The organism is Mycolicibacterium sp. CBM1, from assembly GCF_054073305.1.
Window position 1 is genome coordinate 114,019 of the sequence record NZ_JBSXPP010000016.1, and the last position, 43,837, is coordinate 157,855.

43 protein-coding genes and 3 pseudogenes (1 of these 46 cut by a window edge) are annotated in these 43,837 nt (G+C 68.4%); 21 read left to right on the forward strand and 25 right to left on the reverse strand.

Going from position 1 to position 43,837, the window contains the following annotated elements; translation table 11 throughout:
- A protein-coding gene (locus ACXDF8_RS20290) for an HpcH/HpaI aldolase/citrate lyase family protein (protein ID WP_457225074.1) crosses the window boundary here: on the reverse strand, window positions 1-14 show its 5' portion. It extends 955 nt beyond the left edge of the window; the window shows 14 of its 969 coding nt (coding positions 1-14); its start codon is at window positions 12-14; its stop codon lies beyond the left edge, outside the window.
- A gap of 24 nt (window positions 15-38) precedes the next feature.
- Between ACXDF8_RS20290 and ACXDF8_RS20295 the strand changes: the two genes are divergently transcribed.
- From ACXDF8_RS20295 to ACXDF8_RS20310, 4 genes are all read left to right on the forward strand, one after another.
- A complete protein-coding gene (locus ACXDF8_RS20295) occupies window positions 39-1,337 on the forward strand; it encodes a magnesium transporter MgtE N-terminal domain-containing protein (RefSeq protein ID WP_457225075.1) in 1,299 nt (432 codons plus the stop codon).
- 31 nt (window positions 1,338-1,368) lie between these two features.
- Complete coding sequence (locus ACXDF8_RS20300; protein ID WP_457225076.1) at window positions 1,369-1,905, forward strand: DUF1003 domain-containing protein; 537 nt, start codon at window positions 1,369-1,371, stop codon at window positions 1,903-1,905.
- 90 nt (window positions 1,906-1,995) lie between these two features.
- On the forward strand, window positions 1,996-3,213 hold the full coding sequence (locus ACXDF8_RS20305) for a lytic transglycosylase domain-containing protein (protein WP_457225077.1): 1,218 nt from the start codon (window positions 1,996-1,998) through the stop codon (window positions 3,211-3,213).
- A 104-nt stretch (window positions 3,214-3,317) separates the two neighbouring features.
- A complete protein-coding gene (locus ACXDF8_RS20310) occupies window positions 3,318-4,460 on the forward strand; it encodes an Mrp/NBP35 family ATP-binding protein (RefSeq protein WP_457225078.1) in 1,143 nt (380 codons plus the stop codon).
- An 89-nt stretch (window positions 4,461-4,549) separates the two neighbouring features.
- On the opposite strand, the gene tatB is transcribed toward ACXDF8_RS20310, so the two are convergent.
- The 4 genes from tatB to sigE form a co-directional block, all read right to left on the reverse strand.
- On the reverse strand, window positions 4,550-4,978 hold the full coding sequence (gene tatB, locus ACXDF8_RS20315) for a Sec-independent protein translocase protein TatB (protein WP_457225079.1): 429 nt from the start codon (window positions 4,976-4,978) through the stop codon (window positions 4,550-4,552).
- Between the two features lie 4 nt (window positions 4,979-4,982).
- The gene (gene htrA / locus ACXDF8_RS20320) at window positions 4,983-6,479 is read right to left on the reverse strand and encodes a serine protease HtrA (RefSeq protein WP_457225080.1); all 1,497 of its coding nucleotides are present in this window, start codon (window positions 6,477-6,479) and stop codon (window positions 4,983-4,985) included.
- 79 nt (window positions 6,480-6,558) lie between these two features.
- Window positions 6,559-6,993: an anti-sigma E factor RseA gene (gene rseA, locus ACXDF8_RS20325; protein ID WP_457225081.1), complete on the reverse strand. Its 435-nt coding sequence runs from the start codon at window positions 6,991-6,993 to the stop codon at window positions 6,559-6,561.
- Between the two features lie 134 nt (window positions 6,994-7,127).
- Window positions 7,128-7,901, reverse strand: coding sequence for an RNA polymerase sigma factor SigE (sigE, locus tag ACXDF8_RS20330; RefSeq protein WP_457225082.1), 774 nt, complete (start codon window positions 7,899-7,901; stop codon window positions 7,128-7,130).
- A 218-nt stretch (window positions 7,902-8,119) separates the two neighbouring features.
- On the opposite strand from sigE, the gene ACXDF8_RS20335 reads away from it, so the two are divergent.
- Window positions 8,120-8,785, forward strand: a complete 666-nt coding sequence (locus ACXDF8_RS20335; protein WP_457225083.1) for an O-methyltransferase — start codon at window positions 8,120-8,122, stop codon at window positions 8,783-8,785.
- Here the strand turns inward: ACXDF8_RS20335 and ACXDF8_RS20340 are convergent.
- Entirely contained in the window at window positions 8,782-9,705 is a 924-nt protein-coding gene (locus tag ACXDF8_RS20340; protein WP_457225084.1) for a LysR family transcriptional regulator, read from the reverse strand. The two genes, ACXDF8_RS20335 and ACXDF8_RS20340, sit on opposite strands and share 4 nt — an antisense overlap.
- Before the next feature lie 283 nt (window positions 9,706-9,988).
- Here ACXDF8_RS20340 and ACXDF8_RS20345 point away from each other — a divergent pair, with 283 nt between their 5' ends.
- The 6 genes and pseudogenes from ACXDF8_RS20345 (at window position 9,989) to ACXDF8_RS20370 (ending at window position 14,972) form a co-directional block, all read left to right on the forward strand.
- A complete protein-coding gene (locus ACXDF8_RS20345) occupies window positions 9,989-10,426 on the forward strand; it encodes a hypothetical protein (RefSeq protein ID WP_457225085.1) in 438 nt (145 codons plus the stop codon).
- A 69-nt stretch (window positions 10,427-10,495) separates the two neighbouring features.
- On the forward strand, window positions 10,496-11,173 hold the full coding sequence (locus ACXDF8_RS20350) for a TetR/AcrR family transcriptional regulator (protein WP_457225086.1): 678 nt from the start codon (window positions 10,496-10,498) through the stop codon (window positions 11,171-11,173).
- Entirely contained in the window at window positions 11,139-12,062 is a 924-nt protein-coding gene (locus ACXDF8_RS20355; protein WP_457225087.1) for an ABC transporter ATP-binding protein, read from the forward strand. Before ACXDF8_RS20350 ends, ACXDF8_RS20355 begins: the two co-directional genes overlap by 35 nt.
- The gene (locus ACXDF8_RS20360) at window positions 12,059-13,675 is read left to right on the forward strand and encodes an ABC transporter permease (RefSeq protein ID WP_457225088.1); all 1,617 of its coding nucleotides are present in this window, start codon (window positions 12,059-12,061) and stop codon (window positions 13,673-13,675) included. The genes ACXDF8_RS20355 and ACXDF8_RS20360 overlap by 4 nt, the downstream gene beginning before the upstream one ends.
- A 9-nt stretch (window positions 13,676-13,684) precedes the next feature.
- Window positions 13,685-14,358, forward strand: a pseudogene (locus ACXDF8_RS20365) (methyltransferase family protein).
- Window positions 14,359-14,378: 20 nt separating this feature from the next.
- Window positions 14,379-14,972 (forward strand): DUF4126 domain-containing protein, encoded by a 594-nt coding sequence (locus ACXDF8_RS20370; RefSeq protein ID WP_457225089.1) that lies wholly within the window; start codon window positions 14,379-14,381, stop codon window positions 14,970-14,972.
- Window positions 14,973-15,193: 221 nt separating this feature from the next.
- On the opposite strand, the gene glgC is transcribed toward ACXDF8_RS20370, so the two are convergent.
- Window positions 15,194-16,408 (reverse strand): glucose-1-phosphate adenylyltransferase, encoded by a 1,215-nt coding sequence (glgC, locus tag ACXDF8_RS20375; protein ID WP_457225090.1) that lies wholly within the window; start codon window positions 16,406-16,408, stop codon window positions 15,194-15,196.
- A 206-nt stretch (window positions 16,409-16,614) separates the two neighbouring features.
- Here glgC and glgA point away from each other — a divergent pair, with 206 nt between their 5' ends.
- Window positions 16,615-17,778, forward strand: a complete 1,164-nt coding sequence (gene glgA, locus ACXDF8_RS20380; protein ID WP_457225091.1) for a glycogen synthase — start codon at window positions 16,615-16,617, stop codon at window positions 17,776-17,778.
- A 56-nt stretch (window positions 17,779-17,834) separates the two neighbouring features.
- On the opposite strand, the gene ACXDF8_RS20385 is transcribed toward glgA, so the two are convergent.
- The 7 genes from ACXDF8_RS20385 to ACXDF8_RS20415 all read right to left on the reverse strand — a co-directional run bounded on the left by ACXDF8_RS20385 (window position 17,835) and on the right by ACXDF8_RS20415 (window position 23,432).
- Window positions 17,835-18,002, reverse strand: a complete 168-nt coding sequence (locus tag ACXDF8_RS20385) for a DUF3117 domain-containing protein (protein ID WP_005059648.1) — start codon at window positions 18,000-18,002, stop codon at window positions 17,835-17,837.
- 109 nt (window positions 18,003-18,111) lie between these two features.
- Window positions 18,112-18,735, reverse strand: a complete 624-nt coding sequence (locus ACXDF8_RS20390; RefSeq protein WP_457225092.1) for a DNA-3-methyladenine glycosylase I — start codon at window positions 18,733-18,735, stop codon at window positions 18,112-18,114.
- Window positions 18,732-19,082 (reverse strand): DivIVA domain-containing protein, encoded by a 351-nt coding sequence (locus ACXDF8_RS20395; RefSeq protein WP_457225093.1) that lies wholly within the window; start codon window positions 19,080-19,082, stop codon window positions 18,732-18,734. Before ACXDF8_RS20395 ends, ACXDF8_RS20390 begins: the two co-directional genes overlap by 4 nt.
- 51 nt (window positions 19,083-19,133) lie before the next feature.
- Window positions 19,134-20,072 carry a glucosyl-3-phosphoglycerate synthase gene (locus tag ACXDF8_RS20400; protein WP_457225094.1) on the reverse strand — a complete coding sequence of 313 codons (939 nt, stop codon included), beginning with the start codon at window positions 20,070-20,072 and terminating at the stop codon, window positions 19,134-19,136.
- Window positions 20,069-20,893, reverse strand: a complete 825-nt coding sequence (gene folP / locus ACXDF8_RS20405) for a dihydropteroate synthase (RefSeq protein WP_457225120.1) — start codon at window positions 20,891-20,893, stop codon at window positions 20,069-20,071. The genes ACXDF8_RS20400 and folP overlap by 4 nt, the downstream gene beginning before the upstream one ends.
- Before the next feature lie 140 nt (window positions 20,894-21,033).
- Complete coding sequence (fadD6, locus tag ACXDF8_RS20410; protein WP_457225095.1) at window positions 21,034-22,824, reverse strand: long-chain-acyl-CoA synthetase FadD6; 1,791 nt, start codon at window positions 22,822-22,824, stop codon at window positions 21,034-21,036.
- A 38-nt stretch (window positions 22,825-22,862) separates the two neighbouring features.
- Window positions 22,863-23,432: a cytokinin riboside 5'-monophosphate phosphoribohydrolase gene (locus ACXDF8_RS20415; RefSeq protein ID WP_457225096.1), complete on the reverse strand. Its 570-nt coding sequence runs from the start codon at window positions 23,430-23,432 to the stop codon at window positions 22,863-22,865.
- A gap of 75 nt (window positions 23,433-23,507) precedes the next feature.
- Between ACXDF8_RS20415 and ACXDF8_RS20420 the strand changes: the two are divergent.
- A pseudogene (locus tag ACXDF8_RS20420) lies at window positions 23,508-24,653 on the forward strand (AAA family ATPase); the annotation flags it as partial.
- On the opposite strand, the gene dapE reads toward ACXDF8_RS20420, so the two are convergent.
- The gene (dapE, locus tag ACXDF8_RS20425) at window positions 24,635-25,723 is read right to left on the reverse strand and encodes a succinyl-diaminopimelate desuccinylase (RefSeq protein WP_457225097.1); all 1,089 of its coding nucleotides are present in this window, start codon (window positions 25,721-25,723) and stop codon (window positions 24,635-24,637) included. The pseudogene ACXDF8_RS20420 and the gene dapE sit on opposite strands and share 19 nt — an antisense overlap.
- A gap of 47 nt (window positions 25,724-25,770) precedes the next feature.
- Here dapE and dapD point away from each other — a divergent pair, with 47 nt between their 5' ends.
- Window positions 25,771-26,715 carry a 2,3,4,5-tetrahydropyridine-2,6-dicarboxylate N-succinyltransferase gene (dapD, locus tag ACXDF8_RS20430; RefSeq protein ID WP_457225098.1) on the forward strand — a complete coding sequence of 315 codons (945 nt, stop codon included), beginning with the start codon at window positions 25,771-25,773 and terminating at the stop codon, window positions 26,713-26,715.
- 428 nt (window positions 26,716-27,143) lie between these two features.
- Window positions 27,144-28,305: pseudogene (locus ACXDF8_RS20435) on the forward strand (4-alpha-glucanotransferase).
- Between the two features lie 4 nt (window positions 28,306-28,309).
- Here ACXDF8_RS20435 and ACXDF8_RS20440 read toward each other — a convergent pair.
- Entirely contained in the window at window positions 28,310-28,657 is a 348-nt protein-coding gene (locus ACXDF8_RS20440; RefSeq protein ID WP_457225099.1) for a VOC family protein, read from the reverse strand.
- Complete coding sequence (locus tag ACXDF8_RS20445) at window positions 28,648-30,054, reverse strand: acyl-CoA synthetase (RefSeq protein WP_457225100.1); 1,407 nt, start codon at window positions 30,052-30,054, stop codon at window positions 28,648-28,650. The genes ACXDF8_RS20440 and ACXDF8_RS20445 overlap by 10 nt, the downstream gene beginning before the upstream one ends.
- A gap of 80 nt (window positions 30,055-30,134) precedes the next feature.
- Here ACXDF8_RS20445 and ACXDF8_RS20450 point away from each other — a divergent pair, with 80 nt between their 5' ends.
- From ACXDF8_RS20450 to ACXDF8_RS20460, 3 genes are all read left to right on the forward strand, one after another.
- Window positions 30,135-30,629: an NUDIX domain-containing protein gene (locus ACXDF8_RS20450; protein WP_457225121.1), complete on the forward strand. Its 495-nt coding sequence runs from the start codon at window positions 30,135-30,137 to the stop codon at window positions 30,627-30,629.
- Between the two features lie 81 nt (window positions 30,630-30,710).
- A complete protein-coding gene (locus ACXDF8_RS20455; protein WP_457225101.1) occupies window positions 30,711-31,220 on the forward strand; it encodes an Rv2253 family sensor-like surface protein in 510 nt (169 codons plus the stop codon).
- Window positions 31,221-31,262: 42 nt separating this feature from the next.
- A complete protein-coding gene (locus ACXDF8_RS20460) occupies window positions 31,263-32,558 on the forward strand; it encodes an acyltransferase family protein (RefSeq protein WP_457225102.1) in 1,296 nt (431 codons plus the stop codon).
- Here ACXDF8_RS20460 and ACXDF8_RS20465 read toward each other — a convergent pair.
- The 5 genes from ACXDF8_RS20465 to ACXDF8_RS20485 form a co-directional block, all read right to left on the reverse strand.
- Window positions 32,524-33,282 (reverse strand): sulfite exporter TauE/SafE family protein, encoded by a 759-nt coding sequence (locus ACXDF8_RS20465; RefSeq protein ID WP_457225122.1) that lies wholly within the window; start codon window positions 33,280-33,282, stop codon window positions 32,524-32,526. The genes ACXDF8_RS20460 and ACXDF8_RS20465 overlap by 35 nt on opposite strands.
- A gap of 145 nt (window positions 33,283-33,427) precedes the next feature.
- Entirely contained in the window at window positions 33,428-33,850 is a 423-nt protein-coding gene (locus ACXDF8_RS20470; protein WP_457225123.1) for an ester cyclase, read from the reverse strand.
- Between the two features lie 9 nt (window positions 33,851-33,859).
- Window positions 33,860-34,285: a hypothetical protein gene (locus ACXDF8_RS20475; RefSeq protein ID WP_457225103.1), complete on the reverse strand. Its 426-nt coding sequence runs from the start codon at window positions 34,283-34,285 to the stop codon at window positions 33,860-33,862.
- Window positions 34,282-35,184, reverse strand: coding sequence for an LLM class flavin-dependent oxidoreductase (locus tag ACXDF8_RS20480; RefSeq protein WP_457225104.1), 903 nt, complete (start codon window positions 35,182-35,184; stop codon window positions 34,282-34,284). Before ACXDF8_RS20480 ends, ACXDF8_RS20475 begins: the two co-directional genes overlap by 4 nt.
- Entirely contained in the window at window positions 35,181-36,656 is a 1,476-nt protein-coding gene (locus tag ACXDF8_RS20485) for a purine-cytosine permease family protein (RefSeq protein WP_457225105.1), read from the reverse strand. Before ACXDF8_RS20485 ends, ACXDF8_RS20480 begins: the two co-directional genes overlap by 4 nt.
- Window positions 36,657-36,868: 212 nt before the next feature.
- On the opposite strand from ACXDF8_RS20485, the gene ACXDF8_RS20490 reads away from it, so the two are divergent.
- A complete protein-coding gene (locus ACXDF8_RS20490) occupies window positions 36,869-37,465 on the forward strand; it encodes a TetR/AcrR family transcriptional regulator (RefSeq protein ID WP_457225106.1) in 597 nt (198 codons plus the stop codon).
- A gap of 29 nt (window positions 37,466-37,494) precedes the next feature.
- Here ACXDF8_RS20490 and ACXDF8_RS20495 read toward each other — a convergent pair whose 3' ends face one another.
- From ACXDF8_RS20495 to pruA, 3 genes are all read right to left on the reverse strand, one after another.
- Entirely contained in the window at window positions 37,495-38,727 is a 1,233-nt protein-coding gene (locus ACXDF8_RS20495) for a M24 family metallopeptidase (RefSeq protein WP_457225107.1), read from the reverse strand.
- Between the two features lie 164 nt (window positions 38,728-38,891).
- Entirely contained in the window at window positions 38,892-39,854 is a 963-nt protein-coding gene (locus tag ACXDF8_RS20500) for a proline dehydrogenase family protein (protein WP_457225108.1), read from the reverse strand.
- Window positions 39,854-41,488 carry an L-glutamate gamma-semialdehyde dehydrogenase gene (gene pruA / locus ACXDF8_RS20505; RefSeq protein ID WP_457225109.1) on the reverse strand — a complete coding sequence of 545 codons (1,635 nt, stop codon included), beginning with the start codon at window positions 41,486-41,488 and terminating at the stop codon, window positions 39,854-39,856. Before pruA ends, ACXDF8_RS20500 begins: the two co-directional genes overlap by 1 nt.
- 83 nt (window positions 41,489-41,571) lie before the next feature.
- Here pruA and ACXDF8_RS20510 point away from each other — a divergent pair, with 83 nt between their 5' ends.
- On the forward strand, window positions 41,572-43,128 hold the full coding sequence (locus tag ACXDF8_RS20510) for a PucR family transcriptional regulator (RefSeq protein WP_457225110.1): 1,557 nt from the start codon (window positions 41,572-41,574) through the stop codon (window positions 43,126-43,128).
- Window positions 43,129-43,348: 220 nt separating this feature from the next.
- The coding region (locus ACXDF8_RS20515; RefSeq protein WP_457225111.1) for a porin MspA at window positions 43,349-43,837 on the forward strand (489 nt) is incomplete at its 3' end.

Below are 43,837 nucleotides of genomic sequence, written 5' to 3' on the forward strand. Positions count from 1 at the left end.
TAGGCGTTATCCACGCCTACACTCCTACCCTTTGAGTTATGGCGTCGGTGAACAGGGTGTACGCGGCCAGGCTTGCGGGGTTGGCCGTACTCGGGCCCGACGGGGAATCCCTCGGCCGCGTCCGTGACGTCGTGATCAGCATGAGCATCGTGCGCCAGCAGCCGCGCGTCCTCGGTTTGGTCATCGAATTGCTCACGCGCCGAAGGATTTTCGTGCCCATCCTGCGCGTCACGGCAATCGAACCCAACGCGGTGACGCTCAACACCGGCAACGTGTCGCTGCGCCGGTTCGCCCAGCGGCCCGGTGAGGTCCTGGTGCTGGGCCAGGTCCTGGACAGCCGGGTGCGGGTCAACGATCCGGAACTCACGCAGCTGGCCGGGGTGGACGTGGTGGTCGTCGACCTGGGCATCGAACAGGTCCGGTCGCGGGACTGGGTGGTGACCCGGGTGGCGGTGCGCAGTCAACGCCGGCTTGGTCGGCGCTCGGCGGTGCAGGTCGTGGACTGGCAGAACGTGACGGGACTGACGCCCTCGGCGCTGGCGATGCCGGGCCAGGGGGTCGCGCAGCTGCTGCACCAGTTCGAGGGCCAACGGCCGATCGAGGTCGCCGACGCGATCCGCGACCTGCCGGCCAAACGCCGCACCGAGGTGATCAACGCGCTCGACGACGAGCGGCTGGCCGACGTGCTGCAGGAGCTACCCGAGGACGACCAGACGGTGCTGCTGCTGCAGCTGGACACCGAACGGGCGGCCGACGTGCTGGAGGCGATGGATCCCGACGACGCCGCCGACCTCCTCGGCGTGCTCAACCCGACCGAGGCGGAGGTGCTGCTGCGCAGGATGGACCCGGAGGACTCCGAGCCGGTGCGACGACTGTTGAGCCACTCACCCGACACCGCGGGCGGCCTGATGACCTCTGATCCGGTGGTGGTCGCACCGGACACCACCGTCGCCGAGGCACTGGCCCGCGTCCGCGACCCGGACCTGACCCCGGCACTGTCCTCGCTGGTGTTCGTCGTGCGCCCGCCGACTGCCACCCCCACCGGTCGCTACCTGGGTTGCGTGCACCTGCAGGCGCTGCTGCGCGAACCACCCGCCAACCTGGTCAGCGGCATCGTCGACACCGATCTGCCCAGCCTCGTGCCGGACACCTCGCTGGCCGGAGTGACCCGGTATTTCGCCGCCTACAATCTGGTCTGCGGTCCGGTCGTCGACGACGAGAACCATCTGCTCGGTGCGGTGACCGTCGATGACGTGCTCGACCATCTGTTGCCCGACGACTGGCGGGAGAGCTTCGAGGATCCGCAGCTGTCCGGCAACGCAGAGAGCACGACATGAGCGTCCAGCGAGAAGCGAAGGCGGATCGCGCATGAGTGAAGTGTCCGCGCGCCAGCGGCTGGACACTCCGCGCCCGTCGCGACGGTTCCAGGTCAACGTCGACGCCGAAGCGATCGGCCGGTTCAGCGAATCGATCGCCCGTTTCCTGGGCACCGGCCGCTACCTGGCCTGGCAGACCATCCTCGTCGTGGTCTGGATCTCGCTGAATCTTTTCGCCGTGAGCCTGCGGTGGGACCCCTACCCCTTCATCCTGCTCAATCTCGCCTTCTCCACCCAGGCGGCCTACGCCGCGCCGTTGATCCTGCTGGCGCAGAACCGGCAGGAGAACCGCGACCGGGTCACCCTGGAGGAAGACCGCAGACGGGCCGAGCAGACCAAGGCCGACACCGAATTCCTCGCCCGCGAGCTAGCCTCGCTGCGGCTGGCGGTCGGCGAGGTCGCGACCCGCGATTATCTGCGCCGTGAACTCGAGGAGCTCCGCGAACTGCTGGTGTCACTGCAGCCCGAGGCGCCCGGTGCCGCCAAGCCCGACAACTCCGAACGTAAATCGAAGAAGTCCGGTTCGTGACCAAGGTGACGAATGGATACCTCTGGTGTCACGAAGGTATGTATGGTGACGTGGTTCACGGCACTAGAGCTTTCTGTTGAGGACGGACGAGTGGGCATAGGAAACCGCGTCAGCCGGTTGGTGCGGACTCCAGCGTTCGGCGTCGTCGTGCTCACGCCGGTCGTCCTTGCCGGCGCCGTGAGCGCGGCGCCCGATCTGCCCGGTGCTCCTGTCATCAACACCGAAGTCACCCCGCTGGCGGCGGTCGCGCCCAGCCAGGTTGATACCTCGGGCCCCAGCGTCGTCGCGCTGACCAAGCAGCCCACCAACTTCCACTTCGCGGCGGCGACGGTTTCCGCCCCGCCGCCGGCAATAGTGGTGAGTTCACCGGGCTCCATGCGCATTCCGGCCGTGGCACTGGCCGCCTACCGCAACGCCGAGCAGGCGATGGCCGTCGCCGCCCCAGGGTGCGGCTTGAGCTGGAACCTGCTGGCCGGCATCGGCCGCATCGAATCGGGGCACGCCAACGGCGGCGCGACCGACGCGCGCGGTACCGCGATCAGCCCCATCTACGGCCCGTCCCTGGACGGCACGCTGGCCGGCAACGAGGTGATCGTCCAGACCGTGCAGGCCGGGCGCCCCGTCTACGCGCGGGCGATGGGCCCAATGCAGTTCCTGCCGGGCACCTGGTCGCGCTACGCCGCCGACGGCGACGGCGACGGCAAGGCCGACCCGCAGAACGTCTACGACGCGGCCCTGGCCGCGGCCCGCTACCTGTGCAGCGGCGGACTCAACCTGCGCAACCAGTCGCAGGTCCTCACCGCGATCCTGCGCTACAACAACTCGATGGCCTACGCCCAGAACGTGCTGGGCTGGGCGGCGGCGTACGCCACTGGGGTCGCGCCGGTGGACCTGCCCCCGATCGTCGGCCCGGCACCGGCCATCGGCGATGCGCACCTGGACGCACCCGAAGGTCTGGGCCCCGGCCTGCCGCTCAACGCGATCGGCCTGCCGTCGACCGACCCGCTCACACAGCTGAACCTGGGCAACAGCGAGACGGCCGGGCAGTTGGCCCTCGGCCCGCTGCCGGGGCCGGTCGGCGCGCTGCCGCAGGCGCCCTGCCAGGTGATCTGCCTGGGCTCGCAGGCCCCGCCGCCGGTGGCTGCCGAGCCGGAGCAGGCTGCACCCAACGATGCACCGCCGCCCTGGCAACCGCCGTGGTTGCTGCCGCCGCCTCCTCCTGCACCCGAGCCCGCACCGGCGGCACCGGCGGCACCGGTCGCGCCGCTACCGGCCGTGCACGGCGCACTTCCCGGCCCCGCCAGCTGACACCGTCCCCGCCCGGCAGTCTGGTGCGACGCTCGACATCGAACGGTGCGCTGGCGCGATGCTCGGCGAAGTGCGGTCCGACGCGACGCCTAGACTCAGCGCTGATGTCTGAAACAAGCGAGCTGCCGACCCAGGTGCGCGCCGCGCTGGCCAAGGTGATCGACCCTGAGCTGCGCCGGCCCATCACCGAACTGAACATGGTCAAGAGCATCTCGGTCGCCGATGACGGCGCCGTGCACGTCGAGATCTATCTGACCACCGCGGCCTGCCCGAAGAAGACCGAGATCACCGATCGGGTGCGCCAGGCCGTCGCCGACGTGCCGGGCACCGGCGCGGTCACCGTCGTGTTGGACGTGATGAACGACGAGCAGCGCACCGAACTGCGTAAGCAGCTGCGCGGCGACGCTGCCGAACCGGTGATCCCGTTCGCCCAGCCCGGTTCGCTGACCCGGGTGTACGCCGTGGCCTCCGGCAAGGGCGGGGTCGGAAAGTCAAGCGTCACGGTCAATCTCGCTGCCGCCATGGCGGCCCGCGGGTTGTCGGTCGGCGTGCTCGACGCCGATATCTACGGCCACTCGGTGCCGCGGATGATGGGCACCGACGACCGCCCGACTCAGGTCGAGTCGATGATCGTGCCGCCGATCGCCCACGAGGTGAAGGTGATCTCGATCGCCCAGTTCACCCAGGGCAACGCCCCGGTGGTGTGGCGCGGGCCGATGCTGCACCGCGCCCTGCAGCAGTTCCTGGCCGACGTCTACTGGGGCGACCTGGACGTCCTATTGCTGGATCTGCCGCCGGGCACCGGCGATGTGGCGATCTCGGTGGCCCAGCTGGTTCCCGGTGCCGAGATCCTGGTCGTGACGACCCCGCAACTGGCCGCGGCCGAGGTCGCCGAGCGCGCGGGGGCGATCGCCCTGCAGACCCGCCAGCGCATCGTGGGCGTGGTGGAGAACATGTCCGGGCTGCTGATGCCCGACGGGACGACAATGCAGATCTTCGGTGCTGGTGGCGGCCAGCAGGTCGCCGACAGTCTCACCCGCTCGGTCGGCGCCGATGTGCCGCTACTGGGTCAGGTGCCGCTGGATCCCGCGCTGGTCTCGGCGGGCGACTCGGGGGTGCCGCTGGTGCTCTCAGCGCCCGATTCGGCGGCGGGTAAGGAGCTGCGCGGGATCGCCGACAAGCTCGCCGCGCGCCGGCGTGGGCTGGCCGGGATGTCGCTGGGCCTGGATACCACCCGCCACGGCTGATCGAGTCTGCGCTGGGCGCGTGTGCTCAACCCGAATACCCACGCGCACCGCAGAGTCGATGCGCTGGGCGCAGAATCGGGGCCGATTCCTTAGGTCGCGTCGGAGTCGAACGGCGCCGGCGTGCCGGGCGGCAGCGGTTCGGGCGCGGGCGGTACCGGCTCCGGACCGCCGGCGCTGTGCGGCTTGTCGCTACCCGGTGTCGCCGACCCAGCGGCTCCGGGCGCCTGGAACGCCTCGTTGAGCCAGGAGTCGTCCCCGTCGAGCAGGTGTTTGGTCAGCGCGGCCCGCGGTGTCATCCCGCGCAGCTTCTGCAGTTCACTCAGCGGCTGACGCAGGTCGTCGAACTCGGGTCCGAGATCCTCGCGCAGTTGGCTGGTCGCGCCGCTGATGTAGTCACGAGCCTGGCGCAGCGTGCTCGACGTCCACCGGATAGCACCGGGCAGCCGTTCCGGGCCGAGGATCACCAGGCCCACCACCACCAGCAGGAGCATCTCGCCCCACCCGACGTTGGCGAACATCGCGTCAGTTGTCCGGCGCGGGGTTCACCGTAAGCGTGACCTTGCGGCCGTCCCGGATGACCTCGATGGGAGCGTCCTGCCCGATCTTGAGCTGGCGGATCGCGACGGCGAACTCGTCGGCGTCGGCCACGGTCCGGTTGCCGACCTTGACCACGATGTCGTTCTCCAGGATGCCAGCCTTCTCGGCGGGGCTGCCGGCCTTGACGTTGGCGACCTGCGCGCCCTGGGCGAGGTCGTTGCTGACCGACCGCGCCGACAGGCCCAGGGTGGGATGGGCGACCTTGCCGTCCTTGATCAACGCCTCGACGGTCTCCTTGACCTCGTTGACCGGGATCGCGAAGCCCAAGCCGCTGGCGCTGTCGGACAACGACTTGCCGGCCGTGTTGATGCCGATGACCTCGGAGTTCATGTTGATCAGTGGGCCACCGGAGTTGCCGTGGTTGATCGAGGCATCGGTCTGGATGGCATCGATGACAGTGTCGGTGTCCGAGCCCTCACCGGACAGCGGGATCGGCCGGTGCAACGCGCTGATGATGCCGTGTGTAACAGTGCTGCGCAGGCCCAGCGGGGCGCCGGCGGCGATGACCTCGTCACCGACGTGCACCTTGTCGGAGTCGCCGAAGCGGGCCACTGTCAGGTTGTCGACGTTGTCGACCTTCAGCACAGCCAGGTCGGTCTTGGGGTCGCGGCCGACCAGGTTGGCCGGTACCGCCTTGCCGTCGTTGAACACCACCGAGATTTTGAACTTGCTCGGGTTGGTGGCCGCCTCGGAGATGACGTGGTTGTTGGTGACGATGTAGCCGCGGCCGTCGACGACGACGCCCGAGCCCTGCGCGCCCTCCTCGTCACTCACCGCCTCGATCGTGACGACGGAATCGGCCACCGAGGCCGCCACTTTCGCGAACCGGCCAGGCGGAACCTCACCGGTGCTGTTAGTCGCCAACGACACCTTGGACGTGGTGAAGGCCTCGACGACTTCGGCGGTCTTGCGTCCGACCCAGCCGCCGGCGAAACCGATCAGGAGGGCGACGATGCCCAGCACTGCGAGCGCGACATAGGACACCCGTCCGCCGAACAGGACCTCCCGCACACCCAACTTGCCGGTGGGCCCGGCCGGCACGACCGACGCAGGCTGCTGCAGTGCCGGTGTGCCGAGTCCGGCGGCGGCAGACGGATCGCGCCACGGGTCCTCGACGTCGTCGGGCTCTTCCTTCTCGGCGCCCAGCGCCCCGGCATCGGCCGGGTGCCGCTGCAACGACTCACCGCCCGGGTACGGCCGGCCGAACGCTTCGGCGAGCACCGGGTCCGACGACTGGTCGGTGGGCCGGAAGCCGAGGTCGCCACGGTACTTGGCGGGACGCAGCTCCTCGGCGACGAACGACCCGTCGACACCCGTGGGCCGGCCGAATGCACGGCTGGCCGCCGGGTCGACGGGAGGGCGGGATACCGGGCGCGGAGCAAGCCGGGGACCGGTGCCGGAACTGTCTTGATTGGGTCTCAAGTTCAACCTCTGTCCAAGCGCTCAGTTCAGAGCGCGTGCTACGGGACCGAGCACGTCGCTGCTCGACTTCACGTCCACCCTACCGGCGCTTACGCCGGCCACGATCTGTGCCGTCAGCTAACTGGTCTGCGATTCCGGGCTCAAGCTCACCACCGGGCCGGCCCTGGCGCTGCGGTGCGGCCGGCTCATCCGGCGTGGACTGCGGAATCTGAGACAACAGCCCCAGAAGACTGCTCGGCATGCTGATCGGCAGTGAGTCGCGCAGTGCGGTCCTGGCCTGAGTCTGACCCTCGACCTCGGCAGCGCACTGCGGGCACAGCGACAAATGGTGCGCCGCGCGCAGGTAGGACTTCATTCGCAGCTCGCCGTCGACATAAGCGGCGATGGCCTCGGTGGATAGATGCTCGGTGGAGCCGAACTGGCGGGGCGCACCGACCGGGGCGTCGCTCTGGGAGGCGAACTGCGCGGGCAGCCAGGAGAACGCTCGCCGGAACATATGTCCACGGTCGACCACCACCAGCTCCTCTCGGTCACGCCGAAAATTCGTGCCGCTAGGTCGAATGTAGCGCGCGCAGACCCAAAGGACATGCCCTGACCGCACTTCGGAACCGCACCGGGACATAAGCGCCCGCGCTGGCCCGGGAGGGGTCAGACCCGATCGGCGACGAAGTCGTCCAGCCCGCGCTGACCGGAGTGCGTTGCCAGGTAGTCGCGCAGCGCCTGGCGGCCGCGGTGGATGCGGCTGCGGACAGTGCCCAGCTTCACCCCGAGCGTCGCCCCGATCTCCTCATAGGACAGACCTTCGATGTCGCACAGCACGACCGCGGCACGGAACTCCGGAGCCAACGAGTCCAGCGCGGCCTGCAGATCCGGACCGAGGCGCGAATCGTGGTAGATCTGCTCGGGGTTGGGCTCGTCGGCCGGCACCCGGTCGTAGTCCTCGGGCAGGGCTTCCATGCGGATGCGGCCGCGGCGGCGAACCATGTCGAGGAACAAGTTGGTCGTGATGCGGTGCAACCAGCCCTCGAAGGTGCCCGGCTGATAGTTCTGTACCGACCGGAACACGCGGATGAACGTCTCCTGGGTGAGATCCTCGGCGTCCTGGGGGTTGCCGGACAGGCGGTAGGCCAGCCGATACACCCGGTCGGCGTGCTGGCGAACCAGGTCGTCCCATGAGGGCATGGCCGTCCGGTCGCCCGTGGCGTCGAACACCGCGGTGCCCTGCAGCTCGTCGGACGGCTCGACCCACTCGGCGTCGGCGAACTGCTCGACATGCGACATGTGGGCGGGAGCCGTCATTGTGGTGGTCGTCGGATCCTCCTGGGTGATCTGCAGTGCGGGCTTGCCGCCCTCGGCTGCATCAAAGCTGTCAACACGAGCGCCATCGGGAGTATTCCCCGACCAGCGTTCCCGGTGTTCCATGCCCGCTACCGTTCCCCACACCGGTGTGGCGGCGATATGAGCGCAGTAAGCTTTGTCTGAGAAATAGTTTCGTTACCTTTTCTGTACTCCACCGATACCCAAAAATTCCGCTCGCAAATCCAGGGCACGGCATCGGTGTGTCGCGAGCCGTCCGCGACGCTTTTCCACCCCGGGCGCGCCTGCCCCCGCGCCGATCCGGGTGCTCTACGCTGCTGAGAATGGCCACCACCGAGGACCAATCCGGCCAGAACGGGCCGAGCCGCGCAGACCGCATCTTGGCCCATGCCGAAGGCTCGATCTCCGAGGACGCCATAGTCACGGCCGCCCGTGAGCGAGCCGTGGACACCGGCGCCGGAGCCGTGACTCCTGCGGTCGGAGCGCTACTGAGCGTGCTGGCGCGCCTGACCGGCGGCAAAGCCGTGGTCGAGGTCGGCACCGGTGCGGGCGTCAGCGGACTGTGGCTGCTCTCGGGCATGCGTGACGACGGCGTCCTGACGACGATCGACATCGAACCCGAACACCAGCGCATCGCCAAGCAGGCCTTCGCCGAGGCGGGGATCGGTCCGTCGCGCACCAGGTTGATCGCCGGGCGGGCTCAGGAGGTGCTCACCCGACTGGCCGACGAGTCTTATGACCTGGTGTTCATCGACGCGGCACCCGCCGACCACCCCGACTTCGTGGCCGAAGGCGTGCGCCTGCTGCGCTCCGGTGGAGCCATCGTCGTGCACCGGTCGGCACTCGGCGGGCGCGCCGGGGACCCGACGGCCAGCGATGCGGAGGTGACCGCGGTGCGCGAGGCGGCCCGACTGATCGCCGAGGACGACCGGCTCACCCCGGTGCAGCTACCCCTCGGCGACGGAATTCTGCTCGCCGCGCGCGACTAGCTGCCGCGTACCGTCCGCACGCTCGCGTGCCCGGCAGCCCCAGGCGCGCCGATAAGGAGTTCGGCCAGCCGTGCCGTAGCCGGGCTGACATCGGCCGGCAGGCGGGTGGCCACGTAGACGCGCCACAGGACGGGACTCGCGAGCTCGATCGTGCGCAGCTCCCGGGTCCGGCTCGCCTCACTCGCCGGCACCAGCGCGACGCCGGCGCCGCGCCGGATCAGTTCGGCCACCGCCGCGGGACTCAGCGTCAACTCGTGGCGGACGGGAGTATCGACACCGACGGCATGGAACGCCTCGTCCACCACACTGCGCAGGCCGTAGCCCGACGGGAAACCGAGCAGGGTCTCCCCCGCCAGGTCTGCGATGTCGACGATCTTGCGGCCGGCCAGGGGATGGTCGGACCGGCAGACGAACGTCAACGTGTCTTCGAAGAGCAGGGTCATGTCGAGTTGGGCCGGGAAACGCTGCGGCGCCGAGATCACCGCCAGGTCCAGGGTGCCCTCGACGAGCGCCGACAAATAGGCCCACGATCCACCGGGCGCCAGGTGCGAGCGCAACCGCACCCCGGGGTTCTCCCGGGCGAACCCAGACAGGGCCGCGACGTAGTCCAGCGGGCCCCACCAAACCAGCTGCCCGAACTCCACCGTGCCCGTGACGTTGCCCCCGGCGGTCTGCGCCGACTCCTTGGCTGCTTGGGCCGCGCGCAGGACCTCGGCAGCCCGATCCCGGAACTGTTCGCCCGCGCACGTGAGTTTGATGCGCTGACGGCTGCGGTCGAACAATTGCACGCCGAGTTCGTGTTCAAGTTTGCTGATACTCGTCGACAGTGCGGATTGCACGACGTTCGCCCGCTCTGCCGCACGAGAGAAACTCATCTCACCAGCGACAACCAGGAAGTATTCCAACTGGCGAAGTTCCACGGTCAGAACTTATCAGACCAGACATTGTTGCGCCGAAACGTTGCTACGCGCACGCATAGTGGAGATCTAGCAAATAAATATGAGCGTATTACATCGCGATCCGAAATAGGTTCGATCTAAAATCGTGATGTCATCGCAATTCAGGATCCCCTCAATCTAGATTTGTCTTTGGGTTTGCAATGAGCGACCTGCTTACATCGTCCACATCACCCAAATCCTGTGCGACACAACAAATATGGCGCGCAGGCAGAGCATGCCTTCGCGGGGTGGTTCAGGGGGAACCATGGATCAGCACATCAGCCCCGCATTCACGCTGGCATCGATTGCATCCGTCGCAGCGCTCCTAATCGGGGCGGCGATGAGCTCGGTCCTGCAAAGTCGCCGGGACCGCGCCGAGCGCGTCGTGGCAACCTGGTCCGAGCTGCGGATCACCAACACCTTTCTGATCCTGGGCCAACGCCGCAACGCACGGCGAATTCCACTCATCGGATTGACTGCCAGCGTCACCGAGACCGCAGAACCCGGCGATGGATCCGGCAAGCACCTGGTACACGTCACGGTCGAGGGCCTTGCCGAGGGCACCATCCGGCGATCCCAGCCCTACTCCTACGGCTCTATCGGCGCGGCGCGAACCTTCGAGATTCTGCTCAACCGCGCCGGTCGGCGCCGGCCGGCGCTGACCGTCATTGTCGACCGGTCGGAGTTGCCGCACGCCGCCTGAACGGCCCACCGAACGGTATCCACGGTTCTTTCTTGACCTAGGACTGAACGAGCGTTTAGCATCCTAAACATGCGTTCAACAGACCTGACCACTGCTGCTCGCATCCGCGACGCGGCCGTCGATCTGTTCGGCGCACGTGGTTTCGACGTCGGGGTGCGCGCCATCGCCGAGGCAGCGGGGGTCAGCCCCGGGCTGGTGATCCACCACTTCGGCTCCAAGGACGGCTTGCGCAAAGCGTGCGACGACTACATCGCCGAGGAGATCCGCAGCGAGAAGTCCGAGACCATCCGCTCCAGCGACCCGGCCACCTGGCTGGCGCAGGTCGCCGAGATCGAATCGTTCGCGCCGATGATGTCCTACCTGGTGCGCACCATGCAGACCGGCGGCGAACTGGCCAACCAGCTGTGGCGGACCATGATCGCCAATGTCGAGAGCTACCTCGACGAGGGCGTGCGGGCCGGCACCGTCAAACCCAGCCGAGACCCCGCCGCCCGGGCCAGATATCTGGGCATGGCCGGCGGCGGCGCATTCCTGCTGTACCTGCAACTGCACGACACCCCAACGGACATCCGGGCGGTGCTGCGCGACTACAGCAACGACATGATGCTGCCCGCTCTCGAGATCTACACCCAGGGCCTGATGACCGACTCGACGATGTTCGACGCATTCGCGGCTCGGCAGGACCTCTCAGCCCACCACGAAGGGGATGCTGATGGCGACGACATCGGCGACGTCGGCACGCGCTGATATCGCGGTCGAAATCCGCGGAATGACAAAGACATTCGGACACACCCGGGCACTCGACGGGTTGGATCTGATCGTCCGGGCCGGCTCGGTCACCGGATTCCTCGGGCCCAACGGGGCCGGGAAGTCGACCACCATCCGGATCCTGCTGGGGCTGTTGCGCGCCGACGCCGGAGCGGTGCGGCTGCTCGGTGGCGACCCGTGGCGTGACGCCGTCGCACTGCACCGGCGGATCGCCTACGTGCCCGGCGACGTGACGTTGTGGCCGAACCTCACCGGCGCCCAAGCCATCGACTTCCTGTGCGGCCTGCGCGGTGGGGCCCAGCAGTCGCGGCGCACCGAACTGATCGAGAGATTCGACCTCGATCCGCACAAGAAGGCCCGCACCTATTCCAAGGGCAACCGCCAGAAAGTCGCCCTCGTGGCCGCGTTCGCCACCGACGCCGAGATCTACATTCTGGATGAACCGACATCCGGGTTGGACCCGTTGATGGAGATCACCTTTCAGCAATGCGTACAGGAAGTGGCGGCCAAAGGCGCCGCGGTCCTGCTGTCGAGCCACATCCTGGCCGAGGTCGAGCAGATCTGTGACACGGTCACCATCGTCCGCTCCGGACGCACGGTGCAGTCCGGATCCCTGGCGCAGTTGCGCCATCTGACGCGGACCACCGTTACCGCCCGAACCCGCCACGACCCGGCCGAGGTGCGCCGCTGGCCCGGCGTGCACGACGTGCAGATCCACGACGGCGGCCAGGTCACGTTCTCGGTGGACCGCGACGCGATGGACGCCACCATGGGATGTCTCACCGGGTTGGGTATCGCAGACCTGACCGTCACCCCGGCATCGCTGGAAGACCTGTTCCTGCGCGAATATCGAAGTGCCGCACAATGACCGCCCCCGCGGCCGCCCGCATCGGGCGCCACCAGGCATCGTCGGGCTCCCCGTTGGCCGGTCTGGCCGCGGTCATCCGGTTCACGTTGTTGCGGGACCGGATCCGGCTGGGGGCGTGGGTCGCGGTACTGACGGCGATGATGGTCTACGCGCCGAACGGGATCAAACTGGCCTACCCCGACGAGGCGCAGCGCCGGGCCCGGGTCGAATTGCTGAAGACCCCCGCGGGAGTGATGTTGGGCGGCCCCGCGTTCGGTGTCCGCGAGACCGAACTGGGTGTCATGATGGCCAACGAGCTGATGCTCACCATGATCGTCGCGGCATCGATCATGGCCATCCTCACCGTCATCCGCCACACCCGCGCCGAGGAGGAGGACGGTGCCGCCGAGCTGGTGCTAGCCGCGGCGGTCGGTCGCCATGCCCGTACCACCGCGGCGGTGATCGTGATGGGGGCCGTCAACGCCGTTCTGGCGGTGACGATGACTATCGCCATGGCCGCAACGGGTTTCGGTGTCGTCGACACCGCGGCGATGTGTCTGGGCATCGTGGCGGTCGCCACGGTCTTCGGGGCGCTGGCCGCGCTCGCCGCCCAGTTGTGGCGTCAGGCGCGCACCGCGAAGGCAGCCGCGCTGGCGACACTGGGTGCCGCTGTGCTGGTACGTGGCGCCGGAGACGTCATCGACAACTCCGGCAGCCCATTGAGCTGGTTCTCCCCCATCGCCTGGGCGCAGCAGATGCGGGCCTTCGTCGCACTGCGCTGGTGGCCGCTGGTACTACTGGCCCTGCTGATCGTCGTAGTGGTCAGTGCCGCACTGCTACTGGAGAGTCGGCGCCAGTACGACGAGGGCGTGTTGAGTACGTCCGCGGAACACCCCCGCGCCACACCGGTCGGCGGCATCTTCGGCCTGCAACTGGTGACCCACCGCGGGTTGACGACAGGCTGGTCGATCGCTCTTCTGGTGGCCGGGACGGCCTTTGGCTCGATGGCGACGTCACTTCTCGACGCCGCCCACGGCAACGAGCTGCTGGCCCGGGTCCTCACGACACACGGGATCGACGGCGTGTACACCACGATGTCGCAGTTCCTGGCCGCGGCGACCACCGCCTACGTGGTCACCGTGGTCGTGGGGCTGCACCGCGACGAACGGTCCGGCATCGGCGAGGCCGTGCTGGCCGGATCGGTATCACGCTGGGCCTGGTTGGTCTCCGCGGTTCTCGCGGCCCTGACCGGTGCGGTGATACTGCTGGCCTGCGCCGGCCTCGGCAATGGTGTGGGGGCTGCCCTCACGGTCGGCGACCCGCACCTGATCATCCGGCTCACCGGCGCCGCGCTGGCGTTCCTGCCCGCCATGGCCGTCGTGGCCGGTGTCGCCGCACTCGGGGTGGCGGTGCGCGGTCCCGGCCTCGGTTGGCTGGCGGTCACCTGCGTCGTGGCCGCACTGTACCTCGGCGCCCTACTTCGGCTGCCGCGCTGGCTGATCGACGCATCCCCCGTCGGGCGCACCACCGCACCATCGTCGATTTCCGTTGTAGCGCTGGGCACGATGACCGCGATCGCGGTTGTTCTCACGCTCGCTGCCGGATTCCTCTACCGCCGCCGCGATCTTGGTTGAGGGCTGAGAATGTCGAACACGTTGCGAGTGGTGTTGTCATCGGTGGCCAGCTTCGCGGGCTTCCTGCTCGTGCTGTTCCTACCGGCGGGCACGCTGGACTACTGGCAGGGCTGGACGTTCATCGGCGTGTTCGCCGTCGTGTCATTGCTGCCCACGTTGCATCTGGGTCGGGAGGATCCGGCAACGGTCGAGCGCCGCATGCACGCCGGACCGCTCGCCGAGACACGCACGGTGCAGAAGGCGGTGGTGGTCGGGATCGTCGGGTGCTTCTTCGGAATGCTCGTGGTGGCAGGCCTCGACCGACGGTTCGGCTGGTCCAACACGCCCGCCGTCGTATCGGTGCTCGGGGATGTGATGGAGGCGGTCGGCTTGGGCGTAGCCATGTTGGTGGTCTTCCAAAACCGTTACGCCGCAGCTAATATCGTCGTCGAGAGAGAGCAGCCGCTGGTGACCACCGGGCTCTATGGCTCGTGCGGCATCCGATGTACTCGGGCAGCGTGGTCATGATGATCGGCATCCCGCTCGCGCTGGGGTCCTACTGGGCGCTGCTCGGCGCGATCGTTGGCGTGATGCTGCTTGTCGTGCGCATCATCGACGAGGAGAAGATGCTGTACGCCGAACTCGCCGGCTACGACCAGTACATGCAAAAGGTGCGCTACCGATTGGCGCCGCCGGCCTGGTAGTCGGCGCTAAGGTGACCCGTGTGGAGCTGATGACCGGGTTCGGCCTGGCCACCGCGGCGGGGCTCAACGCCTACATCCCGCTGTTGGCCATGGGTCTGCTCGGCCGGTTCACCAACCTGATCACCCTGCCGCACACGTGGTCGTGGCTCGAGAACGGCTGGATCATCGCGATCGTCGCGGTGCTGCTGGCGGTGGAGATCGTCGCCGACAAGATCCCCGCGTTGGACTCCGTCAACGACGCGGTGCAGACCTTCGTGCGGCCGACCGCGGGCGGGATCGTGTTCGGCTCGGGCACGGCGGCCCAGACGGCGGCAGTGGCCGATCCCGGCGACTTCGTCCGCAGCGGCCAGTGGGTGCCGGTGACGATCGGCGTGGTGACCGCTCTGGTGGTGCATCTGACGAAGACGGCGGTGCGCCCCGCGGCCAACGTGGCCACCGCCGGGACCGCTGCACCGGTGCTGAGCACGATCGAGGACATCGCCAGCGTAAGTCTGGTTTTCGTGGCGATCCTGATCCCCGCGCTGGTGCTCGTGGTGGTGGTGGCGCTGGCGTGGGCGGCCGTCGCGCTCTTGCTCCGTCGACGACGGCGCAAGGCGGCGCAGCGACCGGTTTAGCCGCTCCGCCGCGGGGCACAGCGCTCAGGCGGGTCTAGGACGAATCGACCCGCTCTACGTCGCGCGCCGTCAGCCAGCCGGACACTCGCCGATCCGCCCACCGTGCGCCAGCCCAACTCCATTGCTGTCGAACCGGATTCGGGCACGCTCGTGGTCACCGGCAGTGATCCCGACGGCAGCAGTAGCGTCCAGCGTATCGGCGGCGATGGGCTTGCGCCCGGCTAGATCCAAACACCCTTGCCGACGGCGACCACGCCACCCGAACTGATCGCGAAGCGCTCCCGGTCCTTCTCCAGATCGACCCCGACCATCTCGCCGGGGCCGACCACGACGTTCTTGTCCAGGATCGCGTGGCGCACCACCGCGCCGCGGCCCACCCGCACACCCGGCATCAGCACACTGCCTTCGACGATGGCACCGTCTTCGATGACGACGTTGCTCGACAGCACCGAGTTGCGCACCGAGGCGGCCGAGATGATGCTGCCGGCACCGACGACCGACTCCTGGGCGGAGCCGCCGTTGACGAACTTGGCGGGGGCAAGGTTCTCGGACTCGCCGCGGATCGGCCAGCGCTTGTTGTACAGGTTGAACACCGGGTGCACCGACACCAGATCCATATGCGCGTCGTAGAACGCGTCGAGGGTCCCGACGTCGCGCCAGTAGCCGTGGTCGCGCTCGGTGGCACCGGGCACCTCGTTGTTCTTGAAGTCGTAGACGGCGGCCATGCCGTCGGAGACCAGCCGCGGGATGATGTCGCCGCCCATGTCGTGGTCGGAGTTGTCGTCGTCGGCGTCGGCACGAATGGCGTCGATGAGCACCTTCGTGGTGAAGATGTAGTTGCCCATCGAGACGAAGGTCTGTTCCGGGTCGTCGGGGGTGCCCGGCGGGTCGGCCGGCTTCTCGACGAACTCCTTGATGCGACCGGACTCGTCGGCGTCGATGCAGCCGAACGCGTGCGCCTCGGCCCTGGGCACCCGGATGCCGGCAACCGTTGCGCCGGCGCCGCTCTCGATATGGAAATGCAGCATCTGCTCGGGGTCCATCCGGTACACGTGGTCGGCACCGAACACCACGATGTAGTCGGGGTCCTCGTCGTAGATCAGGTTCAGCGACTGGTAGATCGCGTCGGCGGAGCCGGTGTACCAGCGGGGGCCGAGGCGCTGCTGGGCCGGCACCGGGGTGATGTATTCACCGGCCAGGCCGGACAGCCGCCAGTTCTGCGAGATGTGCCGGTCCAGAGAATGCGACTTGTACTGGGTGAGCACACAGATCCGCAAGTAGCGCGCGTTGACCAGATTCGACAGCACGAAATCGATCAGCCGGTAGGCGCCCCCGAAGGGAACCGCGGGCTTGGCTCGGTCGGCGGTCAGCGGATACAGGCGCTTGCCCTCTCCGCCGGCCAGGACGATGCCCAGCACGTGTGGCAATTCCCTCATGCTGCAAACCTAGTGGCACGCGCTACCAACGGCTAGGCCATTGGCCCTTTTGCAGCTCGCTGTGTCGCGACTTGGGGTCGACTTGAGGTCGCGCGCAAGCACGTTGACCACAAACGCGTCGGCGACAAACACCGCGACCACGAACAACTCGACGACCTCGGACCACAATGCTGCATCGGCGCTCCGCTGCCACTACCGTCTGGCGTATGCGGGTGGCGATGATGACTCGGGAGTATCCACCCGAGGTTTACGGCGGGGCGGGCGTGCACGTGACGGAACTCGTCGCGCAGTTGCGCCGGCTGTGCGAGGTGGACGTGCACTGTATGGGCGCCCCGCGCCCCGGAGCCTTCGTCCACCAACCGGATCCGGCGCTCAGGGGTGCCAACCCGGCCCTGTCCACGCTGTCGGCGGACCTGGTGATGGCCAACGCGGCCGCCGACGCGACCGTGGTGCACTCGCACACCTGGTACACCGGGATGGCCGGCCACGTGGCCGCGCTCTTGCACGGTGTGCCCCATGTCCTGACCGCGCACTCACTGGAACCGCTGCGGCCGTGGAAGGCCGAACAACTCGGTGGCGGCTACCGGGTGTCGCTGTGGGTGGAGCGCACGGCCGTCGAGGGCGCCGACGCGGTGATCGCCGTCAGCTCGGGGATGCGCGAGGACGTGCTGTCGGTCTATCCCGCGTTGGATCCCAACCGGGTTCACGTGGTGAAGAACGGAATCGACACCGACGTCTGGTATCCGGCGCCACCGGAGCGTGGTGAGTCGGTGCTGGCCGAACTCGGCGTCGACCCGGACCGGCCGATGGTGGCCTTCGTGGGGCGCATCACCCGGCAGAAGGGCGTGCCGCACCTGATCGCGGCCGCGCACCGCTTCGACCCGGACATCCAGCTGGTGTTGTGTGCCGGCGCACCCGACACACCGGAGATCGCCGCCGAAGTTAGCACGGCGGTCCAGCGATTAGCCGAACGCCGCAGCGGAGTGTTCTGGGTACAGGAGTTCCTGCCCATCGGGAAGATCCGCGAAATCCTCTCGGCAGCAACGGCCTTCATTTGTCCGTCGGTGTATGAGCCGCTGGGTATCGTCAACCTCGAGGCGATGGCCTGCGGCACCGCCGTCGTCGCGTCCGACGTGGGCGGTATTCCCGAGGTGGTCGACGACGGGGTGACGGGAGCGCTGGTGCACTACGAGGCGGCCGACCCCGCGGGCTTCGAGGCTGGGCTGGCCGAAGCGGTGAACGCGGTGGTGAGTGATCCCGAGCGGGCCCGCCGGTACGGCACGGCGGGGCGGCAACGCTGTATCGAGGAGTTCTCCTGGGCGCACATCGCCGACCAGACTCTGGAGATCTACCGCAAAGTGTCGGCGTGAGCCTGCCGGCAGAGTGAAACCCCGCGCCCTCGCGCGGGGTTTCATCGGTCGATCAGTTAGCTGGTGACGTTCTTGAGTTCGTCACCCAGGGCGGCCGCTTCATCGGGCGTCAACTCCACGACGAGCCGTCCACCGCCCTCCAGCGGTACTCGCATCACGATGCCGCGCCCCTCCTTGGTTGCTTCCAGCGGACCGTCACCAGTCCGGGGCTTCATCGCCGCCATCGAGCACTCCCTCCAGATTCGAGCCGGCCCGTCTTCGCGGACCCACCGGCGCCGGGAACATGGCTGGTGCACCCGGCACTGAACTGCTTGTTTTCGATTCTATTGTTCCTCATCGGCCGACCGGGGTGTGAAGCACCCGATTGGGGCCTTTGGACTCCCCCGTCAGCTGTCCGGGCACCCAGCACGAGGCGACGTGGTCGTCGACCATGCCGGTTGCCTGCATGAGCGCATATGCGGTGGTCGGACCGACGAAGCGAAATCCCCGTTTCTTGAGGTCCTTGGCCATCGCCTGGGATTCGGGACTCAGCGCCGGGACGTCGGCCATGGTCGCGGGGCGGGGTCGCCGCGGCGGCGCGTACGACCAGAGCAGGTCGGACAGGTCGACGTCGAGGTCGGCCGCGGCCCGAGCATTGGCGATGGTGGCCTCGATCTTGGCCCGGTTGCGCACGATGCCGGCATCGGCCATCAGCCGGGTGACGTCGCGGTCGGTGTAGGCAGCCACCGTCTCGATGTCGAAGCGAGCGAACGCCTGACGGAAGTTCTCCCGCTTGCGCAGGATGATCAGCCAGGACAGGCCGCTCTGGAAGGCCTCCAGGCTCATCCGCTCGAACAGCGCGTCCCGGCCGCGCAGCACCCGACCCCACTCCTGATCGTGGTAGTCGCGGTAGAGCACCGACTGCATCTGGGCCCATTCGCAGCGGCTGCGCCCGTCATCCTCGGCCGGGACTGTCACACCGGCTCCCCGTCCGTGGCGGGGGCGGCGTGGTGGGTGACGGCAGGTTCGTCCAGGCCGGCGGCGGCACGGACGGCGGCGAGCTCGCCACGCAGCTGGTCGAGTTCAGCGCCGAGGCGGTCGAGGACCCAGTCCACCTCACTGGTCTTGTAGCCGCGCAACACCTGGGTGAACTTCACCGCCTCGACGTCGGCGCCGGTGACACCGGAGGCCGGCAACACGGTGGCGGTGGTCGCCCGCGGCAGCGGGGGCAGTTCCTCGCCCCGGCCGAAGACCAGGCTCGCCACCCCGAACAGGACGATGCCGATCAAAATCAGCACCACGAGGTAGAGCAGGATCAACGTCACGTCAACGATATTGCCTTAATCGGCCGACAAGGCCGCCGCCGAGCGCGTATTTCAGCGCAGGGTGTTCATCGGCGGCCGGTCTGCCAGCGACACCGTCGTCGTGCGGGGCAGGTAGCCGTCGGCGCCGTCGGGCAGGAACTGGGTGAGCCCCACCCCCGAGTCGTCGATGCCGCACCGCGACAGCAGGGTCGCGATGACCTGGCGGCTCATCGCGCCCAGTTCGGTCAGCGGACGGTTGCGGTGGGTCCGTACACCCAGATTCACCTGCGCAATGCCGTTGAGGCCCAGCCGGTCGTAGGTGTCGACCAGCAGCCCGATCTCCACTCCATAGCCCGGTGCAAACGGCACCGAGGTGAGCAGTTCGCGGGTACCGGCGTACTCGCCGCCCAGCGGCTGCAGCACGCAGCCCAGCTCGGGGCGCAGCGCGGCCAGCAGCGGGCGGGCGACCAGCTCGGTGACCCGGCCGCCCCCGTTCGCGTCCTCACCCTTGCCGACCTTCAGCGGCCGCCGGTAGAAACCCTTGACCAGGTGGATCCCGTCACCGGTGAGCAGCGGCCCGACCAGCCGCGGCACGAACATCGGGTCGGGGTCGATCAGGTCGGAGTCGATGAACACGATGATGTCGCCGGTGGTGGCCGCCAGCGACCGCCACAGCACCTCGCCCTTGCCCGGCTGCGGCACGATCTCGGGCAGTGCCTGCTCGCGGCTGACGACCCGGGCACCCGCGGCGATCGCCTCGATCTCGGTGCCGTCGGTGGAGCCGGAGTCCAACACGATGATCTCGTCGACCAGACCGCCCAGCAGGGGGCGGACCGTCCCGATCACCGATCCGACGGTCTCCTCCTCGTTGAGCGCGGGAAGGACGACGGAGATCGTGCGGCCTCGTTTCGCGGCCACGAGTTCGGCGACGGTCCAGTCCGGGCGGCTCCAGCTGTGATCGGACAGCCAGGTGTCACCGGGAAGTGTGTCGTTGGCCATCAGTTCGGTCATGCCAGTCCCCTCACCGTCCGCGTGGGCGGACGCTCACCGTGGATCGACGCGACCATTTCCAGCACGCGCCGGGTGGGACCCACTTCGTGCACCCGGAACATCCGGGCGCCGGCGGCGGCAGCCAGGGCCGTCGCCGCCAGGGTGCCCTCGAGGCGTTGGGTGAGCTCCACTCCCAAAGTCTCCCCGACAAAATCCTTGTTACTCAGGGCCATCAGGACGGGCCATCCGGTCTTAACAAGATCTTTTACATGGCGCAACAAAGTAAGACCGTGATAAGTGTTCTTGCCGAAATCGTGGGTGGGGTCGATGAGGATCGCCTCGCGAGCGACGCCCATCGAGGCCGCCCGCTCGGCCGCGGCGGTCACCTCCGCGATCACGGCGTCGACCACCCCGGTCACGGTGGTGCCGTAGTTGACCCGGAACGGGCGGGTGCGCGGTATGGCGCCGCCGGTGTGCGAGCACACCAGCCCGGCCCCGAACTCGGCCGCCACCTCCGGCAACCGAGGATCGGCGCCGGCCCAGGTGTCGTTGATCAGGTCCGCGCCGGCCGCGCAGGCCTGCTTGGCCACCTCGGACCGCCAGGTGTCCACGCTGATCAGCTGATCGGGGTATTCGGCGCGCAGCCACTCGATGAACGGCACGACGCGGGCGATCTCCTCGTCGGCGTCGACCACCGTTCCCGGGCCGGCCTTGACGCCACCAACGTCGACCACGTCTGCGCCGTCGGCGACGACCCGGTGCGCGGCCTGCTTGGCGGCCTCGTCGGTGAACGTCGCACCCCGGTCGTAGAACGAGTCCGGCGTGCGGTTGACGATCGCCATGATTAGCGCGCGATCACCAGCAACCGGCCGGCCGCAGAACGTCGACGTCACCTCACCATGGTGCCTGGTGACGCCGAGATCGACGAAATGCTGCGAGTTACTCGTACTTCTTCTGCCAAATGTTGGTTTGGGCGCAAGGGCTACTTGGGCCTGCTGCCGGCGGCGACTTCCTCGGGATACTCGGCGTAGAACGGCACGTAGCCATCCTCCCGGCCGGCCAGCACGTAGAGCGGGTCCTTGATCTCGTCCCCGTCGGCTCCGTAGCCCTGCTTGCGCAGGTCGACCTTGCGGCTCTTGAACGTCGAGGTGGTCTCCAGCGACTCCACGATCCGGATGAACAGCGGCGCGGCATAGCTGGGCAGGTTGGCGTACACGGTGTCGGACAGCGTTTTGCCGTCGAACTCGACACCGTCGCGCAGTTTGATCGCCGCCATCCCGGCCCGCCCGCCGGTGTGGGGCACCTCGACGCCGAACACCGTGGCCTCCTCGATGTTCTTGTCCTCGGACAGGGCGGCCTCGACCTGGGTGGTGGCGACGTTCTCGCCCTTCCAGCGGAACGTGTCACCGAGCCGGTCGGAGAACGCCGCATGCCCCATGCCCTGCGGACTCATCACGTCACCGGTGTTGAACCAGACGTCGCCCTTCTTGAAGGCGTCGCGCACCAGCTTCTTCTCGGTGGCTGCCTTGTCGGTGTAGCCGTCGAACGGCGAGAGCCTGTTCACCGGGCTGATCAGCAGCCCCGGCTGCCCCGGCGGCACCTTGCGCACCCGGCCGCTCTCGTCGCGCACCGGATCGCCGGTCTCCGGGTCGTACTCGACGTAGGCCAGCGGCAGCGGGCTGATCCCGGTGGACTTCGGGACGTTGAAGACATTGATGAAGGCGGTGTTGCCCTCGCTGGCGGCGTAGAACTCGGCCACCCGGCCGATGCCGAACCGGCGGGTGAACTCCTCCCAAATCTCCGGGCGCAGTCCGTTGCCGGTGATGACGCGGATCTTGTGCGCCCGGTCGGTGTCCTTCGGCGGCTGGTTGAGCAGGTAGCGGCACACCTCGCCGATGTAGATGAAGGCAGTGGCCTCCATCTCGATGACGTCGTCCCAGAACCTCGACGCCGAGAACGACTTGCCCAGTGCCAGTGTGCCGCCGGCGTTGATCACCGAGGACAACGCGACCGTCAGGGCGTTGTTGTGGTAGAGCGGCAGCGGGCAGTACAGCGTGTCGTCGCTCTTGAGCCGAAGACCCAAGCCGCCGAACGCGGCCAGTGCGCGCAGCCAGCGGTGGTGGGTCATCACACTGGCCTTCGGGTGGCCGGTGGTGCCCGAGGTGAAAATGTAGAACGCGGTGTCTTTGGCCCGCACCTGCGCGGCCGACGCCGGGTTGCCGGTGGGTTTGCCCTCGGCCTGCTCCACCATCTCCTCGACGGTCATCAGTTGGGCGATCTGCGCGCCGCTGTCGTTGATCGCTTCGATCAGATCCGACTCGGCGACCACCACGGTGGCGTCGAGCAGACCGATGCTGTGCGACAACACATCTCCGCGCTGGTGGTAGTTCAGCATGCCGGCCACCGCGCCGCACTTGACCGCGGCGAGCATCATCAGCACCGCGTTGGGCGAGTTGCGCAGCATGATCCCGACGACATCGCCGTGGCCGACACCCTTGTCGGCCAGGACGGCCGCGTACCGGTTGGCGGTCTCGTTGGCCTCGCGATAGGTGAGCTTCTGCTCCCCGAACCGGATGAAGACCCGATCGGCGTAGCGGGCCGCACGGTCCTGGAACACCTTGCCGATCGAGGCCTTTGAGGTGGGCAGGGCCAGCAGCCCGGTCAGCGCACCCCGCGCGATCACCGGGGCGTCCATCACCACCGCCGGCAACCGGGTCGCCAGGTCGAGCAGTCCGACCGAATGCTTGTGCGAGCCAGAGTCGTCACCGGGCACGTGTGCCACCTCTCATGGTTTGGGGCGTGGCGGCCAGCCTAACGGCGGCCGGTCGAGCAGAACTCCAGTGCGGTGTCGACGTCGTCGGCCACCAGGAGCCGGCCGAGGGCGGCGGATGCGACGTAGCCCGTGTCCACCAGAGATGCCAGCCAGGTCCGCAGGCCGTCATAGTGGCCGGCGGGATCGAGCAGCACGACCGGCTTGTCATGCATTCCCAGGTACCCAGCGGTCCAGGTTTCGAAAAGTTCCTCCAGCGTGCCGATTCCGCCGGGCAGCGTGATGAACGCGTCGCTGCGGTCTTCCATCACCTGTTTGCGCTGCCGCATGGTGTCGGTGACGATCAGTTCGTCGGCGTCGACATCGGCGAGTTCGCGGTGCACCAAGGCTTTGGGGATGACACCGACGGTCCGTCCGCCGTGCGCCCGGGCACCGTCGGCTACCGCGCCCATCGCCGAGACGTTGCCGCCGCCGGAGACCAGGGTCCAGCCCCGGTCAGCGATCCCCTCACCGACCCGGCGGGCCAGGTCGAGCAGGTCGGGATGGCGTGGGCCGGAGGCGCAGTACACGCACACCGCCCGTTCGGCACGGGTGTCAGGTTGGGGCTGCACCCGAGAAACCTAGCGCGCAGCATTTCGCCGTGCCCAGCCACGGCGGAGCCATACACTTCGGCGGTGTCACTGTCGCTGGAAGCCACGCTCGCCAAAGCGCAGGAGCTGGCGTGGCAGGGCCTCGGCCGCGAGGCCGCCGACGTGCTCGCCGGCATCGATCCCGCCGCCCTGAGCGAGTCCGAGCTGATGGCGTGGGCGCTGCCGCGAGCGGCCAATCAGTTCTGGATGCTCGACGAACCCGAACGCGCGACGGCATTCCTGCGCACGCTGCGCAACCGGGTGTCCTCGGGTCCGTCGGTGGCGACGGTCGACGCGCTGCTGGGCACCTTCGCGATGAACGCGGGCAGTCCCGAGCGGGCGATGGAATTGGCGGGTGTGGTGCTCGCGTCCGCCGACTCCGACGATCAGGCCATCGGGTGGGCGGCCGCGGCGGCCGCCCTGTGCAGGGCGCGGATGGGCGCCTTCGCCGACGTCGACGACCTCGCCGAGCGGGCCATCGCCGCCGGGCATCCGGGGTTGCTGCGGTTCACCTCCGCGTACGGCCAGACGACGGCGCTGGTGCTCTCCGGTGAGCTGGATCGGGCGCAGGAGCTGGCCCAGCAGCTGGTGGACGACGCACACCGCGGTCAGCCCGCCCACGCGATCGGGACACTGCTCGTGGCCGACGTGCTGATCGCCCGCGGTGATTCCGCCCCGGCAGCCGAGCTGCTCGAGGAGTCGGCCACCGCACTGGCCCCGACCGGCTACTCCTGGGGGCCGCTGGCGTGGATGCTGCTGGCTCGGGCCCACGCCCAGGCCGGCCGGCTGGCCGACGCCGGACGGATCCTGGCACGGGCGGAATCCAAGCACGGCCTGAAGTCGATGCTGTTCGCTCCGGAGCTGGGGCTCGCCAAGGCGTGGACGGCCGCCGCCCGCAGGGACAGGCCGGAGGCGATCGCCGCGGCCCGCGACGCCGCCCGGACCGCCGAGCGCGGCGGGCAGTCGGCTGTCGCGGTGCGCGCCCTGCTCGATGCGGTCCGGCTCGGCGACACCCGGGCGGCCGACGTCCTGGAACGGCTGAGCGTCGACGCCCTGGTCGCACGTCTGGCCCTCGAGTACGCCAGGGCACTCACCGCACGTGAACCCGACCGACTGCGGGCGGCCGCGGCGGAGTTCGCCGCCATCGGCATGGCGGGCGTCGCCGCGGACGCCGAACGGCAGGCTCAGGACATCGCGGGCTGACCCGTCAGGTAGCGGCGCAGCGCCTGTGTGACGGCGGTGATCTGCGCGACGGCGACGCGTTCGTCGCGCCGGTGCGCCAGGTTCGGATCACCGGGCCCGTAGTTCACCGCGGGGATGCCCAACGCGGCGAATCGGGCCACGTCGGTCCAGCCGTACTTGGCGCGCACCATGCCGTCGGCGGCCTCCACCAGCGCCGCGGCCGCGGGGTGATGCAGGCCGGGCAGCGCGCCGGCGGCGGCGTCGGTCTGCTCCAGGTGCACGTCGAGTCCGTCGAACACCTCCCGCACGTGGGCGAGCGCGTCCTGTGGGGTGCGGTCGGGGGCGAACCGAAAGTTGACGGTCAGTGCGGCCGCGTCCGGGATGACGTTGCCGGCCACTCCCCCGTCGATCCGGACTGCCGACAGCCCCTCGCGGTAGGTGCAGCCATCGATGTCGACGATGCGCGCGTCGTAGCCCGACAACCGGTCCAGGACGGCGCCGAGCTTGTGAATCGCGTTGTCACCCAACCACGATCGGGCCGAGTGCGCCCGGGTCCCGGTCGCCGAGATCCCCACCCGCAGGGTGCCCTGACAGCCGGCCTCGATGTAGCCGCCGGACGGCTCACCGAGGATCGCGACGTCGGCGGCCAGCCAGTCCGGCAGCTCCCGTTCGATGCGGCCCAGGCCGTTGGCCGAGGCCTCGATCTCCTCGCAGTCGTACATCACCAGCGTGATGTCGTGCACCGGGTCGGCGACGGTGGCGGCCAGATGCAGGAAGACCGCGTCACCGGACTTCATGTCGGAGGTGCCGCAGCCGAACAGGTGATCGCCCTCGAAGCGGGACGGCACGTTGTCGGCGATGGGCACGGTGTCGAGGTGACCGGCCAGCAGCACCCGCGACGGGCGGCCGAGGTTCGTGCGGGCCAGCACCGCATCACCGTTGCGGACGACCTCGAAGCCGGGGGCCTGCTCGCGCAGCGCGGCCTCGACCTCGTCGGCGATACGGGCCTCGTCGCGCGACTCGCTGGGGATGTCGACGAGGGCAGCGGTCAGCGCGATCGGATCCGCGCGCAGGTCTATTGGGGCGGCCACAACTTCCCAGGCTAGCGGGCGTGCGCCATGGACTACCCTCTAGCACCGTGACTTCTGCTGCAGGTATCGGACTGGCCACTGTGACCGAGGACGGCACCGTCCTGGACACCTGGTTCCCGGACCCCGAATTAGGCGCCTACAGTCCGGCGGGCACCACCCGGCTGTCGGAGGCCGACGCTCCCGACGAGTTCGCCGCGCTGACCGGACCCGACGCCGACCGCGGTGTCGAGGTGATCGCGGTCCGCACGGTGATCGCCGACCTGAACGACAAGCCCGCCGACACCTACGACGCCTACCTGCGGCTGCACCTGCTCTCGCACCGCCTGATCGAGCCGCACGGCTGCAACCTGGACGGCATCTTCGGCGCGCTGACCAATGTGGTGTGGACCAACTACGGCCCCTGCGCCATCGAAGGGTTCGAGCAGACCCGGCTGCGGCTGCGAAGCCGCGGTCCGGTGACCGTCTACGGCATCGATAAGTTCCCGCGAATGGTCGACTACGTGGTACCGGTCGGGGTGCGGATCGCCGATGCCGACCGGGTGCGTCTCGGTGCGCATCTGGCCCCGGGCACGACGGTGATGCACGAGGGGTTCGTGAATTTCAACGCCGGCACGCTCGGCGCGTCCATGGTCGAGGGCCGTATCTCGGCGGGCGTGGTCGTCGGTGACGGCTCCGACGTCGGCGGCGGCGCGTCCATCATGGGCACGCTGTCCGGCGGTGGCACGCAAGTGATCTCGGTCGGCAAGCGCTGTCTGCTGGGTGCCAACGCCGGCCTGGGCATCTCCCTGGGTGACGACTGCGTCATCGAGGCCGGCCTGTATGTGACCGCCGGCACCAAGGTCACCACGCCGGATGGCTCCACGGTCAAGGCACGCGAGCTCTCGGGTGCGAACAACCTTCTGTTCCGGCGCAATTCGGTGACCGGCACCGTCGAAGTGGTGGGCCGCGACGGCGAGGGCATCGCGCTGAACACGGCGTTGCACGCCAATTAGACACGGCGTTGCACGCCAATTAGACAGAGGCGTTGCACGCCCATTAGACGTATGAAAGATGGCGGCCCGGGTATAGCTGGTGCGTGCCAGCCGACCCGAAACCCGTTCCTGACGACCTGAGGCGATTGGCGGCCGCGCACGGCGTCGCCACCTCCTATCGCTATCGCAACGAGCGGCGCGAGCCGGTCCAGGTCGATGCCGCGGTGGTCATCCGGGTGCTCGGCCTGCTCGAGGTCCCGGCCGCCACCGCTGCCGACCGCGCCGCCGAATTGGCCAAGTTCACCGAGCACGGCCGCACCACCCTGCTGGCCCCGACCTTGTCGGTGCGATTGACCGGCACGCCGCACGCGGTGGCCGGCGCCGCCCTGCTGGTGAGCGAGGACGGCACCCAGGTCGCACCGGATACCCCGTGTATCGACCACGACCTGGTGTGGGCCGCCAAACGAGCTGCGCTGGAACTTCCTTGGCGCAGCGCGGGCAGGCCGAGCCCGCTGGACGTGTCATCGGCGACCACGGCCCTGGCCGACTGGGCGACCTACTGCGCGCTGGCCGAGCGGCACGGCGGCCGGTGGAGGCGCTGGCCGGAACCGCTGCGCGATGTCCGCGGGGCGGCGGTGGCCGCCGCCCGTCGGGAACTCGCGCCGCGGGTCGACTTCCACGCCTGGGTGCAACTCCAGTGCGCCGAGCAACTGGCGGCCGTGCGCGGCACCGCCCGCACCGCCGGGATGGCACTCGGGGTGTTGCACGACCTTCCGGTCGGGGTGGACGCCGAAGGCGCCGACGCCTGGGAACTGGCCGACGTGGCGGCCGGACCGGCCGGCCGCCACCGGCTACTCCGCACTGCGAGATATGCTGCGCGCCATCCTTTCCCACGCCGACGGTCTCCGGATCGACCATGTCGCGGGGCTGTGGCGGCTGTGGTGGATCCCACCGGGCGACACCCCGATCTGGGCACCTATGTGCACTACGACGCGGAGGTCATGCTGGCGGCTCTGGCGCTGGAAGCACACCGGGCCGGCGCCGTCGTGGTCGGCGAGGACCTGGGCACGATCGAGCCCGAGGTGACCGAGGCCCTGGCCGCCAACGAGATGGCTCGGCTCGGCGGTCTCGTGGTTCACCCGCGACGAGTCCGCGCCGGCGCAGCCGCTGCTGCGCGCCGCCGCGTGGCCGGCGCGCGCCGCCGCCAGCCTGTCCACCCACGACCTGCGGCCCACCGCAACGGGATTCCTGCGCGGTGAGCATGTCCGGGTTCGAGCAGAACTCGGGATGCTCGACGACGTACCGGCCGAAGCGGCCACCGCGCAGAAGGAACGGGCCGAATGGCTGGCGCTGCTGGAGTCGGAAAGGCTGCTGTCGGAGTCCGAACCCGACGAAGCCGCGATCGTCCTGGCGATGCACCGGTTCCTGGCGTCCACCCCGAGCCGGCTGAAGCTGATCTCGCCCTACGACGTCATCGGCGGTGCCCGCCAGCCCAACCTGCCGGGCACCGTCGACGAGTACCCGAACTGGCGAATCCCGCTGTCCGCCACCCTTGAAGAGATCCGCGCCGACCCACGGGTGCGCGAAACGACGGCGGTCTTCCAGCCGTGAGTCGCTACCTGGCGGACAGGATGCAGAACTCGTTGCCCTCCGGGTCGGCCAGCACCACCCAGGTCTGCTCACCCTGACCGATATCGACCCGGCGGGCCCCCAGCACCAGCAACCGGTCCACCTCGGCCCGCTGATCGTCGGGAACGAAGTCGAAGTGGATGCGGTTCTTGACCACCTTGTCGTCTCCGACCGCCAGGAACAACCAGTCCGGCCCTGCTCCGGCCGGCGCCCGCAGCGCGACGTCGCCGTCCTCGGTCTCCTCGGCCGGCCAATCCAGCACCGTCGACCACCACGATGACAACGCGTGGATGTCGCGGGCGTCGATGCAGATGTCGCTGAACCTCAGCCCCATGTCATCAGCTCCTTCTTGACCACTTTGCCCATCGCGTTGCGCGGCAGCGAGTCGACCAGCCGGACCTCCCGGGGCCGCTTGTGGACCGAGAGTTGTTCGGCGACGAACGCAATCAACTCCCCCGGCTCGGCATCACCGACCACGAATGCAACGATCCGCTGCCCCAGGTCGGCGTCGGGCAAGCCGACGACGGCAGCTTCGGCGACACCGGGATGACCCAGCAGGACGGTCTCGACCTCGCCGGCGCCGACCCGGAAGCCGCCGGACTTGATCAGGTCCACCGATTCGCGGCCGACGATGCGGTGCATCCCGTCGGCGTCGATCACGGCCGCGTCACCGGTGCGATACCAGCCGTCGGGTTCGAACGCCTCATCGGTGGCGTCCGGCCGGTTCAGGTATCCGTCGAACAGGGTCGGGGCCCGAAGCTGAAGGCTGCCAATGGTTTCCCCGTCGTGCGCGACCTCGGAGCCGTCTTCGGCCCGTAACCGGGTCCGCACCCCGGCCAGCGGTAGTCCGACCCAGCCGGGCCGGCGTTCCCCGTCGGCCCGGGTGCTCAGGGTGATCAGCGATTCGGTGCTGCCGTACCGCTCGACGGGCGCATGCCCGGTCAGCTCAACCAGCCGGCTGAACACCGGTACCGGTAGCGGCGCGCTACCGGAGACCAGCAGCCGCGCCGAGGACAGCGCGGCGGCGCTCGCCGCGTCGTCGACGACCCGCGACCACACCGTCGGCACCCCGAAGTACAGCGTTCCGCCGGCGGCGGCGTAACCCGCCGGAGTCGGTTTGCCGGTGTGTACGAAGCGGTTTCCCACCCGCAGGGAACCGAGCAGGCCGAGCACCAGACCGTGTACGTGGAACAGCGGAAGACCGTGCACGAGGGTGTCCTCGGGACTCCACTGCCAGGCCTGCGCGAGCGCGTCGATGTCGGCGGCGATGGCGCGGCGGCTGATCAGGACGCCCTTGGGCAGGCCGGTGGTACCGGAGGTGTACATCACCATCGCGGTGGCGTCCGGCGCGGGCTCCGGGTAGCGGTGCCACGAGCGGGCGTGCAACCGCACCGGGATGTGCGGCAGCCCAGCGGGATCCGGCGGCGCCTCCCCCAGCCAGGCCTGCGCACCCGAGTCGGCGAGCATGTGCGCCCGCTCGGTGACCCCGACGTCGGCGGGCACCGGCACGAACGGCACACCGGCGATCAGGCATCCGGTGACGGCCAGCACCGTTGCCGGCGTCGGGGTGGCCAGCACCGCCACCAGATTCGCCCCGCCGACCCGCTCGGCCACCGAGGTGGCGGCACCGACGAGATCACTGCGCGAGAGGGTGGCGCCGTCGATACGCACCGCGTCGCCGATGTCGGCTCCGGCGGCGACGGCGCCCGGATTCAGGGAGGCCAGCAGCACCCGAACGACGCTACCCCGATACTGGCCTGGTGAAGCCCATCACCCAGACCTCAACCCGCGAGGTTTACCGCAACAACTGGATGACGGTGCGTGAGGACACCATCGAGCGCCCAGACGGGTCCGCCGGCATCTACGGCGTCGTCGACCGGCCGGACTATGCCGTTGTGATCGCCGTCGACGGCGATCGACTGGCGTTGGTGGAGCAGTACCGGTACCCGATGGGCGCGCGCCGCTGGGAGTTCCCGATGGGCACCACCCCCGACCAGCCTGACATCGACCCGCGCGAACTGGCCGCCCGCGAACTTCGCGAGGAGACGGGGTTGACCGCCGGCTCGCTAAGGGTGTTGGGCCGCCTCGATGTCGCGCCGGGCATCATGAGCCAGCGCGGCTGGGTGTTCCTGGCCACCGACATCACCGAGGGCGAACCCGAGCGCGAGCACGAGGAGCAGGACATGCACTTCGCCTGGTTCCCGCGCGCCCGATTCGAGGAGATGATCCTGGTCGGGGAAATCACCGACGCCCAGTCGATCGCCGCGTACGCACAGTTGCTGCTTGTCGAGCGTTTGCGGCGCTGACCGGCGCGTCGTCACCCGGTTGCGACAGGTGAGGTTAACTGACGGCTACGCTGATTGTTCGCAACGAGGTTTCGAGGAGCCATGAGGTCCGGCCGCGGGAGTCTGGGTGTCACGCTGTTCACGGTCGCCGTAGTCCTTGCTGCCGGGCTGTTGAGCCCGGCCTCGGCGCACGGTCAACCGCAGGCGTGGACCGGGCGCTATCAGATGGTGACGTATGCCTCGCAGAAGGCGGGCACGTCGCCGGCAAGCCGGCAGAAGGAAAGCGACTTCGGCGCCACGTTCACCCTGTCAACGACGTGCTCCGCGGGCAGCTGCGTGGCCACCGTGGTCGACGGCCCGGCGCCCAGCAACCCGACGATCCCGCAGCCGATGCGGTATGTGTGGAGCGGCTCGGAGTGGGCCAGCACCTACGACTGGGTCTGGGACTGCTTCCTCGGTGACGGCAACCAGAAGGCCTGGAGCCCGGCCACCTCCTGGGCGTTCTATGCCTCACAGCCGGACGGGTCGCTGCGCGGGACCTGGCACACCGACATCGCACAGGGGCCCTGCCGGGGCAGCGTGGTCATGCCGGTCGCCGCCGTTCCGGCCTAGAGAGTCCAGGCCGCTGTGTGGGACTCGGCACAATGGAGATCGATGGCGCAACCAAGCACGTCGGCGCGTAACCGGTCGATGGATCTGTATCGGGTATGCGCGCTGCTGCTCATCGTCGTGGGGCATTGGGTGGCGGCGGCGCTGACGTTCTCCGACGGCGCCTTCTGGCGGGAGAACCCGCTCGTCGAGTTGCCCTGGACGCAGTGGCTGACGTGGTTCTTCCAAGTGGTGCCGGTGTTCTTCGTGGTCGCCGGCTACGCCAGCGCGGTGTCGTGGGAGCGACGCAGCGCGCAGGAACCTAGGCAGGTGTGGTTGCGCCGGCGACTGGCCCGCCCGCTCGGGCCGACGGTTGTGTACGTGGTGTTCGCGCTGCTCGTGGTGGCGGTCCTGATCGGTGTGGGGGTGGCCGGCTCGGAGTTGGACTTCGGCGCCTGGGCGGTGGCCATGCACCTGTGGTTCCTGGGCATCTACGTGCTGGTGATCGCACTGACGCCGGTCGCGGTGGCCGCACACCGCCGGTGGGGGCTGTGGGTGCCGGCCGCGCTGGTGATCGCGGTGGCTGCCGTCGACGTGGCGACCATCGGCGCCGGCGTGCCGTACCTGGAATGGCTGAACTACCTGCTGCCGTGGGCGGCGCTCTACCAACTCGGCATCGCCTGGCAGGACGGCACGGTGCGTACCCGCCACGAGGTGCCGTTGGCCTGCGCGTCGGCGGTGGCGCTGGTGCTACTGGTGACCGTCGGGCCATACCCGATCAGCATGATCGGGGTGCCCGGCCAGACCCTCAACAACACCTCGCCGCCGAATCTGGCGCTGCTGGCACTCGGGCTCACCCAGACCGGGCTGGCGCTGTCGATCGCGCCCGCGGTGAACCGGGCACTGAATTCGGCACGCGCCCAACGATTTCTGGCGATCGCCAACGACAACGTGATGGCGCTGTACCTGTGGCACATGGTCCCGGTGGTGATCGTGGCGCTGGTGGGCTACCCGAGCGGACTGTTGCCGCAGCCGGAGCTGGGGTCGGGTGCCTGGTGGTGGTTCCGGCTGGCGTGGGTGGGAATCCTCGCCGTCGTCGCACTGCTGGAGTTGCTGCTGCTGTGGTGGGGTCGGGCGTTCTTCGCCGCACCGGTGCCCGCCGTCGCGATACCGATCCCGCCATGGGCGGGCTGGGTGTTGATGTCCGCGGGAACGCTGGCCGTCGCCGCGTCGCTGACCAAGATCGCAATCGACGGTTTCGCGCCCGGCGGGCATCTGCCGATCGGGACCGCGGCGTGGTTCGCCGCCGGTGTGGCGCTGATCGCGCTCACGCCGGCCGATAGGCATGCAGACCGAGCCTGACCGCCAGGACCAGCCCCGCCACCCCGATCAGGACGCGCAGCGGTGTGGCCGGGGCATGCCGCACCACCACGGGACCGAGCCGGGCACCGACCAGCCCGCCGAGCCCGAGGACGATCATCTGCGGCCAGTGCACCGGTGCGAGGAACACGAAGACCAGGGCGGCCACGGTGTTGGCCAGGCCCAGCAGCACATTCTTGGCGGCGTTGGCATGGGCCAGGCTGGCCGAGCCGAGGTGCAGCAGCATCGCCAGGAACAGCACGCCGGCGGCGGCCCCGAAGTAGCCGCCGTACAGCGCGATGCCGAAGATCGCGAGCACCTCGGCGGCCACTGCCCCGCGGTGCCGCACACCACCGGCGGGTCCCGGCCGGCGCGGAACCACGATCGCCACAGAGGCCATCCCCAGCAGGATCGGCACCAGCTTCTCGAAGGCGTCGGCCGGGGTGGTCAACAGCAGCGTCGCGCCGACACCGCCGCCGAGTGCGGCTATCGGAGCGCGGCGCGCCAGCCAGCGCCACTGACCGGCCAGCTCCGGGCGTGAGCCCCATGCCGAGCCGATCCCGTTGAACACCAGGGCCACGGTGTTGGTGACGTTGGCCGCCACCGGGGGCAGGCCGACGGCCAGCAACGCGGGATAGGTAGCCACCGAGGCGAACCCGGCGATACTGCCGGCCAATCCGCCCAGCACACCGGCGATCACCAAGGTGACGGTGTCCAGTGCGCTCAGGGTGCCTCAATCAGTTCCGGTGGATCAGTACTCGTAGGAAGAACATCAGGTTGGCCAGGTGTTCGGCAAGTCGGCGCGCGACATCACAGTTGGCCTGGCGGCGCCGACGTCGCCAGGGCCCACCTCGCCGTGCGGACCGGTGCGATCAAGCGGTTGCGTCTTGGAGCTGCCGGCGGAGGGTATCGACATCCCAGTAGTAGGCCTCTCGGCTGATCAATCCGTCCGGAGTGATCTCCCAGACGCCGGTCGTGTTCCAGGACACCGGTTTGTGGCTGGCCGCACAGCCGAGGAAGTCGCCCTCGTGAGTTCCGGTGATGACCAGTTCGGCCATCACCACGCCACCGGCGCCGATGATGTGCCGCACTCGTTGATCACAGCGGAAGTCGGGGAACGCGGCAAACAATGGCGCGAACACATGCTCGGCGATAGCCCGGCGACCGGTAAACGTCTCCGGTCCGGCACAGTCGAAGAACTCGGCGTCCTCGGTGTACATCTCGACGATGTCGCAATCGTGTTCGGCGCACCGCGCGAAGTAACGGCGGACAACGTCGATGTCGTGAATGCTGATACCAAGCTCCTAGGTCGGTGTGGGGGCAGGCGGCGGGGTGAGGTCACTGAGTACCGACACGATCTGCCAGGTGCCGTTACTGCGGACCATTCCGAACACGTCCACGGCTGCCGCCGCGGGGCGGTGGCGGAAGTTCATCGTGAAGTACTGATAAACGACGGCAACGTCGCCAAAGAAGTGAACGACACTCTCCCCGGGTGTTTCGGAGTAGCCATGATCGGTCAGCTGGTGGGCCATTTGGGCGCGCTTGTAGTCCGGCCAGGTCATCACCGAAACGGCTGGATCGTCGGGGAACACCCGTAACGCAAAGACGGCGAGGGGCGCGTAGAGCTTATCGGCGGCCAGCCAGTCAGGTTGACCACCGGGATCGAATTCGAGTATGGCGTAGGCCTTTTCGACTACCTCGAGGACAGCTCGCCGGTCCGATTGGGTCATCGTGAGACCCGCAGCCGCGGTTTGACTTCGGTACCGAGGAAGTCGATGAAGCCCGCCAGATCGGGCTCGTCCTCGGTGGGCTGGATGGTCACCGACGTCACACCCATTCGGGCTAGGCGGAGGATGGCCTCGGCGATCTCACCAGCGTCGCCGCCGACACCGACATCGGCGGACGGCGCGGGGTTCCACCGGGCGACTTCGTCACGGACCCGAGGGCGAGCGCCGTCACCGGTTGCCGCGATGAGGATGGCGACGACTTGATGGTGTTGCGAGCTGGCCGCAACGGTACCGAGACGTTCAGCGGCGATGAGTTCACACGCTTGCCGGATCTCGCTGTCTCCCTGCCCGGTGTCGAGCAGCGTGCCATCTCCGGCCCGCGCGGCCAGGCGCACAGAGTTGGGCCCTCGCCCGCCAAGCATCAGCGGAACACGGTGCAGCGGTGGGTACTTGAGTGCGACGTCGTCGATCTGAAGGTACCGTCCCCGGAAGGTCACCGTGCGCCCATCCAAGAGCTGACGAAGCACGTCGTGGTACTCGCGCAGCAGCGTCATCGGTGACGCTACGCGCGCTCCGACTTGAGCCATCCAGTCCTGCACACCGTGACCGACCCCGGCGATGAAGCGCCCCGGGAACAGCCGGTGCAGGCTGGCCAACTCCATGGCAGTGAGCGCGACGTTGCGCAGCGGCGCGGGCAACAGTCCGATCCCGACGGCGATCCGCTGACTACTCGCCAGCGCAACCGCAGCCGTGGACACCCCGCCGTGGGTGAAACAGTCTTCCCACAGCCAGAATTGGTCCAGTCCGGCCGCATCGGCCGCGGCGACTGCTGACTGAAGTCGTTCTGGCTGGTAGCCGGCGACAAAGGCGATTCCGAGCTGAGGCGTCCCGGGATGGCTCATGACGGGACGGCGACCGCGCTGCCGGCGACCAGTGGGATAGCGGGGGCATCCACCCGGTCGGGCATGACCACGATGGCGATTCCGTATACCAGAATGGCGATCAGCCCGGAACCCAGTGTGGTCAGGTCGATTCCGCCGGCCACATCCGCTAGCGGCATCACCAACGAACCCGTGTTGACCGCAAGCGTTCCCACCACTGCGCCGCTGAGCCAGGCAATGACCGCGGGCAAGTTCCAGCCGCCGGTGAACCAGTAGCGGCCGCCGTGGCGCCCCTGGGCGAACGCCTGCAGGTCGTGCAGGTCGTAGGCGCGGTGGCGATTGCGGATAGCGGCGATGACCAGCACCGCGACCCAGGGAACGGTGATCGCGTTGAGGAAGACCGTCGCCGCGGTGAACGCGTCGGCGACATCGAAGGCGAACACGCCGAGGTAGACCAGCACGATGGACAGCACGGCGGCGATGATGGTGGTCTGGATGCGGGAAAGCCGGGCCAGCAACGATTCCAGGTCAAGTCCGGTGCCGTACATGCTGGTGACACCCTGACCCAGGCCGCCGAGCACACCGACGACGAGAATGGGCAACACGTACCAGCTCGGGGCGTTGTTCACCAGATCGAACATGTAGGAGTCGCTGGTCTGGACGAACGCCGCCGCCGTGAACATGCCGAACACCATCGGGACCACCTCCCCGACGATCAGTCCACCGGCTATCGCGGTCAGCACCTGGCGGTCGCTGAATCTGGTCCGGGAGATGCGTCGGCTGTAGTCACCGATGATCGTGGCGTATGACACCGGCCCGGCGACGCCCAGGACGAACGACAGCAACCACGTCTGCCAGTAGCTTCCCAGGGCATATTCCCCGGAAGTCCTTGTGGCGTCGAAAGTACCGGCATAGGCGAACACACCCACGGCCAACGCAACGCCGACCACGACTGCGATGACCTTCTGGGTGGCGACGATGGTGGCATGACCGTAGAGGGCGATGACGATGAACAGCACCGTGATCACGCCGTAGGTGATGGCACGGACCCAGTTGTTGTCGGCCAGTCCAAACAATCGGTGACCGGATGCCACGACGGCGTCGCCGCTCGTCCATACGGTGACTGCGGTGTACACCAGGGTCCCGACGACGGTGAGACCGGTGCCGATCAGCCGGCCGTTGATGCCGTAGTGCGCGCCGCTGGAGACGGCCATATTGGTTCCGGTGCGTGGACCCAGAAGCGCCACCCACATCGTCAGCAGCGAGCCCGCGACGATACCCAGTGTCATCGACACCGCGGCGCTGCTGAACGTCAGACCGAACGTCATCGGCAGCCACCCGTAGACGACGACGGCCCAGCTGAAGTTCAGACCGACGAACACGTAGAACAGGTTGCGGGGCCGGGAGGTACGGCCCTCTTCGGGCAGGCATTCGATGCCTGCTTCCTCGATACGACCCACGACATCTGTCGTGGCTACCTGCTCGTTGGCCATCGCACCATCCTTGATTGGAATGCCTGCTACTGACTGACGCGTCGGTCAGTATAGTGACCAGAACGGTATGCGCTGCCGCGGGCACGCGCAATCCCTGGCGCAATCCGTAACGGGGAGGAAACAGTCGCGATTGCGCAAACCCGCCGATCGGGTGCGGTGCAACACCACCTCGCACGCCTCAGAGCGCCGACCGACCGCGTAGGTTGTGTTCCATGTCGAGGTCCAATCGTGAGGAGCTGCTTCGAGCGGCGTGGTCCGTGATCGCCGTCCGCGGGGTACACGGACTGCGGGTGGAGGACGTGGCCGAAGCGGTCGGAGTGACGAAATCCCTGGCCTACTACCACTTCAAGTCGCGCGCCGGCCTGCTGGCCGCCACCCTGGACTACAACGAAGGACTCGCCCCGACCACGATTCTGCGCACCGCGGACGGCGACGGATTGAACCGCATTCGTGAGGCGGCCCTCACCGAGTTCAGCAATTCGGAGCCGGTCCGGATGAACAATATCGTCTGGCACGAGATCAACGCCGCAGCCACCTTCGACGACGAGTTGCGCGACCGCGTCAACAGCATGACCCGCCGCTGGGTTGGGGAGGTCGCCGAGGCCATCGCGGAGGGTCAGCGCGACGGATCTATCCGGGCCGACGTCGACGCCGAGACCGCCGCCGAGGCGCTCACCGCTCTGATCGCGGGATTCATCGAGCGAGTCCTGATCGATGAATCGTGCCGCGACCGGGCCCGAAACGTGGTGTCGGAGTGGATCACCGAGCGGCTTCGGCCCGTGGCCAAGCAGCGTACCCGCGCGCACTGACCGGCCAACCCACCCGAGATCGCGCCAGACTATTCCCACCACTTCTTGCGGAGCCCCGCCGTCATGTTCTCGGCCGCGTCATCGGTCACGATGATGTTCTGCTCGAATCCGACCAGGTCGCCATTGGGCGCATTGAAGTAGACCTCGACCGCGAAGGTCATGTTCTTGACGATGACGATGTCGCTCTCCCCGGTGAGCCACGGCGCCTCCAGGCCGAGGCCGATCCCATGGCCGAAGTACGGCCACATCGCGGCATGTTTGACGTGGGTATCGAGCGTGGCCCCATCATCGGCGAGTTGGTCGGCGAATCCGTTCTCCCGCATCCAGGCCGTGCCCAGCTCATAGATGTCGCGGCAGCGCAGTCCGGGCCGTATCGCGGACACCAGGTGTTCGACGAGGGCGATCGTGCCGTCGATCACCCGGAGCTGATCCGCGCTCGGCGTCCCACCCACGACAGTGGTGCGTGCGGTGTCGGTGAAGTAGCCACCGATGCTCCCCCACGCATCGACATGAAAGATGTCCCCGGCTGCCATGGGTCGCTCGAAATCCCAACTGGGCAAGGCCCAATGCGACTTCAACTTGTTGCCATGCGGCCCGGATGCAATGTCGAGGTCAGCCGGAATGCCACCGTGCTCGGCGAGGTAGGCCAGCCCCGCACCAGCAACCTGTCCCTCGGTTGCGCCAGGAACGGCAGCATCGAGCATGGCCGACATCCAGCCGACGCCGACCTGGGCCGCCTCGCGAATGAGATCGAGTTCGGCGTCGCTCTTGACCGCACGCAAACCGGTGAGAATGTCATCGGCCATGATCCAGGCGACCTCGCGCCCCAAGGCATTGAACATCATCCGCTGGTGGCTGGCGAGGAACACGTGATGGCCGACCAGCCCTATCCGACGATCGTGCAGGCCCAGCCCCTTCAACGCTTCAGCCACACCGACCGCGACGTTCATCGAGGGCCGGACATCGGCGATATCGACGCTGTCCTCGTCGTATTCGGGCAGGTCCACAATGAGCACCGGATCGCCGTCCACAGGCAGGATGAGCGCCGAATACGATCGCCCACTCCACAATTCGGTATCCGGTTCGGCCGATGAGATCGCCGGAAAGTGATTCGTCAGATAGAGGATGTCGCCATAGAAGTCGACCGCCGGCCCGCCGCGTCCCCACACCAGCAGCGCATCGAGCCCGCGCGACTTCGCCTGCGCCACCGCTTCCGCACGGCGCTGCCCCAGTTCCTCGCGGGGAATTCGACGTGCAAGCATCCGGGCTCCTATCGATACGGCCAGTTTACTGACTGACGCGGCAGTCAGTGAAACTGTATTGACCGTCTCCCGCAACGTCAAGCGCTCGGACGCCAGTGACTTCCCGGCTCCAAGGCACGTCGTATTCCGGCACCGGGCTCACACCGCGACCAGCGACAAAGAGGCTACGTCCGGTGAGCCAATGCTCGCAGGAAGAACATCAGGTTGGCCGGGCGTTCGGCAAGTCGCCGCACGAAGTAGCCGTACCACTGCGTACCGACCGGCACGTACACCCGCACCTGGTTGCCGTCGTCCGCGAGCCGGCACTGCTCGTCGTCCCGGATTCCGTAGAGCATCTGGTACTCGAATCCCTCTGCACCGCGGCCGAATTCGCGGGCCATACCCGCCGCAGCGGCAATGATCGCCGGATCATGCGAGGCCACCATGGGATACCCGGAGCCGGCCATCAGGATCCGCAGGCACCGCAGATAGGAGTCGGTGACCGTGCCGGGGTCGCGGTAGGCCACCGACGCCGGTTCGTCGTAGGCGCCCTTGCACAACCGGATCCGGGCGCCGGCCCGCGCGAAATCGGCGCAATCGGCCTCGGTGCGTGTGAGATAGGCTTGCAGAACCGTTGCCAGCCAGGGGAACTCGGTACGCAATTCGCGAACGATCGACAGCGTCGAGTCGGTGGTGGTGTGATCCTCGGCGTCGACGGTGACCCACGCGCCGATCTGCTGGGCCCGCGCACAGATGGTGTGGGCGTTCTCCAACGCGATCTTCTCCCCGTCGCGGGGCAACGCCTGCCCCAGCGCGGACAGTTTCAGCGACACCTCCAGTGGACGCACAGTCGCCGCGCTGTCCTCCGCGCGGGCACCCAGGGCGGCGAGCAGCTGCAGATACGCCGTGACCGTCGCTTCGGCAGCGTCAGCGTCGGTGACGTCCTCGCCGAGGTAGTCGATGCTGACCATCCGGCCGGTGCCGCGCAACACGGCGACGGCCATCAGCGCATCCTCAACCGACTCCCCAGGAACGAACCGGCGCACCACATCCCGGGTGATGGGCAGCCGTTCGGCGCTGTGCCGCAACGACTCCGAACGGGCAGCAGCCAGGATCGCCGGGCGGGCGACGCGGGTAAACGTACTCATCACCGCTCCTGTCGCATGTGCGGGTAGGTGTGGTCGGTGGCTGCGACGAAGGTCTCCTTGACCGACCGCGCCGAGGTCCAGCGCAGCAGGTTCAACGGTGAACCCGCCTTGTCATTGGTACCCGAGGCCCGCGAGCCGCCGAACGGCTGCTGCCCCACCACCGCACCGGTCGGCTTGTCGTTGACGTAGAAGTTGCCGGCGGCGAAGCGGAGCCGCTCGGCGGCCAGCTGGACGGCGGCGCGGTCGTCGGCGATCACCGCACCGGTCAGCGCGTAGCGCGAGCCGCCGTCGATCACCGGCAGAATGTCCTCGAACTGCTCGTCGGGATAGACGTGCACGGCCAGGATCGGCCCGAAGTATTCGCAGGAGAACGCCTCGTCACCCGGGTCGTCGGACAACACGACGGTGGGCCGGACGAAAAAGCCTTCGCTGTCGTCACATTCGCCGCCGACGGCGATGGTGACACCGGGCGCGCTTTTCGCCCGCTCGATGGCCTGACGGTTCTTGGCGAACGCCCGGGCGTCGATGACGGCGCCGCCGTAGTTGCTCAGATCGGTCACGTCGCCGTAGGCGAGCGCCGCTGTGGCGGCCAGGAAGTCGTCGCCCATCTGCCGCCACACCGATCGGGCGACATAGGCGCGCGACGCCGCCGAGCACTTCTGCCCCTGGTAGTCGAAGGCGCCGCGAATCAGCGCGGTGCGCAACACATCCGGGTCAGCTGAAGCGTGCGCGAGGACGAAATCCTTGCCGCCGGTCTCGCCGACGAGCCTCGGGTAGCTGTCGTAGTCGGCGATGCGGGTGCCGACCTCGCGCCATAGGTGCTGGAAGGTGGCCGTCGAGCCGGTGAAGTGGATTCCGGACAGCCGCCGGTCGGCGAGCACCACGTCGGAGACCTCGTACCCGTCGCCGGTCACCAGGTTGATCACCCCCGGCGGGAGGCCGGCCGCCTCGAGCAGCTGCATCGTGAGATAGGCGGCGAAGGTCTGGGTGATCGACGGCTTCCACACCACGGTGTTGCCCATCAGCGCGGGCGCGGTGGGCAGGTTAGCGGCGATGGCGGTGAAGTTGAATGGGGTGATCGCGTAGACGAAGCCATCCAGCGGCCGGTAGTCGGTGCGGTTCCATACGCCCGGACCGCTGATCGGCTGTTGGGCCAGGATGCCGCGGGCGAAGGCGACGTTGAACCGCCAGAAGTCGACGAGTTCGCAGGGCGCGTCGATCTCGGCCTGGTAGGCCGTCTTGGACTGGCCCAGCATGGTCGCGGCGGCAATCTTCTCCCGCCACGGGCCGGCTAGCAGGTCCGCGGCGCGCAGGAACACCGCCGCGCGGTCGTCGAACGGGGTGGCTGCCCAGTCGGCTTTGGCGGCCATCGCCGCCTCGACGGCGGCAGTCGCGTCGGCGGTGGTGGCGTTGGACAGCGTGCCCAGACGGATGCGGTGGCGGTGCGGGGCGACGACATCGATGCGCTCGCCGTCGCCGCGGCGATGACGGCCGCCGATGACGTGGGGTAGGTCGAGAGGTTCGGCGGACAAATCGCGCAGGGCCGCGACGAGGCGGTCCCGCTCGGCGGATCCAGGGGCATAGTCGTGCACCGGTTCGTTGACCGGCGCGGGGACATCGGTGCGGGCGTCCATGGGACAAGGATCGCCGCGCAGGGACGTGAAACTGTTGGCCGATCGGACAAGACTTGATCGGCCTATCCGTAGAATCAACCAACATGCGGGAGGGTGGTGTCGGGCTCGGCCAGCTGGTGTTGGCGCTGGATTCGACGCTGGTCCGCCTGGTCGACGCGCCCCGCGGCCTGGACCGCCCGGTTCGGTCGGCAGCCCTGATCGACGCCGACGACGTGCGCCTGGGCTTGTCCGTCAGCGCCGGCTCGGCGGACGTGTTCTTCCTGTTGGGCATCACCGACGCCGACGCGATCCGCTGGCTGGACCGGCAGTGCGCCGCGCACGGACCGCCGGCGGCCATCTTCGTCAAGCAGCCGTCCGGCGCGGTGGTCGCCAGGGCCGCCGCGGCCGGCACGGCCGTCGTCGCCGTCGAACCCCAGGCCCGATGGGAGCGGGTGTACCGGCTGGTCAACCATGTCTTCGAGCACCGAGCCGGTCCGCTGTCGGATTCCGGGACCGACCTGTTCGCACTGGCGCAGTCGGTCGCCGACCGCACCCACGGCATGGTCAGCATCGAGGACGCCCAGTCGCATGTGCTGGCCTATTCGGCGTCCGACGAGGAGGCCGACGAATTGCGCCGGCTGTCGATCCTCGGCCGGGCCGGTCCGCCCGAGCACCTGCGCTGGATCTCCCAGTGGGGCATCTTCGACCGGTTGCGCGCCGGCACGGAGGTGGTCGCGATCGACGCACGCCCGGAGCTGGGCCTGCGCCCACGGCTTGCCGTCGGCATCCACCGCGCCGACGCACAGTTCGCCGGCACGATCTGGGTGCAGCAGGGCAGCCGAGCTCTGGCCGACGACGCCGAGGAGACCCTGCGCGGCGCGGCGGTGCTCGCCGCCCGGATCATGACGCGGTTGGCCGCCCGGCCGTCGGCGCATCTGCTGGCGGTCCAGCAGCTGCTGGGCCTGGCCGACGCCGACGGGCTCGACGCGGGATCCCTGGCACGCGAACTCGCCGTGACCGCCGACGGGCGCGCGGCGGTGATCGGTTTCGACACCGGCACCGAGCACCGCGGGCTGGCCGGCGTTCTGGCCTTGAGCGCCAGCGCTTTCCGCCCGGATGCCCAGGTGGCCGCCAACGGCTCGCGGGTCTACGTGGTGTTACCGGACTCGGGCAGGACCGCGGCCGTCGTGTCGTGGATCCGCGGGACCATCGCCGCACTGCGCGGCGAACTCGGCGTGGAGCTGCGCGCGGTCATCGCCTCACCGGTGGCGGGGCTGGCCGCCGCCGCCGCCACCCGCCGCGAAATCGACCGGGTCCTCGACAGCGCCGAACGCCACCCCGGCACCCTGGGCGCGGTGACGAGCCTGGCCGAGGCCCGCACGACGGTGCTGCTCGACGAGATCGTCACCCTGGTCGCCGCCGACGAGCGGCTCGTCGACCCTCGGGTGCGGCGGCTGCGCGACCAGGAACCCGCGCTCGCCGAGACGTTGCGGGTCTACCTCGACAGCTTCGGCGACGTGGCGACAGCAGCCACCGAGCTGCACGTACACCCCAACACCGTTCGCTACCGGGTGCGTCGTATCGAGCAGGTGATGGGCACCTCGCTGGCCGATGCCGATGTCCGGCTGGTGCTCGCGTTGAGTCTGCGCGCGACCGCTTGATCAGGGCGGTCAAGCAGCCGCGCCGAAGAACCTGAAAAAAATCTGAGCCCTTTGGTAACGATGTGGCAACTGGTGCCGATGAGGCTTTTGTCATGATTGGCTGTGAGCCCCGTCACGCGGCGTCGCATCGGGTCGCACCGCCGGTCTTGGCACCACCAAGAAACCTCGGTGAACCGGGCCCCCCGATCACCGTCGAACCACTGAGCACCTAGGGGTCAGTATGAAATACATGGGTCGAGTGCTGGTGGCGATGATCGCCGCCATCGCGGCGTTATTCGTCGGGACAGGTACCTCGCACGCAGGTTTGGATAATGAGCTGAGTCTGGTCGACGGCGGTGGCCGCACGATGACGATTCAGCAGTGGGACACCTTCCTCAACGGGGTGTTCCCGCTGGACCGCAACCGGCTGACTCGCGAGTGGTTCCACTCCGGCAAGGCCGTCTACAGCGTCGTCGGCCCGGGTGCCGACGAGTTCGCGGGCACGTTGGAGCTGGGCTACCAGGTCGGCTTCCCGTGGTCGCTGGGTGTGGGCATCAACTTCAGCTACACCACCCCCAACATCCTGCTCGACGACGCCGACATCTCCCCGACGGGCTTCAACCCGCTGGGCTCGGTCATCACCCCGAACCTGTTCCCGGGTGTGTCGATCAGCGCCGACCTGGGCAACGGCCCCGGCATCCAGGAAGTCGCCACCTTCTCCGTCGACGTC

Excerpts from the sequence above, each read along its gene's own strand:
- ACXDF8_RS20295 (WP_457225075.1), top strand. The coding sequence starts at position 39 with ATGGCGTCGGTGAACAGGGTGTACGCGGCCAGGCTTGCGGGGTTGGCC.
- ACXDF8_RS20300 (WP_457225076.1), top strand. The coding sequence starts at position 1,369 with ATGAGTGAAGTGTCCGCGCGCCAGCGGCTGGACACTCCGCGCCCGTCG.
- ACXDF8_RS20310 (WP_457225078.1), top strand. The coding sequence starts at position 3,318 with ATGTCTGAAACAAGCGAGCTGCCGACCCAGGTGCGCGCCGCGCTGGCC.
- tatB (WP_457225079.1), bottom strand. The coding sequence starts at position 4,978 with ATGTTCGCCAACGTCGGGTGGGGCGAGATGCTCCTGCTGGTGGTGGTG.
- sigE (WP_457225082.1), bottom strand. The coding sequence starts at position 7,901 with ATGGAACACCGGGAACGCTGGTCGGGGAATACTCCCGATGGCGCTCGT.
- ACXDF8_RS20335 (WP_457225083.1), top strand. The coding sequence starts at position 8,120 with ATGGCCACCACCGAGGACCAATCCGGCCAGAACGGGCCGAGCCGCGCA.
- ACXDF8_RS20345 (WP_457225085.1), top strand. The coding sequence starts at position 9,989 with ATGGATCAGCACATCAGCCCCGCATTCACGCTGGCATCGATTGCATCC.
- ACXDF8_RS20350 (WP_457225086.1), top strand. The coding sequence starts at position 10,496 with ATGCGTTCAACAGACCTGACCACTGCTGCTCGCATCCGCGACGCGGCC.
- ACXDF8_RS20355 (WP_457225087.1), top strand. The coding sequence starts at position 11,139 with ATGGCGACGACATCGGCGACGTCGGCACGCGCTGATATCGCGGTCGAA.
- ACXDF8_RS20360 (WP_457225088.1), top strand. The coding sequence starts at position 12,059 with ATGACCGCCCCCGCGGCCGCCCGCATCGGGCGCCACCAGGCATCGTCG.
- glgC (WP_457225090.1), bottom strand. The coding sequence starts at position 16,408 with ATGAGGGAATTGCCACACGTGCTGGGCATCGTCCTGGCCGGCGGAGAG.
- glgA (WP_457225091.1), top strand. The coding sequence starts at position 16,615 with ATGCGGGTGGCGATGATGACTCGGGAGTATCCACCCGAGGTTTACGGC.
- ACXDF8_RS20385 (WP_005059648.1), bottom strand. The coding sequence starts at position 18,002 with ATGGCGGCGATGAAGCCCCGGACTGGTGACGGTCCGCTGGAAGCAACC.
- ACXDF8_RS20400 (WP_457225094.1), bottom strand. The coding sequence starts at position 20,072 with ATGACCGAACTGATGGCCAACGACACACTTCCCGGTGACACCTGGCTG.
- folP (WP_457225120.1), bottom strand. The coding sequence starts at position 20,893 with ATGGCGATCGTCAACCGCACGCCGGACTCGTTCTACGACCGGGGTGCG.
- ACXDF8_RS20440 (WP_457225099.1), bottom strand. The coding sequence starts at position 28,657 with ATGGGGCTGAGGTTCAGCGACATCTGCATCGACGCCCGCGACATCCAC.
- ACXDF8_RS20450 (WP_457225121.1), top strand. The coding sequence starts at position 30,135 with ATGACGGTGCGTGAGGACACCATCGAGCGCCCAGACGGGTCCGCCGGC.
- ACXDF8_RS20455 (WP_457225101.1), top strand. The coding sequence starts at position 30,711 with ATGAGGTCCGGCCGCGGGAGTCTGGGTGTCACGCTGTTCACGGTCGCC.
- ACXDF8_RS20460 (WP_457225102.1), top strand. The coding sequence starts at position 31,263 with ATGGCGCAACCAAGCACGTCGGCGCGTAACCGGTCGATGGATCTGTAT.
- ACXDF8_RS20475 (WP_457225103.1), bottom strand. The coding sequence starts at position 34,285 with ATGACCCAATCGGACCGGCGAGCTGTCCTCGAGGTAGTCGAAAAGGCC.
- ACXDF8_RS20480 (WP_457225104.1), bottom strand. The coding sequence starts at position 35,184 with ATGAGCCATCCCGGGACGCCTCAGCTCGGAATCGCCTTTGTCGCCGGC.
- ACXDF8_RS20485 (WP_457225105.1), bottom strand. The coding sequence starts at position 36,656 with ATGGCCAACGAGCAGGTAGCCACGACAGATGTCGTGGGTCGTATCGAG.
- ACXDF8_RS20490 (WP_457225106.1), top strand. The coding sequence starts at position 36,869 with ATGTCGAGGTCCAATCGTGAGGAGCTGCTTCGAGCGGCGTGGTCCGTG.
- ACXDF8_RS20495 (WP_457225107.1), bottom strand. The coding sequence starts at position 38,727 with ATGCTTGCACGTCGAATTCCCCGCGAGGAACTGGGGCAGCGCCGTGCG.
- ACXDF8_RS20500 (WP_457225108.1), bottom strand. The coding sequence starts at position 39,854 with ATGAGTACGTTTACCCGCGTCGCCCGCCCGGCGATCCTGGCTGCTGCC.
- pruA (WP_457225109.1), bottom strand. The coding sequence starts at position 41,488 with ATGGACGCCCGCACCGATGTCCCCGCGCCGGTCAACGAACCGGTGCAC.
- ACXDF8_RS20510 (WP_457225110.1), top strand. The coding sequence starts at position 41,572 with ATGCGGGAGGGTGGTGTCGGGCTCGGCCAGCTGGTGTTGGCGCTGGAT.